Here is a 57,385-nt window from a genome sequence, read left to right as displayed (position 1 = left end):
ATAGTTCACGCCGCACAGCGTCACGGCATCCGCCTTGACCTGGCCGCCGCGGGCGCCGAGCGGTTGGCGCGGGCGGCGGCCCAGGGCCACGGCGAAGAGGACCTGGCTGCCGCTTACTACGCCAGTTTTGAGGCGCCGGGCAGCTCAGAACAGGCCCCGGTCAGAGCCGAAGGCTGATAGTCCCGATGCCCTGGCCGGTCTATCGACAGCACTTCCGCCCCGGAGGAGCGTGAGTGGGCTGGCATACGGAAGGGGGCACATGCGCGTGCGCGGAGTAGTGGGCGCGGGTTTATTCCGCGCCATCCAAGCGGCGTTATTGCCGTTGGCCGCGGCGGCCTACCTCATGGGCGTGCCTAAATTGCTCCTTTACAGCCGCAGAACGGGAGTATCGGCCACCCAGTTCGCGTCGCTCTATACGCGCTATATGCAGCACAACCTGGGAACGCGGCGGGATGACCCGGTAGCCCGGCTCATGGCTGTTATGCCGAACGTGTCCCAGGAAGCGTTACGGCTGGGGGCCGCTCCCACGTTGGTGGCCCACCTGCTGACGGGCTTTGTTCCGAGGTTCTATCGCTACCCCTATGAGGGTGAGCCGCCGATGCGCCATCAGCAGACAGCCCGGACAAGTTTCCATGACGCCGCCCTCCGCCGGCACCTGCCCGGCATCGAACAACTGGTCGTCCTCGGTGCAGGGTTCGACACCCGGGTGTTCAGACTCCCACCGGAAGAGGGGGTGCGGTGCTTTGAGGTCGATATGCCCCGGACCCAGGCGTTCAAGATCCGGATGCTTAAGGAGTCTGGCCTGACGGGCGGGCCGGCCACATACGTGGCCGCCGATTTCGGCAACGAGGACTGGTTCGGGCAGCTGGTGGCGGCCGGATATGACCCCGCCAGGCCAACCTTCTTCCTCTGGGAATCGGTGATGATGTACCTGGACCGCGCCTCTGTCGAGGGCACATTGCGCCGAATCGCCGGAGCAGCTCCGGGCAGCGTCGTCGCTTTTGACTATTTCTCCGCCGATACCATCGCCTCCCGATCGCTCTTTATGCGTTACGCCCGAGCGACGACGAGGCTGGTCGGAGAGCCGTTCACGTTCGGAATCGATAACACGCCGCCGGCCAGGGAGAGCGTTGCGGAATTTTTGGGGGACTTCGGGCTTGTCCTCGAGGAACACCGGATGTTCGGAACGGAGAGGATTTCCCGAACGGGGTCCCGGCAGCGGTGCGCTCCCGCCGGGTTCGCCACGGCCCTCGTAGGCCGCAGCACGTAGCGCTGATCCTGACGGGGTTGATCCCAAGGAACACAGGGCTGGGGTCAAGTCAGGAGCGGGCAGCGAGAATCTGTTCGCGCAGGATGTCGGCGTGACCGCAGTGTTGGGCGAGTTCCCTGAGCATATGCAGGTAAACCCACCGCAGGGGGAGTGGGCCGCGCCGGTTGCCCCTGACCAGATCGTCAAGATCCAGGCCGGCGACCGACCGGCGCGACTGCTCGCATGCCTCGCTGTAGGCGGCCCGGATCCCGGGGATGGAGTCGCCTTCGGCAAGGATGAAGGATTCGTCGGGAGTGGCGGGAATGCCAATTTCCTGCCGGCTCCTGCACGTGATGGCCTCGTCAAACCAGACCTTCTCGACGAAGGTCACATGCTTGACCAGACCCAGAAGGGTGGTCCGCGACGGGACGAGCGAGGCCCGCGCCTCCTGCTCTGTAAGTCCATCCAGGCAGCTGTGAAGTGCGGCTCGGTGCTCGTCGAGAAAGGCGTCGAACTGGGCGCGAAAATCCGCCACGAAGATCGCCGGGTCCATGCTGGGAAGGGGGCTCATGGCGCCCAAGCCTATCGCGTGCCAGCCAAGTATGGAGGATCCGCACGGGGGCGCTTACGCTGCCAGCGGCATCGAGGCCTGGCCGGCTTCGACCACGAGCGTCTCCCCGTCGACTGCGACGCTTACGTGGCCGCCGGGCTGAAGGTCCGAGGCCACGAACAGATCCGCGATCCGGTCCTCCAGCTCGCGCTGGATCACGCGGCGCATTGGCCGGGCGCCGTATTCGGGGTCATAGCCGCGTTCGGCGATCCAATCGATGGCCCCTTCGCTCACTGAGAGCCCCAAGCCCTGCGACCGCAGGCGGCCCTCGGTCCTGCTGAGCATCAGCCGGACGATCCGCCGCAACTGGGCCTGGTCGAGCTTGCGGAACAGCACAATCTCGTCGATGCGGTTCAGGAACTCGGGGCGCATGGACTCACGCAGCCTGCCCAGGACCCGGTCGCGCAGGGCCTTGTGCTGGCCGAACGAGTCGCCGGCGTCGCCTTGGGCCACAAAACCCACCGAACCGCCGCGGCTCGCCAGGAATTCCGAACCGAGGTTGGAGGTCATGATGACCACCGTGTTGCGGAAGTCCACCGTGCGCCCTTGGCCGTCGGTGAGGCGGCCGTCGTCGAGCACCTGGAGCAGGACGTTGAACACATCGGGATGGGCCTTCTCGACTTCGTCGAACAACACAACGGAGTACGGGTTGCGCCGCACACGCTCGGTCAGTTGCCCGGCTTCGCCGTAGCCGACGTATCCCGGAGGTGCTCCGACGAGGCGGCTGACGGTGTGCCGTTCGCCGAACTCGCTCATGTCGAAGCGCACCATCGCGTTCTCGTTACCGAACAATGAGTCGGCGAGAGCCTTGGCGAGTTCGGTCTTGCCCACGCCGGTGGGGCCGAGGAAAAGGAAGCTGCCCACGGGCCGTCCCTCGTCTCCCATTCCGGTGCGGTTGCGCCGGACGGCCTTGGCAATCAGGGTCACCGCATCGTCCTGGCCGATGATTCGCTGGTGCAGTTCTTCCTCCAGCTTGCCCAGGCGCTCCCGATCGTCCTCGGTCAGGCGGCTGGCCGGGATCCCGGTGGAGCGGGAAATGATCCCGGCGATCTCGGCTTCGCCGACGACGGCCGTGGCGGCGCCATCCGGGCTGCCCGAAAGTGCCGCCTCAAGCTTGCCCTTCATCGATTCGACCTCGTCGCGCAGCCGCGAGGCCTCTTCATAGCGTTCGGCGGCCACGGCGTCGTTCTTTGACTGCTCAAGCGCGGTGAGCTGGTCGCGGAGCGCGGCCACGTCGGAACGCGAGCCGAGCTGGAGGCTCAGCCGGGCGCCGGCCTGGTCGATCAGGTCGATCGCCTTGTCAGGCAGGAAACGGTCCGTGATGTACCGTGCGGACAGTTCGACGGCGGCGCGCAGCGCCTCATCGGTATAGCGGACACCGTGGTGTTCCTCGTACCGGGCGCGCAGGCCGGCAAGGATCTGCACGGCCTCTTCGCTGCTCGGCTCACCCACGTGCACCGGTTGGAAGCGTCGCTCCAAGGCAGGATCCTTCTCCACCTTGCGGTATTCGTTCAAGGTGGTGGCGCCGACCACATGCAGTTCGCCACGGGCGAGCCGCGGCTTCAGGATATTGCTGGCATCCATGCCGCCCTCGCCGGCACCGCCGGCACCAACCACTGTGTGCAGCTCGTCAACGAACAAGATGATCTCCCCGGCATTCGAGCTGACCTCATCCATGGCCTTGGTAAGACGCTCTTCAAAGTCGCCGCGGTAACGCGTGCCGGCGAGCATGGCCGGCAGATCCAGCACGATGACACGCTTGTTTCGCAGCTGGTCGGGGACGCTGCCGTCGACGATCGCCTGCGCCAGACCCTCCACAATCGCAGTCTTGCCCACCCCGGCCTCGCCGATGAGCACAGGATTGTTCTTGGTGCGGCGCGCCAGGATCTCGATGGTCTGTTCGATCTCAGCGGCGCGGCCGATTACCGGGTCCAGGCCGCCGTCCCGGGCCATGGCGGACAGGTCGGTGCCATAGGTGTCCAACATCGGGGTTTCAGTTCCGGTGGCGGCCTCCTGCCGGGCTCCGGAGCCGGGGGCGCCGGTTGCGGCATCGCGCGGATCGGGCTGCAGGGACTCCGGTGTCACCCCGGCCGCCGCCAACACCTGCCCGGCGGGGGACTCCTGATTGAGAACCAGGGCGAAGAACAGGTGTTCTGGATCGATGTAGGTCGAGCCAAAGGCACGGGCAACCTGGTACGCATCCAGCAGGGCGCGTTGAGCGGACGGCGTCAGCGCGGGTGCTGTTTGCATCCGTGCGGCCGACCTCTCAGGGAGCCGTTCCTCGGCGGCCCTGGCAATGGCGGCGGGCTCTGCTCCGGCGTGCTTGATGTAATCGGTGGCTGGCGCTGTTACGGCCATGACACGCAGGACGTGCAGCGCGTCGAGGTGGCCGTGCCCGTGTTCGACGGCGAACTGGCCGGCCTGGGCGAGGACCTCATGGGTGCGGCGGCTCAGCAAGCGGGTGATGTCCAGCGGACGCCCGGCACGGGCCCCGCGCTGCCCCTGCAGGTAACGGGCGAGGAACTCGTCGAACGAATCGTTGCCGGAGCCAACCGGTCCGAAAAATGTAGCCATGAAACCTCCGTCAGAAAGTTGAGTGCACCTGACTCAACGTAGGAAATTTGGATTTATTCCCTGAAGGTTTCGGCCCGGTGACCGCCGCCGCTGATGACCCGGCTGATTAGTTGAATTCGCGTGCCGCCGGGGCGGGTTGCGCGGGGGCGGGCGACGCCGGGGCGGGCGCCGGGGCAGGGGCGGGGGCAGGGGCCGGGGCAGGCGGCTTGGGCGGCTGCGGCAGTGGGATGCACGCGTAATTGTAGTCGAAGGCTCCGTCCACATACTGGGTGAGGGCCACGGTGCCGCCCTGCGTCAGCGGCTGTGCCGAGCAGTTGGCCATGGCGGATTCCGTGGACGTCGCTCCCGGGATCCAGCTCTTGAGCTTGTTGAGATTGCTGCCCGGCTGCACCTGGCCCGCGATTTCGCCGAACTGGTACGTCGTGGAGTAGATGCCCACCCCGGCGCCGATGCTTTGCAGATACGCGGTCATGCCTTCCAGATCCGCAGCGTTTGCCGCTGGGTCCGCGGACCAGCTGTTGCCGAATTCCGCGTCGAGCCACCAGAAACGGTGCGAGGCATCCGTGACGCCCCTGACGTTGGCGTCGTCGAAAGCCATGGCGTAGCCGTAGATGTAAGCGCAGGCCGGGGTGGCGCCGCCGTCGCACACCCCGTAGGGGTTCTGGATCTCCGCGCCCCGGTAAGAGCTGGAGGAGGGCCACCAGGACCCGCCGGGACCGGGGTTGGCTGTGTTCGCATACATAGCCACGGGAACCCCGGACGCCGCATTGGAGGTGCCTGCCGCCCAGGCCAGCTGATCTGCCAGGCAGGGATTAGTGGTCTCGGGCCGTCCGTTATTCACTCCGATCACGGCGAATCCCAGGGGCTCGGGAAAGTTGCTGCCGCATTGGGGCCAGGAGATGTCGTTGCCCAGAGATGCGGGGTCCGGCGAGCCCGCATCGGCGGCCGCGCCCTGGATCCCGGCGCATTGCCAGGCAAACAATAAGCTGGCGACGGTCAGTAATTTTGTTGCTTTCATTGCCAGAATCCCCCCGGGTTCCGAATTGAGCGGCGGGCCAATCACAGCCCACTTCGGATCCTATGAGCGCCACGCCGGATGGTCGCGAGTGATCACTACTGGACTGCGTAAAGGCGTCCGGCGGGGCCACTCAAGTCCTACTTGCTCCGGACGGGCGGCGCACCTGAACGCTTTCCTGCCGCCTTGTACACCTCGAACCAGGCGACGCCGACGCAAGCTGCCGAGACCGCCGCGAGCCACTGTGCCGGCGTCATCGGTCCGAGGTCGAACGCGCCGCGCAGCCAGGGAACATTGATCAACACCGCCAGCAGGATCACGGCTGCACCCAGAATCCATTTCAGTGCGGGATTCCTGCGCTGCCGGAACGAGCTCCAGACTGTCAGGCGCCAGGAACGGTTGACCAGGATCAGCCCAAGGTTGCCCATGACGAGCGTGGCGAAGCACACGGAACGGACCACGTTGCCGGCATCACCCGCGCTGAGGGTCCAGAGATACACGGCCACCACGGCGGCAAGCACGGAGGCGCCCTGAAATGCGGCGATGACCAGAACCTTCGGACCGAAGATGGGCTCACCGGCCCGGCGCGGGGGCTGCTCCATGATCTTCGGGTCGATTTCCTCGGCCTCGAAGACCACGGAGCAGGCGGGATCGATGATGAGTTCGAGGAAGGCGATCTGGAGGGGCAGCAGCACCAGCGGCCAGCCGGGCACGAACACCGGCAGAAGGGACATTCCCACGATGGGGACGTGCACGGCGATGACGTAGGACATCGCTTTGCGCAGGTTGTCAAAAATGCCGCGGCCCTGGCGGATGCCGGCAGCGATCGACGCGAAGTCATCGTCCGTGAGGACCAGCGCGGCCGCCTCCCGGGCGACGTCGGTGCCGCGGGCGCCCATGGCAATTCCTATGTCCGCGGCCCTCAGCGCAGGGGCGTCATTGACGCCGTCACCCGTCATCCCCACAATCTCCCCGTTCCCCTTGAGCGCACGGATGAGACGGAGTTTCTGCTCCGGCACCATCCGGGCGAACACGCTCACCGTTTGGATGCGCCGGCCGAGCTCGGCGTCGGGCATGGCCTCGAGCTCCGGCCCCGTAATGACACCGGCGCCGCGGTCCAATCCGATTTCGCGGGCAATCGCCATGGCCGTGCCGGGGTAGTCGCCGGTAATCATGACAGTCCGCACGCCCGCGCGGGAACACGCGGCCACGGCGTCGGCCACCCCGGGCCTGAGCGGGTCGTGGAGCCCAACGAGTCCCAGGTACTCAAAGTCGAAGTCGTGCTGCCCTGCCGGAAGGATTTCGCCGGCGTCGAAGGACGCCCGGGCAACGGCGAGCACGCGCTGGCCGGTGGCGGTGGCGGCCTCCACCTGGGCCGTGAGCGCGGCGAGCTGCGCTTGATTGAAGTGGCACAGGTCGGCAATCGCCTCGGGCGCGCCTTTGGCAGCGACCACATAGCTGCTGCCGTCCGGTGCCCGCCAGACGTGGGACAGGGCCAGGAGCTTCTCCGAGAGCGGGTATTCCCTGATCAGCTCCCAGTCAGCGTGGAGGTGTTCGGTGTCCGAAAGGTATTTTCCACCGACCGCCTTGAAGGCTTTGTCCATCGGGTCGAAAGGGTCCACGGGGGAAGCGAGGACGCAGAATTCGGCAATCTCGTGGAAGGCTTCCGGTAGCGGCCGGTCGTCAAGGGTGTGCGTCTGCGTGCCTGCGATCAGCTGGCGCACAGTCATGCTGTTCATCGTCAGGGTGCCGGTCTTATCCACACAGATCACGGTGGCCGATCCCAGTGCCTCGATGACCGGCGACCTGCGGGTGAGGACGTGCTTCTGTGACATCCGCCAGGCGCCCAGGGCCAGGAACACGGTGAGCACCACAGGAAACTCTTCCGGCAGCATGGCCATGGCAGTGGCAATTCCGGCAAGGAGCCCTTCTAGCCAGTGGCCGCGTGTGAGTCCATAGACAATCACCACCAGAGCGGCCGCGGCCAGGCCGTACACCGCAATGAAACGGACCAGCCGGTCCACTTCCTTCTGCAGCGGGGTGGCTTCCTCTTTGATCGAGCGCAGGGCGGCCCCGATCCGGCCCAGCTCGGTCCCGGCGCCCGTCTCCTTCACCAATGCCAGGCCCTGTCCCTTGACCACCAGTGTGCCGGAGAAAATCCATGGCGTCCCGTCACCGCCGGGCCGGCCCATAGCCGCCGGTTCTGCCGCTGCACCCGCACCGGCACCCGCACCGGCACCCGCGGCTGCGCCTGCGGCTGCGGCTTTGCGCACCGGCACGGACTCACCGGTCAGGGCGGACTCGTCGGCGGAAAAGTTCCGCGCTTGCAACAACACAGCATCCGCCGGAACACGGTCGCCCTCCGCGAGGACGGCCACGTCGCCACGCACCACCTCCCGGCCGGGTATGCGCACCGGCACGCCGCCACGGAGGACCAGTGCCCGGGGAGAGGAAAGGTCACGGAGCGCAGCGAGGGCGTTCTCGGTTTTGCGTTCCTGATAGATGGAGATGCCGATCACCACCACCACGAATGACATCAGCATGATGCCGTCAAGCGGTTCGGCCAACACAAAATTCACCGCCCCGGCCACGAGGAGCAGAAGCAACATTGGCTGGCGTACCACCGCCCAGGCCTGCTGCAGGATATTCCGGGGCTTCGCCGTCGGGAGTTCATTGGGCCCGTCGGCTGCCAGCCGGCGGACCGCTTCTTCCGGCGAAAGCCCCTCGGGGCCGGCACCGCCCCATGGACCGGCCGCGGGCTGTGCCGGCCCGGATCCGGCTCGCTCTGACATGTCACCAGCATGCCGGGGCCGGCGCCGGCATGCCTAGGGCCGTACGCCCCCGGCACTATGCCCTGAGCCGGCCGCCAGCCGCCGTTAGGCCGGAGCCGGCACGTCCCTCAGCCCGCCAAGGACGGCGGGCAGCAACGCGGAGTTTCTTCCCCACACGGGATCGAAGATTTCCACGTACCAGGAGTCGGACAGGACGAGCGCCAGGCTCTCGTTGGCCTCGGACGCCCAGTCGTTGAGCTGGGCCGGGTCCGTGGGGTTTTCGCTGGTCCCGAGGACAGTCACCACTTCGTCCTCGTGGACTGTGACCGGGATCGATGCCCGGCTGGGCTCGCCCGGAGCATGCGCCACGGTGACGAGTTCGGTCCGGGACGACACCTGAAGAAGCGCCACCGCGGACGCCGGGCTGCAGAAACCCGTCACGTAAGCGCGCTGGGCGTTCCCCTGGGACCGCTGCCCGGGCTGCGATTCCTTGGTGAAGAGGCCGTTCCGGTTGAGCTCGGCGAGCTGGCCCCCGATCTCCATGGTCTCCTCGTCAAAGCCTGGAGCGAAGGTCCCCGGCTGGTACTCGCTGCGGCCCTCCAGCCACCGGGCGGTCAGCTCGCCCGCGGCCGGGAGGGTTGTGGCCTGCCGCCAGACTTCGCGGTCCGCCAGGAGGCGCCCGAACCGGTCGCGTTCCGTGGTGAATGTGTGCTCGTTGGTTGACATGAGTGCCTCCCTTTGGTGCGTGCCTGCAGGGTTCCTCCAGCAGGGTCTTGTTAAGCAGGCTAGGCGCGGCGCGGGCCGGCAGCGTAGAACCACGTCGTGGGACGTCACGAACGACGATGCGCAGGACTTCCAGGGTCCGTTGTGCCCTTGCCGTCAAGTCGCCGAAGGGTGTCGAATCTTTTAACAGTCGAGTCCGTTAAGGGGTCGAGCGCACGGTGGTTACGACACCAGGAGGTTCCCATGTCAGTGAAAGGAACACGGGACGCGGCACGGGGCCCGGGACGGGGCGGATCCGAGCTCCGGCGGGCCGAGGCGGGCGCCGCGGCTCCGGCCGGACAGCCCGGGACCATCCGCAACGTGGCGCTGGTGGGTCATTCAGGGGCCGGCAAGACCATGCTGACGGAGGCTCTCCTGGCCGCAGCAGGCGTTATTTCCCGCAAGGGGTCCATCGTGGACGGCACCACCGTGAGTGACTCGGATCCCTCCGCAATCCACCAGCAACGCTCCGTGGCCCTGTCGGTGATGCCACTGGACTTCGACGACGTCAAAGTGAACCTCCTGGACACCCCCGGCTATCTGGATTTCATCGGCGAACTGCGGGCCGGCCTGCGCGCGGCCGATGCAGCACTATTCGTCGTTTCCGCCACCGATGATATCGATGCGGCCACCACCGCGTTGTGGGGCGAATGCGATCGTGTTGGGATGCCCCGCGCAGTGGTGATCAGCCGGCTGGACCATCCCCGGGCGGATTATGATGCCGCCTTGGCCAAAGTCCGGACTGCCTTTGGAGAGTCGGTGCTGCCGCTCTACCTTCCCGTTCGCACCAAGGGGGTGATCACCGGCCTGTCCGGTCTGTTGTCCGGGACCGTTTCGGATTACACCTCGGCGGACGCACCGGCCGCCACGCGGCAGGCGAGCGCGGACGAGCTGGCAGAGGCTGAACCGTCACGCGGCGCGCTCATCGAGGGGATCATCGCCGAGAGCGAGGACGAGACGCTGATGGACCGTTATCTCGGCGGGGAGGAGATCTCCTCCGAGACGCTGGTGAACGACCTGGAAACCGCCGTCGCCCGTGGTTCCTTCTTCCCGGTGCTTGCAACCTCCGCGGAGACCGGGCTTGGGACGGCCGAGCTCCTGGAAGTGTTGACCAGCGCGTTCCCGTCCCCCCTTGAACGTGACCTGCCTGCGGTGACGGGTATTGATGGCGTTCCCGTCCCACCGCTGAGCTGCGATCCCTCAGGGCCTCTTGCCGGCGAAGTGGTGCGCACAACCATAGACCCCTTCTTGGGCCGGGTGTGCCTGGTGCGGGTCTTCTCGGGCACCCTCGGCGAGGACTCGGCGGTGCACGTGTCCGGCCACGGATTGGCCGCGCGCGGCCACCAGGACCACGACAGCGATGAGCGCGTCACCCGGGTGTATTCCCCGTTGGGGGCGAACCTTCGACCGGTGCCTCGTGCTGTGGCCGGAGATATCTGTGCGCTGACCAAACTGGGAAACGCCGAGACCGGCGACACCATCTCTGCGAAGGACCGGCCACTGCTGATCGAACAATGGGACATGCCCGAGCCGCTCATGCCCGTGGCCATCGAAGCCGCCTCCCACGGCGACGAGGACGCGCTGGCCAAGAGCCTGGCGAAAGTGGCGGCAGGTGACCCCACACTCCGGGTGGAGCGAATGTCCGAAACCCATCAACTCATTCTCTGGTGCATGGGCGAGGCGCACGCCGAAGTGGTGCTGGACCGGCTGCGCGATCAGGGCGTGAACCTGCACACCGTGGAGGTGATCACCCCGCTTCGGGAGACGTTCGCCGCCCGGGCTGCCGGCCATGGACGGTACGTCAAACAATCGGGCGGCCACGGCCAGTACGCCATCTGCGACATTGAGGTGGAGCCGCTGGAACGCGGAGCGGGTTTCGAGTTCATCGACAAGACGGTGGGCGGGGTGATTCCCGGGCAGTTCATCTCCTCCGTGGAGAAGGGCGTGAGGGCGCAAATGCAGAAGGGTGTCGCTGCAGGCTTCCCGGTGGTGGACATCCGCGTGACGCTCGTGGGCGGGAAGGCGCACAGCGTGGACTCTTCCGACGCCGCTTTCCAGGCCGCCGGCGCTCTGGCCCTGCGCGAGGCGGCCTCTTCCGCCCGTATTCAGCTGCTCGAACCGGTTTCGGCCGTGACCATCACCGTCTCGGATGACTACGTGGGTGCGGTGATGAGTGACCTTTCCTCCCGACGGGGGCGCCTCACCGGAACGTCCTCGGCGGACGGGGCCGGCACGGAAATCAGCGCCGAGGTACCTGAGCAGGAGCTCCTGCGCTATGCCATCGACCTTCGGGCTCTCACGGCCGGCACCGGCCGCTTCCGCCGCAGCTACCTGCGTCACGAGCCCGTCCCCTCAAATTCGGGGGCTACCGGGCACGTTTGAGTTCAGGGCTGCGCGGCAGGCGATGGATGGGAGCGCAGGAACTCCAGGACGGGCCCCGCGAGCGATGCCCCCACCTCTTCCGCGCTGCGCTTGGCCCCGGCCACGGCAAACGAGTGGCCGCCCCCTTCGCGCCACTGAAGCGTCGCGTTGGTGCCAATGCGGGACACCACGGTTTCGAGCAGTTCGGGGGTCGCGAAGGTGTCGCCCGTCCCCTGCAGGAACAGCATGGGCAGCGACAGTCCGTAGAGGTGTCCGTCGCGCAGCTTGTCTGGTTTTCCCGGCGGGTGCAGGGGGTAGCCAAGGTACACCAGCCCCGCGGCCTCCATGCCTTCGGCCACCGCCATCGAGGCCATGCGCCCGCCGAATGATTTCCCTGCCGCCCAGATCGGCTCGCCGCCGGAGCGGACCGCGGCGGCGTCCATGGCCGCCAGCCAGGCTGCAACCGCCATGGGCGGCCGGTCCGGGAACTTCCTGCCCGCCTCACGGTAGGGGAAGTTGAAACGCAGGGTGGCAACGCCCTCCGCGTTCAGGGCCCGCGTGAATCCGGCGAGGAAGGGATGGTCCATGCCCGCGCCTGCTCCATGCGCCACGACGAGCGTGGCCAGTGGATTCTCCGGCCGGGCGTAGACGCCGGAAACCGTGGTATCGCCGACGCTGATACTGATGGGGGACTCGGGGGTGGTGGTCATGCATCAATGATGCCCGCTTCGGCGTATGCCTTGAGGCGCGGCGTTTGTACGGGGCGCCGTTTCGCGAGGGCCCGGTTGGCACGGCGCCGGGGAGGGGATATCGTCACAGCCAAGGGATGCCTGTTCAGAGGAGCCAGGGTCATGACGATCATCGACAACGCGGTGTATGTGGACGGCCACCGCACGGCGGACCCGGAGGACCTCGACGAAACGTACTTCCTCCTCCGTCAGCGCCAAGGCATGGCCTGGATCGGGCTCTACCGTCCCGACCCGGAAGAACTGCGCTCGGTGGCCGAGGAATTCGACCTGAGCCACCTGGCCGTCGAGGACGCGCTCGCCGGTCACCAGCGCGCCAAGCTGGAACACTACGGCGAAACCCCTGTTCCTCGTCCTGCGTCCGGCCCGGTACCTGGACGACGTCGAAAAGGTCGAGTTCGGCGAGATCCATGTTTTCTCCGGCACCGACTTCGTGGTCACCGTCCGCCGCGCCGAATCGCCCGACCTGGCCCGGGTGCGGCGACGGATGGAAGCCGAACCGGATTTCCTGGCCCTCGGTCCGGACGCGGTGCTGTACGCGATCCTCGACCAGGTGGTGGATGAATACGAACCTGTAGCGGCCGGTCTGGAGAACGACATAGACGAAATCGAAGATGACCTCTTCGCCGCCGACCCCGGCGTGTCGCGGCGGATCTACGAGCTCTCGCGCCAGGTGATCATGTTCCAGCGGGCCACGGCACCCCTGGCGGGCATCCTTCAGGCGCTCATGGCTGCGGGGCCCGAACGCGAGCCCGACCCCGAACTGCAGGACCATTTCCGCGACGTCCTGGATCACGCACTGCGGCTCGGGGAGCGGGTGGCAGCCTTCCGTGCGCTGCTCCAGAATGCCCTTGCGGTAAACGCCGCACTGGTGGCGCAGCGCCAAAACGACGAAATGCGGCTACTGACCGAGTCGAGTTTTGCCCAGAACGAGCAAGTCAAGAGGATCTCATCCTGGGCGGCAATCCTGTTCGCACCGACCCTGATCGCGTCGATCTACGGCATGAATTTCCGCATCATGCCCGAACTCGAATGGCCCTTCGGTTATCCGATGGCCCTGGCCCTCATGCTGGCGATGGGGATGGTGCTCTATGCAACGTTCAAACACAACAAGTGGATCTGACCAAGGGCACTTACGTGCACGGAGTGAAGGGTAGGAACGTCCTATGGCCAGCGAACACACCACGCTGATTGTTAATGGGCCGCATGGCGAGCGGGAGATCCGGATCTCGAGTCCCAGCCGTGTTATGTGGCCCCGGCTTGGCCTCACCAAACTCGATCTGGCCCGCTACATTGCCGATGTGGGGGACGCCTTCGTGGCCGCCAACGGGGACAGGCCGATATCGCTCCAGCGGTTTTCCGGCGACATCGACGGAGAACAGTTCTTTTCCAAGAATCCGCCGAAAGGGGCCCCGGACTTCATCAGATCGGTGATGGTGGTCTATCCGAGCGCCCGGTCGCATCCGCAACTGGTCATCGATGAGGCAGCGGCGGCGGTGTGGGCGGTGCAGATGAACACGGTGGTGTTCCACCCCTGGCCCTCCCGGGCCGGGAATCCGGATAACCCGGACCAGCTGCGGATCGACCTGGACCCGCAGCCGGGAACAACGTTCCAGGACGCCATCCCGGCGGCCCATGAGCTGCGGAAGGTGCTAGAGGAGGCGTCCCTGACGCCGTACATCAAGACGTCCGGAAACCGGGGACTGCACATTTTTGCCCCCATCGAACCCGTCCGTGAGTTCCTGGACGTGCGCCATGCCGTGATCGCCGCCGCACGCGAGCTGGAGCGGCGGATGCCCGACAAGGTCACCACGGCGTGGTGGAAGGAGGAGCGCGGCGAGCGGGTATTTGTCGACTTCAACCAGGCCAACCGGGACCGCACCATAGCGGGGGCCTACAGCCCGCGTGCGCTGCCGAACGCAACTGTTTCCTGTCCCGTCGACTGGGAGGAACTGGACACCACAGACCCGATGGCATTCACCATCGCCACCGTTCCGGAGCGGCTGCGCACCACCGGAGATCCCTGGGCTGACATGCACGAAAAGCCGGGCAGGATAGATGACCTTCTCGGTTGGTGGGAGCGCGACGTCGAGGCCGGCCTGGGGGAACTCCCGTTCCCGCCCGACTACCCGAAGATGCCGGGCGAGCCGCCGCGGGTGCAGCCAAGCCGGGCGCGCAAAAAGAGCTGAGCCTCAACTGACCCCGGTTGTGCTCCTGCCTCCGTTCCGGCCTCGTGCTCCGGCCTCCGGGGTGGTCTATTCGAAGCGGGAGGGGTCGCCCATGCCACGCCGGACCACTTCGGCGACGCCGCTGGAGAAGTCGATGACCGTCGTCGGCTCTGCACCGCAGTCGCCGGAGTCGATGACTGCGTCCACCACGTGATCCAGGCGTTCCTTGATCTCCCAGCCCTGCGTCAGCGGCTCGTCCTCGTCCGGCAGGAGCAGGGTGCTGGACAGGAGCGGCTCGCCCAGTTCCGCCAGGATGGCCTGCACCACCGGATGATCGGGGATGCGCACGCCCACGGTCTTTTTCTTGGGGTGCAGCAGGCGCTTGGGGACTTCCTTCGTGGCGGGGAGGATAAAGGTGTAGCTGCCCGGAGTCACGGCCTTGATGCTGCGGAAGACGTCGTTGTCGATCTGCACGAACTGGCCGAGCTGCGCGAAGTCCTTGCAGACCAGAGTGAAGTGGTGCTTGCTGTCCAGGTGGCGGATCGAACGGATCCGGTCCAATGCCTCCCTGTTGCCCAGCTGCGCACCCAGGGCGTAGCAGGAATCGGTGGGGTAGGCGATCAGGCCGCCGGACCGGACAAGCTCCACCACCTGATGGATGGAGCGCTGCTGGGGGTTTTCGGGGTGCACATCGAAGAATCTGGCCATGCGATGAGCTTACGCCCGGCGGGGCCGGGCCGCCGTCGGGCCGAGGGCCGCGCCCTCCCATGAGGCGGCCGGCCCGGGGCGACGCCGTTTGTGCACAGACAGGTCTGTCTGATAACTTCGCTGCAGCCATAGACAGTTCTGTCTATGGCTGTTCGGCAGTGTCCGCCTCCGGGAGCTCAGCGCGGCGCAGCTCGGTCCTAGTTCCGATTCAGAAAGAAGCACAATCCTTCCATGACGTCACACCGTACGCTCGTCCTCGTCGCCCATCCTGATCTAGGGAGCTCGCGGATCACCGCGCATCTTGCCGAAGCAGTCAGCGGACTGGACAACATCACGGTCCGGGACCTCTCCGCCCTGTACCCGGACCGCCGCTTCGACGTGGCCCGCGAGCAGGAACTCCTGCGCGGCCACGACACCATCGTTTGGCAGTTCCCGTGGCATTGGTACTCCGTACCGGGTGTTATGAAGGAATGGATGGATCAGGTTCTTAGCTACGGATTCGCTTTCGGGGCAGGCGGGGACGCGCTGCACGGCAAGCGGCTTCAGCTGGTGCTTTCCACCGGCGGCCCCGAGTCGTCCTACGCGCCGACGGGTCACAACCGCTTCACAATGGCCGAGCTCCTGCTTCCCTTGGATGCCACCGCGCACCTTTGCGGGCTGGACATGGCCGAGCCACTGGTCCTGCACTCGGCACCGCGGGTGGAGCAGACGGAATTGGAGCGGCACGCCGCCCGGTACCGCGAGCTGCTGGCTCCAGTCGGTGCAGCCGCCGGGCAGTGAAGCCGAGCAACACGCCCGTCGTGGACCAGCCGAGGACGTTGTTTGCCATCAATGCGGCTCATCATGATGGATTCGTTCCCCCAGCAAGCCCAGCGGCTCGCCGGTTCCGCCCCATTGCAGGGCAATGATCTCGGCGGCGATCGAGACAGCCGTCTCCTCCGGCGTCCGGGCGCCCAGGTCCAGCCCGACGGGACTATGCAGCTTCGACAACTGCTCCTCGCTCAGGCCCGCCGCCTTGAGCCGCTCCATCCGGTCGTTGTGTGTCCGCCGTGAACCCATGGCGCCGATATACGCCACCGGACCGCCGCGGAGCGCGGCTGCCAGCACGGGTACGTCGAACTTTGCGTCGTGGGTCAGGACGCAAATCACGGTCCGGTCATCCACCAGCCCGCGTGCCATCTGCTCGGACAAGTAGTGATGCGGCCATGCCCGGACCACCTCCGCGGCGTCAGGGAACCTCGCCGGGGTGGCGAACACCGGACGGGCGTCACATACGGTGACGTGATATCCCAGGAATGTGCCCAGCCGGGCCAGGGCCGCGGCGAAATCGATGGCGCCGAACACCAGCATCCGCGGCCGGGGGGCGTAGCTGGCGAAGAAGACGGACATGCCGCTGTCGAGCCGCTCGCCGTCCGGTCCATAGTTGAGGACTGAGTTCCGCCCGGACGCGAGCATCCCCTGCGTATCGTCCCCGACCGCGTGGTTGGCCCGTTCCGAGCCCAGGTCGCCCGTGAAGCCGTCCGGCCTGACCACCAGGTGGCGGCCCAGCCAAGTATCGTCAGGGTGTTCAATGACGGTGGCCACGCCCACCGGCCGGGAGGCTTCGATGTCCTGACGGAGACCATCCAGCTCGGGGAAGCGTTGTTGTGAAACGGGCTCCACAAAGACTTCGATGGTGCCCCCGCAGGTCAGCCCCACGGAGAAGGCGTCGTCGTCGCTAACTCCGTAACTGACCAGCACCGGCCGGAGATCGTCCTTGACCTGGGTGGCAAGCTCATAGACGGCGCCCTCCACGCAGCCGCCCGATACCGAGCCGAACGCCTCTCCGCCGGCGGTGACCAGCATGGAGGCGCCCGGGGGCCTCGGGGCGGACCTGAAGGTGCGCACCACCGTGGCCAGTCCGGCGGTGCGTCCATGCAGCCAATCCGGCATCATGGCCGCGAGCACGTCACGCATCAGGTCTGCACCTCCTGGGACTCAACGCTTGGCCGGGCGCTCAGGGCCGGCCGGCAGGCTGGCCGCCCCGACGCAAGCCAGCCGAACGCAGCCCGGCCCGCCGGCCCAGCCGGTAGGCGCATGCGGCCACGGCCGCCAGTAGTCCCAGGAGCTTCCCAGGGTGGCTGAGCTGATCGGTGAGCATGCCCTTGGCCAGGGTGAGCGCGTTCAGGCTGGTGTCGGGAGCCGATGCCGGCACATGGCCTGCAGTGGCAGCAGGTGCCGGGGCCTGCGCTGCAGCACGCGCGGGGACGGGCAACGGCTCGCCCGAGGCCGCCACATGCGGCGGGGCGGCCCCGGCCGGAGTGGCTTCCGGGCCCGGCACCTCAACCGTGCCTCCGCCTGCCTCAGCCGTTGCGGTGGACGGCTCGGCCAGGAGGGCTTGCAGGTTGGTGGCGAACAAGCCCATCATCTGTTCGGTGACGCCGCCGATCACGCTTTTGCCCATGGCCGCTACCTTGCCGGACAAAGCCACGTCAGCACTGACGGTTCCATGGGTGGCACCTTGAGCCTCAGCCAGGCTCAGCGTCACGGTGGCCTCCGCCGTACCCTGCCCGCGCGTTTCCTGCGCCCGTCCCTGAAGGACGGCCCGGTGGGCAGCGGCGTCGCGCTCCTGCACGGTGAGTTGGCCCCGGTACTGCATGGTCACCGGACCCAGCTTCACCTTCATGCCCACCTGGTAGGCGTCCTCGGAGAGCTTGTTCAGGATCTGGGCCCCGGGAACGCATCCGGCAACCCGCTCGAAATCCATCAGCGTGTCCCAGACCGTATCAATCGGTGCCACTACGGAGAAAGTGCTGTCAATGCGCATGAGCTGTTCCCTGCCTCTCGTGTGATGTCCCGCCGGCAATACGGTCCGCGCGGACCGCCGCGGCCACTTCCGCCAGTGCCGAGTAGCTGTGGCCGCTGACAAAGGCGTCGCAGTAAGGAAGCGCGGCCGCCATCCCGCCAACCAGCGGCCGGTAGTTCACTGCCACCTTCCGGGGATTGACCCAGACAATCCGGTATGCCAGCCGCCGCAGGCGCGCCATTTGGGCCGCCACCAGCGTTGGATCGTCCTGCGCCCAGCCGTCCGAAAACACGACGACGACCGCGCCCCTCGCGAGCCCGCGCCGCCCGTGGGTATCCAGGAATATCCGCAGGCTCTCGGCGAGGCGGGTGCCGCCCGCCCAGTCGGGGGCGCTTGCGGCGGCGCGCGCCAATGCCTGGTCAGGGTCGCGTGTGGCCAACTGCCGGGTCAACCGGGTCAGCCGCGTGGAAAACACGAACGCCTCAGCGTGGGCTCCAGCCACCGCGCTCTGCAACAAGGACAGAAACACGCGGGTGTACGGTTCCATGGAGCCGGACACGTCACAGAGCAGGACCAACTGCCGGGACCGCGGGCGCCGGTGGGCGTAGAGAAGAAGGGTGGCGTCGGAACCTGTCCGCTGGGCTGCCCGGACGGTCCGGCGGATATCCAGACGGGGACTTCTGTGCGTGGACTTGCGGGTGCGGCGGCTCAGCCGTTTGGGCGTGGCGAGGACTATCTCGCGCACCAGCCGGCGCACCTGGACCACCTCGTCGGCGGTCAGCTCGGCAAAGGCGGTCTCGTGCAGGTGCTCGTCCGCCGATGCCATGGCCAGGACCGCCTCCCGCTCCGGTCCGGGTGGCCCGCCGTCGTCCTCCCTGCCCTGGACCGGGACGGGGACTGGTTGTCCGGCCTGCTGGTTTCGGTCCGGTATCCCCGTCAGGCCGGCTGCGCGGGAGGGACGGAGCCGGGCCTCCGAACCGACGGCGGGAGGCCCGGCAGTGTCGCCGCGGCTGTCGGCCGGATCCAGCAGCCCCCCGAAAATGGCGGAAAAGACGGCGTCGAACAACGGAAGCTGTTCCCGTGAGGACAGCAGCACCACCCGGCACGTCCAGTACAACCGTTCCCGGGAGGCTGGCGGAAGAAGGTGCAGCGCTTCCGCCAGCCGGGCGGCGCTGTCCGGGGAGCTCGAAAGGCCGGCACGGCGCAGGGCGGTAACGAGGGCCGCGGCCAGTGATGCGGCCTCGACGGCGGGAAACGCCGGTGCGCCGGTGGCGCCGGCGTTGATGTCACCATGATCCTCACCCATGATTCCCGCCGACCAGCCATGCCGCCCCACGGGCACCCACAAGCTCCAGGTCATCCCGGTTCTTCAGGATGGACCCCCAGGTCTTCTCCACGGTCCCGGTGTCGAGGTGGCTGACCCCCAGCACGGCGAGCGCGGAAACCCAGTCGATCGCTTCCGCGATGCCGGGAGGCTTGGCCATGTCCAGCGAGCGCAGCCGGGTGATGGCTGACGCGGCCTCAAGCGCCAGGGGACCGGCGCTGGCGGGCACCCGGCGCCGGACGATTTCGGCGATGCGCTGCGGTCCGGGGTAATCGATCCAGTGATACAGGCAGCGGCGCGTCAGGGCATCGTGAAGGTCCCGGGTCCGGTTCGACGTCAGCACCACAATGGGCGGGTGGGTTGCGCGGATGGTCCCCAGTTCGGGAATGGTGACGGCCGACTCTGCCAGCAGCTCGAACGTAAAGGCCTCGAACTCGGCGTCCGCCCGGTCAATCTCATCCAGCAGCAGCACACCAGGGCGCGGGCCCTGATGCTCGATTGCCTGCAGCAGAGGGCGCCGCAGCAGGTACTGGGGGCCGAAAAGATCTGACTCATTCAGCGCCGCGTCCCTCACCTCCGCCAGCCTGATGCCCAGCAGTTGCCGCTGGTGGTTCCATTCGTAGAGGGCCTCGCCGGCGTCGATCCCCTCGTAGCACTGGAGCCGGAACAGGGGAGTGTCCAGCACCCGGGCCAGCGCCTTGGCCGCCTCCGTCTTGCCGACCCCGGCCTCGCCCTCGAGCAGGATCGGCTGGGGCAGGCGCACCGCCAGGAACAGTGCCGTTGCCAGGCCGACATCGGCCAGGTAGTCGACGTTGTCCAGCGCAGCCATGAGGGAGGGGACGTCCGGGACCAGCCGTTGAACGTCCGCCTCCGCGCCCCTGCGTGCCGGGCCGCCCGTTTCGTGCGCCGTGGCGCGTCCGTCGTGCGCCGTGCTGCTCATATGGCCCTCCGAAGCGCGTCGAGGACGCTCTCGTAGTCCGCCTCGGTGTTGATGTCCAGCGGAACCGGGCCGGGAAGGGGCACCTCTGCCACGTCGGCCGCACGCTCGTCCAGGAGCTTCCACACAGCTTTGTCGCCGTGCAGGCCGGCCAACGCCGGCAGTGCCGCGCGGGCGAAGGCGAACGGATGGCCGATGCCGTCACTGTACCGGCAGACGGCGATCACCGCCTCACCGCGGCCGGCAAGCAGCCGCCGCACACTTTCCGGTCGGACGCCCGGCTGGTCGCCAAGCAGCAGCACCACCACATCCGTCTCTGGATGCAGCGCCGGCAGGGCCGCGGCAATGGAGGAGGAGCACCCCGCGCCGTAGTCCGCATTGACCACCACATCGCAGCCTGCGGTGTTGACGGTCTTCAGCACTTCTTCATGGGTGCCGCCCACAGCCAGCACCAGCTGGGCAAAACCGCAGCTTCTCGCGGTGGCCAGGACGGCGTCGAGCAGCACCCCGTCCCCGTATGGAAGGAGCTGCTTGGGGCGCCCCAGGCGACGGGAGCCGCCAGCGGCGAGGACGAGGCCGGCCACGCGGGTTTCGCTGGCGTTCGCCCCGGTGCCCATGGAGTCAGTGGCCACGGGCATAGCGTTCGGGGTGGTCGCGGAATGCTGCCAGGCATCCGGGGGAACAGAAATAGGTTGTGACACCGTCCCGCACCAGGTGCAGCGTGGACTCCACCGCGGCGACCGTCATGCCGCAGACCGGATCGAGGGCGCTCGCCGGTGACCCGGGGGCATCCGCCTTGTGCCGGGCTTTGGCCCGTTCAGCCACGAGCTGCGCCAAAATGGACAGTGCGATTTCGCCGGCCGTCCGTGCGCCGAGGTCCAGGCCGGCCGGACTGAACACCCGGGACCGCTGGGCGTCCTCAACCTCCAGGGACGCCAGAACGGCGGCGCCCCTCGTTTCGCTGGCCACCAGCGCCACATAGGGAACCCCGGCTCGCAGCGCGGCTTCGAGCGCGGGCTCTTCCTCCCTGCCGTGGGAGGCGACAATGACGGCGGCGTCACCCGGGCCGGGATCGGCAGACCCGCCCTCCGTCAGTTCCATCTGCAGCCCGATGACCGCGCCGAGGAACTCCAAGGCCCGCGCAACCGGGGTGGTGCCCACCACCAGCACCCGGGGTGCCGGGACCCGAGGTTCCAGGAAGATTTCGATCGCCCCGCCGCTGAGGCAGGGATTGGCGACCTCGACTGCGCCCTCCTCGTCAGTGTGGGACGGCTCGCCGGGCACAACGCGGAGCAGGACAGGCTCCTGCTGCGCCAGTGCCCGGAGGCTGTACTCCCGCACCGAGGCCTCCACGCAGTTGCCGCCCACGAAGCCTTCGATCCGGCCGTCCTGCAGGATCAGGGCGGTATCGCCGGCATGCGCGCTCGTGGGCCGTTGCGCGCGAACCACGGTGGCGCGGACGAACGGCTCCCGGCGGCTGGTCAGCTCCGTCGCCCTTGAGGCGAGGGTCTCTGTGATGGCCTGCATATCAGATCGGCGGCCGTGGCCGGCCCTGCATGGCCTCCCAGACCCGGGCGGGTGTGCAGGGCATATCCATGTGCGTGATGCCATAGGGGGTCAGTGCGTCAACCACGGCGTTCACAATGGCCGGGGGCGAGCCGACGGTGGCGGACTCGCCGATGCCTTTCGCCCCGATGGGGTGGTGCGGCGACGGCGTGACGGTGAAGCCGGTTTCCCAGTCAGGGACTTCCATGGCTGTGGGGATCAGATAGTCCATGAAGGATCCGCCCAGGCAGTTTCCCGCCTCGTCGAATTCAATGATTTCCATCAGGGCCATGCCGACGCCGTCGGTCAGGCCGCCGTGAACCTGTCCTTCGATGATCATCGGGTTGATGCGCGTTCCGCAGTCATCCACCGCGATGAAGCGGCGCACCTTGACGCGCGCGGTGCCGGGGTCGATGTCCACCACGCAGATGTAGGCACCGAAGGGGAAGGTGAGGTTGGGCGGGTCGTATGTGACCTCGGCGTCGAGGTTGCCGTCGATTCCCTCCGGCAGCGTCATGGTGCCATGGGCAGCCATGGCGATCTCCTCGATGGTCTTTCCAACGCTGGGATCGCCCTTGACGAACCAGCGGCCCTTTTCCCATTCCAGGTCTTCGGGCCGCGTCTCAAGCATCGCGGCGGCGATGAACTTCGCCTTTTCCCTGACCTTGCGTGCCACCAGGGCAACGGCGCCGCCGCTGACGGGCGTCGACCGGCTCCCGTACGTGCCCAGGCCAAACGGGGTCTGATCCGTGTCGCCGTGGACCACGTCGATGTTCTCCGGCGGGATGCCGAGCTCCTCTGCAACGATCTGGGCGAACGTCGTCTCGTGGCCCTGGCCCTGGCTCTGCACCGAAAGCCGCACCACGGCCTTGCCGGTGGGGTGGACACGCAGCTCGGCGCCGTCGGCCATGCCCAGGCCCACGATGTCAAAGTGCTTGCGCGGTCCGGCGCCCACCACCTCGGTGAAGAAGGAGACGCCGATGCCCATCAGTTCTCCGCGTTCGCGCTTTTCGGCCTGCTCGCGCCGGAGGTCCTCGTAGCCCGCGATTTCCATGGACAGCCGCATGGCGGCCTCGTAGTTGCCCGAGTCGTAGACCCAGCCCGTCTTGTTGGCATAGGGGAACTGCTCGGGCTTGATGAAGTTCTTGAGCCGGAGTTCCACCGGATCCATGTCCAGTTTCCGGGCCAGGATGTCCACCATCCGCTCCACGAGGTAGACGGCCTCGGTGACGCGGAACGAGCAGGCGTACGCAACGCCGCCGGGTGCCTTGTTTGTGTAGACGCCCCTGACCTTGCAGTGGGCGGCCTGAAGGTCGTAACTGCCGGTGAAGATGGAAAAGAAGCCGGCCGGGTTCTTGGTGGGCTGGGCGGTGGTGTTGAACGCGCCGTGATCGGCCAGCACGCTGGTCCGCAGCGCAAGGATCTTGCCTTCCTTGGTGGCCGCGATTTCCCCCTGCATGATGTAGTCACGCGCGAACGACGTCGACATCAGGTTCTCCGAACGGTCCTCCACCCACTTCACCGGACGGCCGGTGACAATGGAGCCGACGACGGCGAGGATGTAGCCGGGATAGATGCCCACCTTGTTGCCGAAGCCCCCGCCGATGTCCGGGGAAACGATCCGGATCTTGTGTTCGGGGATTCCGGCAACGATGGCGAACAGCGTCCGGTGGGCGTGCGGCGCCTGGGTGGTCTCGTACAGCGTGAGCTTGCCGTTGACGGCGTCGAAGTCCGCCACGGCGCCGCAGGTCTCCATGGGCGCCGGATGCACCCGGGGGTATACCATTTCCTGGGAGACCACCACATCGGCGGCCGCGAACACGGCCTCGGTCTCCGCCGCATCACCCATTTCCCAGTCGAAAATCCGGTTGTCAGTCCGGCCCTCGATGTCATCGCGGATTACCGGGGCGTCCGGGTCCAGTGCATGCCGCGCGTCCACCACGGGTGGAAGCACGTCGTATTCGACGTCGATCAGTTCCAGGGCATCCCGTGCCGCATAGCGGTCCTCCGCCACGACGAATGCCACTTCCTGTCCCTGGAACCGCACCTTGTCTGTGACCAGCACCGCCTGGACATCGGCGGAAAGCGTGGGCGCCCAGGCCAGCTTCAGCCCCACCAGGTCCTTTCCGGTGATGACGGCCAGCACCTTGGGGTGGGCCAGCGCGTTGGTGGTGTCGATGGACACCAGCCGGGCATGCGCCACGGGTGCACGAAGGATGGCGCCGTGGAGCATGCCCGGCAGCACAATGTCGTCGACGTAATGTCCCTTGCCCCGGACGAAGCGGGGGTCTTCCTTCCGCTGGATCCGGCCGTAGCCGATCGGGCGGTCAGCGTCGCCGGCCGCCGGGTTGCCGGGCCGTTCATGGATGACAGTCATGCCCTCACCTCTGAGTTGTCGGTTTCGGCATCGGTGACGTCCGGGAGCACGGTGTCCGTGCCGTCGAGGACCTCATCCGGGGCCGTGTCCTCCGCGCCCCCCTGGGGGTGCGCCGCGGCCCATTGGACCGAGCGGACGATCGTGGCGTACCCGGTGCACCGGCAAATCTGCCCGGAGATGGCCTCCCGGATCTCGGTTTCGTCCGGATGCGGATTGCGGTCCAGTAATGCCCGGGCCGTCAGCATCATGCCCGGGGTGCAGAACCCGCACTGCAGTCCGTGTTCCTCCATAAAGCCCTGCTGCACGGGATCGAGGGTGCCCCCGCTGGCCAGTCCCTCCACGGTGCGGATATCGTGCCCGCCCGCCATCGCGGCAAGCACGGTGCACGATTTCACCGGCTGGCCGTCCATCAGCACAACGCACGTCCCGCAATTGGTGGTGTCGCACCCCCAGTGGGTGCCGGTCAGTCCAAGGACCTCGCGGAGGTAATGGACCAGCAGCACGCGCGGTTCAATCTCGCTGGTGACGTCGTTTCCGTTCACGGTCATACTGACCTGCATGGACTTCAGCCTTCCTGTGTCTGGGCAGCCCGGGCGCACGCCCGCCGCAGCACCCTGCGTGTGAGCTCGTCGGCCAGATGCCGCTTGTAGTCGATGGGACCGCGCTGGTCCGCCACCGGATCGGAGGCCGCGGCGGCAAGCCTGCCGGCTTCCTGGAAGAGCTCCTCGCGGGGTTGCTCTCCCCGCAGCACGGCCTCCGCCTCCGCCACAATATGGTCCAGGCCGAGGGCGGTGAGCCCGATGGACGCCGCGTCGATGCTGCCGTCCTCTGCGAGGGAGACTGCCGCCCCGGCGGCCCCCACCGCCCAGTCGCCCACCCGACGCTCCACCTTTTCGTAGGCGCTGCCCGAGCGCGGCCGGATGGGAAAACGGAGTTCGCACAACAACTCGTCCTGGGCCACGGCCGTCTCATAGGGCCCGCGGTGGAATTCGCTCATGGGGATGCTCCGCTCGCCTGTGGCGCCGCGGATCACAGCCACCGCCCGCAGGACGTCGCAGACCGTTGAGAGGTCTTCGGCCGGGTCCGCCTGGCAGAGCGAACCGCCAATCGTCCCGCGGTTGCGGACCACCGGATCCGCGATGACCCGTTCGGCATCGGTCACGATCGGAAAGAGCCGGGCGACCTCCGCCGATTCCAGGAGTGCCGTATGGCGCGTCAATGCCCCGACACGCAACTGGTCCCCGTCGCGGAGGATGAAATCGAGTTCAAAGAGGTCGTTGATGTCGACCAGGCACTCGGGCCTGGCCAGGCGCAGCTTCATCATCGGCAGCAGGCTGTGGCCGCCGGCAACCACACGGGATTCCGTCCCATGCCGTGCTAAAAGGTCAAGAGCATCGTCGATTGTGCTGGCCCGCACATAGTCGAATGGAGCCGGAATCTGCATAGCACCCACCTCACTCCCAGGGCGCTGTCGACGTTGATCAGCGCTGGTTTGAGGCCAGTCTTGCCCCGCCGTAAACGAGGTGTCAATATCGTCATAAGCGAAAGGTTATGAGCGGTGTCGATGACTCTCAGCCAGCTTCGGACGTTCGCGCTGGCGGCAAGGTTGGGCTCACTCCACGCGGCCGCGACGGTCCTTGGCGTCAGCGAACCAGCGGTTTCCGCGGCGCTTGCCGCGCTCCGGCAGGACCTCGGAGATCCGCTCTTCACCCGCGTCGCCGGCGGCATTTCCCTGACGCCGGGGGGCCACGCGCTGGCCCAATATGCCCAGGACATTGTCGGACTCGCGGACCAGGCACGCTGGGAGGTCTCCCACGCAAAGACTGACACCGGGCTCCTGAAGATCGCAGCCACCGCCCCGTTTGCCGAGCACGCCGCGGGCCGGCTGCTGGACCTCTTCACCAAACGCGTCCCGGGGGCGTCAGTGGACGTCGTCGTCGAGTCTGCGGAGGATCTCGCCTCCCTGCTTCTGGAGCGCGCGTACGACATAGCCCTGGGCGCCCGTCCGCCGGGACCTCCCGGCACCACCGGCCCCGACGTCCGTTTGGATTCCGTTCCGTTCCTGCGCTACCAGCGCGTCTTCGTGGCGGCCGCGGGATATCCGTTGAACCGGCGGCCGACGCCTGTTCCGCCGGCCCAGTTGCTGGGAAGGCCGTGGTTCGCGGGTCCGGCCGGAATCCAGGCGGGCACCGAAGAGGGCCGTTGGCTGGCCTCGATGGGTATCGCGCCTGACATCATCCGGCTCAGCAGCGAGACCGAAGCCCTCGCGGCGGTGAGGGCGGGGGAGGGAATCATGCTCGCGATGGGCCACATTGTCCGGGCTGAAATCCAGAGCGGTGCCCTGGTCCGCCTTCCCGTCGTCGGCACCCCTATCCCGGGCCTCTGGTGGGCGAGCACACTGGACAACGGAAGGACAACCACCATGGCGCGGACTTTGCAACGGTTTATCACCACGGCGGATGCCACCGCCGCAATGATGGCTCCAGGCGGCTCGCGCGGCCTGGAGCGGCGGGGTTCGAAAGTACACGTGGCGCTCTGGAGCTAAGCCGCCAGCCACCGACAGCCGACCCGGGAATGAGAAGAAGAAGGAGCCACGATGAAAGTAGGAACGCTTGTTGCGACGGCGGCAGCAACCACCGCGACCGCTGTTCTCGGGGGGCTCGCGACTGATCCAGGCAGCCGGTGGTACCGCAGGCTCAAAAAGCCGGAGTGGCAGCCTCCCGCCGTCGCCTTTCCGGTGGTGTGGACGGCGCTGTATGCGGACATCGCGGTCAGTTCCGCGGCTGCGCTGGACGGAGTACCGGAGGAGGACTGGCCGGAAGGGCAGGTTGCTTACCGGCGGGCACTGGCCATCAATCTGGCCCTTAACGCTGCCTGGAGCTGGCTGTTCTGGCGGACCAGGCGGCCTTGGCTGGCGGCGGCGGAAAGTGCTGTCCTGACAGCAAGCAGCGCGGCGCTTGTCCGCCGTACCTTCGGCATCAACCGCGCGGCAGGAGCGGCGCTGGCGCCTTACGCGCTGTGGTGCGCGTTCGCCACCGTGCTCTCCGCGGCCATCGCCAAGGCCAATCCCCGCAGCGGCGGCTAGCGGCCGCTCCTGGGTCCGCCGGGCAGCGAGCCCTCTGCCCTATGCAGGCACGAGGTAGTGGGGCACCATGTGTAATGTCCTGAGCCGGCGCGGCCGCTGGCTCGAAAGGTGGTCCGGAACGGACCTGAAAGGGAGGACCTTCGAGCATGACAACCACACTCAACCCCTATCTGGGCTTTCGCGACAACGCCCGGGAAGCAATGACGTTCTACCAATCGGTTTTCGGCGGCGAGTTGACGCTCAGCACCTTCGACCAGTTTCAAGCCAGCGAGGATCCGGCCGAGAAGGACAAAATCATGCACGGAATGCTCACCACTGAAACCGGCATGGTGCTGATGGGAGCCGATACTCCCAACAGCATGAGCTTCACCCCGGGAGATACCTTTTCGGTGTCGCTCAGCGGCGACGACGAGACCGAACTGCGCCGCTACTGGGACCAGCTCTCAGGCGGCGGAACCGTTACAGTTCCCATGGAGCGGGCGCCGTGGGGCGACATCTTTGGCATGTGCACCGACAAATTTGGCGTTGCCTGGCTTGTGAATATTGCCACTGGTCGCCATGATTCGGACGACCGGACGGTTCCCGGGCAACAATAGCGCTACGGATGTGGCGGGAAGGGGCTTCCCTCGGGACCCCTTCCCGCGGTGTGCCTGCAGAAAAGGGTTCCCGCAGGTGTTGATGCACAAACGGTTTAGTAATCCGGGTATGCCCACCCCACGTGTAATGCAATTCGGTTCAAATTAATCGAAACAAAATCAGGTTTCGCATGTTTCTGGCCGGATGAACTCTGCTAATGTCCCCATTGTCTGCAGTCCTTTCCACGCCATTAAATGCGCCGGGAAGAGGACTGGTCATAGCAATGGAGGAATAATGCAGAACTGGGCACCGCTTATTGGGGGCTGCGCGGCGGGTCTGCTCGCCCTGGTCGCCTGTAGCCCGCCGTCGGGGAATCCGCCGTCGGCAACGCAGGCAACAACTGAACCAACATCATCCGTTTCATCCGCGCCAGCTTCTTCCACGCCGGCGCAGTCATCACCTGGCCTGGCGTCGACGTCGGGATCTCCCACCGCTCCAGCGGCGGTGGCCAACGAGGCCCTCAGCGACGTGGTGTGCCAGCCGGACGGCAACGGGGTCTGGTCCTTTTCCGGCACCCTGACCAACAGCGGCTCAGCCGACGTCAAGTACACCGTGGCCGTGGCCGTGGGCACCACCAGCAGCGTCGCGGGCCACGCCATGATTGAGCAGGTTGTTGCGGCCGGCGCCAAGGCCGCGGTCCACGCCGACGCTTTCGCCAGTAATGTCCCCGCGGGCGCTAAGTGCGAGGCGGTGGTTTCCAAATGAACCTGAAACGCACATCCCGCGCCTGCAAATCAGGCATCGAACGCGCTGTTGCCGGGGCTGCGTTGTCGGCACTCGTACTCGTGGGCATTGCGCCCGTACCGGCGCTGGCCGCATCCGTTGCGGCCACGTCGCCATCGACGCCCCCGTCGGCGCCAGCGGCCACAGCGTCGCCGGACCCCACGGCCGCTGCTCCGGCAACGGAGCCAACGACCGGTCCAACCGCGACTTCCACCACGGCGCCAGCCACGACCGCGCCAGCGACATCTGAGACGGCCCCGGCCGCGACTGAAGGAACCACGCCGGCCCCCGTCACGTCTTCCGCGACCCCTGCCGCCACGGCACCTTCGTCCCAGTCCGGCATCCAGGCCGATATCCCGGCACCGGGCACGTACACTCCTTTCGGCGCCATAGGCGCCAAATGGACCCAGTTGGGCGGTGCCGTCGGCCCGTTGGGCGAGCCCACATCGAACGAAGCGTGCGATGCGGCGGGTCTGTGCGTTGAGACTTTTACCAGCGGAAACATCTACTACACGCCGACGACGGGCGCGCATCCGGTCCTTTTCGGCTCCGGGAAAACAGGACCGCAATGGAATGAATCCGGGGCCCTGCCAGCCAACGGATACCCGGTAACGGACGAGAACTGTGACGCCTCCGGGTGCTTCCAGAGCTTCTCCGGCGGGATGGACATCACTTGGACATCCGCCGGCGGTTTCGTCCGGACGCACGGTGCCATAGGGGGTGCGGTCTTCCGGTTGTACGGCGGCTACGCCGGAACCGGCTACCCCACTACCCCTGAGGTATGCGATTTGCCAGCCAACGGCTGCGCCCAGGAATTCGGAAGCCTCCGGATCATGTGGTCCGCGGCGTCCGGCGCCTACGGCGTGTGGGGCCCCGGAGCCATCGGCGCGCGGTATGCCGCCAATGGCTCGGAAGCGGGCCGTCTGGGGTTCCCGTTGTCGAAGGAAATCTGCGGCCTCAAGGCCGGTGGCTGCTACCAGCTCTACCAGGGCGGAGCCATCATATGGTCGGCCGGGACCGGCGCGCGGGTGAGCCTGGGCGCCATCCGGTCCGAATGGGCCAGCCGCGGCTTTGAAAACGGAGGGCTGGGTTACCCGGTTTCCGAGGAACAATGCGATCTGCCTGGTTCCGGCTGCCAGCAGCTGTACCAGGGGGGCGCCATCTACTGGTCGTCCAAGACCGGTGCCCACGCCACCAACGGGGCCATTAAGGGACGCTTCGACGGGCAGGGCGGCGTTGGCGGCTACCTCGCGTATCCGTTGGAGGACGAGGTTTGCGGGCAGCCGAATGGAGGCTGCTACCAGTGGTTCCAGGGCGGACTGATTTTCTGGTCCCCGTTGACGGGGGCGCAGCCCATCCGCGGCGGAATGAAGTCCAAGTACGAGTCCATGGGCTGGCACTTGAGTTACCTGGGGTATCCGGCCATGCCGGAAACCTGCGTGGGCGGCGAGTGCGTCCAGGCATTCCAGGGCGGGTACCTGACGTGGACCTCTGCTGCCTCTAACGATTACCGCCACACCGAGTGCACCACCCTGAACGACGGCCGGGTCAAGTACACCACCGGAGACGCCAAGCGCGTGACGCTGACAATTGCCGCCGATTACGGGCAGTCGTATGCCACCGTGGCTTACTGCAAAAGGGTGGCGGGCACCTACGTGACCGACTGGCGGACAGATGGCCGGGTTGGCGCGAGCGGTTTCAAACCGCCGGGCGTCCCCTCCGGACCCACCCGGTACAACTACTCGCCCACAGGCTCGTTCTCGGTGACCGAAGCCTTCGGGCTGGGCAATCCGGGCACGGCACTGCCGTACCGGACCCTAAACCCGAATTCCCGCTGGGGCGGAAATCCCTGGACTGACACGTACAACAAGTATTTTGAGTCGACCTCGTGGGTGGGCTATGACGAGAACATGTGGTATTTCGCCACGGGCGGTTCTCACGACTACCGTCAAGGGGCGGTTATTAACTACAACCGGCCCCCGGATTCGGAAATTGTCCAGGACGCGGGCTTCGCCATTTTCCTGCACGAGCACAAGGTTCCCACCGCTGGTTGCATTTCCCTTGACGACTGGGCCGTGGAGGACTTCCTCCGCAAATCCACCCCGGGTGACCGGATTATCATGGGGGTTGCCCGGGACATCTTCCGGTAGGCCGGAACGCAGTGCGGCGCGGTCAGCTTAACAAATGAAGCGCCTCACAAATGAATGATTGACACAGTTTCTGCTTGGTAAAGGAACCGTCGGAATTTTCGGAAACCCGGGAATTCCGGCGGTTCCTTTTGTGCAGGTTCACCGGCCGCGGGGGAGCAGCGATCCTTGGCCGGGAATGGCGCTCCCCAGGCAGCTGTGACTTTCGGCCCTAGGGGCGTCGCCGTAACAAGCGGAAGCTTGACTTACATCGCGCATGCGCCATTTAGCGCGTTGCCGTTCATGCACCCGCCGTGGCCCTGGCACAGCCCGCTGCCGGACGGTGACGGGAACGGGAGCAGTATGAAGCACCAGCCGCCTCGTCTCCGCTTCCTCGGTGCCACTGACAGCGTGACCGGTTCCCGGTACCTGGTGGAAGCCGGAGGCAAGCGGATCCTCGTGGATTGCGGGCTGTTCCAGGGTTACAAGATCCTCCGGGACCGAAACCGGATCCCGTTCCCTGTTCCGCCGCGTTCCATTGACGCGGTGATCCTCACACACGCGCATGTGGACCACACGGGGTATGTGCCGGCCCTGGTCCGGGACGGATTCGGCGGCCCGGTCTATGCCACAGACGGAACCACGGAGCTCTGCACGCTCCTGCTCCCGGACTGCGGTCACTTGCAGGAAGAGGAAGCGAAGTATGCCCACGACCACGGCTCCTCCAGTCACCGTCCCCCTGTTCCGCTCTACACCGCCGCGGACGCCGTCAAGTCCCTTGACCATTTCAAGGCCAGGGAATTCGAGGCGCCCATGGATCTTGGCGGCGATATTCACGCCACGTTCGTTCCAGCGGGCCACATCCTGGGCGCTTCGCAGATTGTTCTCACGGTGGGCGGCCACACGGTGCACTTCACCGGCGATCTGGGCCGCAAGGACGATCCGTTGATGTATCCGCCCAAAGACCTGGGTGCCGTCGAGGTCCTGGTGACCGAGTCCACCTACGGCAACCGGAACCACCCGGAGCTGGATCCTGCCACGCAACTGGCGGAGATCATTAGCCGGGTAGCAAAAAAAGGCGGGGTGATCATGATCGCTGCATTCGCCGTCGGACGGGCCGAAACGCTCATGCTGCACCTCTCGCGCCTCCGCAGCAGGAACGCGATCCCGGATATCCCGGTGTATCTGAACAGCCCCATGGCCATCGACGCCTCGGGAATGTATCAGCGCCACCCCGACGAACACAGGCTCAAACCGCGGGAGTACCAGGACATGTACAAACTGGCCAAGCTCACCCGGACCGTGGACGAGTCGAAGCTGTTGAACCTGCGCGGCGGCCCGATGATCATCATCTCTGCCAGCGGCATGCTCACAGGGGGCCGCATCCTGCACCACATCGCCGCCTACGGACCCGATCCCAAGAACGCGATTATCCTTAGTGGCTACCAGGCCGGCGGAACCCGCGGCGCCTCCCTCGCGTCAGGCCAACGCCAGCTGCGAATCTATGGGGAAGACGTCCGGATCCGCGCCGAGGTCATCCAGATGGAGAGTCTCTCGGCGCACGCCGACTCAGACGGACTCATCGAGTGGATGCGGGCCGCCGAGGCTGAACCCCGGATGACCTACATCACCCACGGCGAGCCGGAATCCTCCGATGCCCTGCGAATCCGCATCAAAAGGGAACTCGGTTGGCGGGCGCGGGTGCCCGAACATCTTGAAGCCATCTCCCTGGAGGATCCACGATGACCAATGGAAACCGCGCCATACTGGGCATGCTGGACGAAATCCGCGTCCTCGCCCGCCCCTTGAACGGACTCCGCGACCTTGACGCACTGGTCCACCGGGCCGGCGCCGGCCGCTTTGTGGCCATAGGGGAGGCCTCGCACGGTACTCACGAGTACTACACGATGCGGGCCAGGCTCACCGTGCGGTTGATTGAAGAGCAGGCCTTCACCTGGATCGGGGTCGAGGGGGACTGGCCGGACTGCTGGCGGATCAACCGCTGGGTCCGGGGACAGAGCGGCCTGGACACCGGGGTCCATGCCATGCTGGCCGGATTCGAGCGATGGCCCACGTGGATGTGGGCGAACGAGGAAGTGGCCGGCTTCCTCGACTGGCTGCGCGGGTGGAACCTTGAGCGGCCCATGGCAGAGCGGGTGGGCTTCTACGGCCTGGACGTGTACTCCCTGTGGGATTCGCTCCGGGAGATCATCGGCTGGCTTGAGGAAAACGTGCCCGACGCCGTGCCCGCGGCCATGCGGGCGTGGCAGTGTTTCCTTCCCCACCACGAGGACCCGCATGAATACGCCTGGAGCACCCGGCTCGTTCCCCAGTCATGCGAGGCGGACGTCGTGGCACTGCTGACCGAGGTGCGAGGCAGGGCGCTGACGGCCGGCGAGCGCAAGAGCGAGGACAACGATGAGGCCTTCGACGCCGTGCAGAACGCCCTGGTTGCCGCCAACGCCGAACACTATTACCGCATCATGGTCCGGGGAAACCGGGAGTCATGGAACATCAGGGACCAGCACATGGCAGAGACCGTGGACCGGCTCAGCCGCCACCTTGGCCCCTCCTCGAAGGGCATCATCTGGGAACACAACACTCATGTGGGTGATGCCCGCGCCACCGACATGGCCCGGGACGGCCTGCTCAACGTCGGCCAGCTGCTCCGCGAACGACACGGAGCGGAGGGCGTGACCCTGGTGGGCTTCGCGTCGCACCGCGGTACGGTGATTGCCGCGGACGCCTGGGGCTCGCCGGAACGCGTACTTCCCGTGCCCGAGGCCCGGATGGGCAGCCATGAGGACCTTCTCCACCGCGCCCTCGGGGAACCCGCGGTCCTGATATTCAGCGGCGACAAGTCCGGGCCCTGGCTCTCCGCGTGGCTGGGGCACCGGGCCATAGGGGTGGTGTACCGGCCCGCGCGCGAGCATGGAAATTACGTTCCCACCCGCATGGGCGGACGCTACGATGCCCTCATCTGGCTTGAGCAGACCTCCGCGCTGCGGCCGCTGCATCATGAAAAGCCCCCGCGCGAGCCGGAGTTCGAGACGGAACCCACCGGGTTCTAGGGAGTCTGGCCCCCGGAGCCGCGCGCCTGAGGCGGGCCGGCGCGCCCCGGCCGCTCGGGGCCTGGACGGCGGCCGCGTGTCCGAAAGGGCCCGCCCGTGCCCCGCCCAGCTGACGGCGTTGGCTGTCAGTGAGGGGCTTAAGGCCCTAACCGCTGTGTTGGCCGCCGGAGCAGACTGAAGGTGTCAGCGGTCCCTTTGGCATGCTGATCCCGAATAACGCGATGGAGAAGAGCAGGTTTCAGAATGAACAAACCAATCGTCGTCGGTATTAATGGGTCGGCGGGCAGCGAGGCCGCAATGGCCTGGTCACTTCAGCGCGCAGCCCGGCACAAACTTCCCATCATTGCAGTGCACGCGGTGGATGACCGCTGGATGTCCCCGGACTTTCAGTATCACGAGCTCATCCGCGAATCGGGCATGCAGCTGCTTCAGCAGGTCAAGGAGGACGCCGCGAAGAAGGAGCCCGACGTCGAGGTCGACATCCAGCTCCGCCACGGCAGCGCCGGAGCCGCGCTTAAGGACATGTCCAAAGATGCGTCCATGGTGGTCATTGGATCGCACAACCGCCACTGGGCCGACGGCGGTCCCATGACGGACCGGGCACTGCAGATTGTCACTGTATCGGACAGTCCGGTGGCGGTCATTCCACAGGAATCGGGCACGGACAGCCGCGGCGTTGTGGTGGGCGTGGACGGCTCCGAAGAGTCCCTCCAGGCGGTGGCTTTCGCCGCCGCCGAGGCCGACCGGGCCGGAGACGAACTGACGGCCGTGCTGGCATTCCGCCGTCCGGCCCGCTGGGTCCAGGGTGGTATGCCCTCGAGCGGACTGGCCGCGGTCATCGACGAGGAGGACCGGATCGTCCTCTCCGAATCCGTGGCCGGCCTGGGGGATAAGTACCCGGACCTCGTGGTCCATCAACGGCTCGAAAAGGACATGGATCCGGCCAAGGCGCTCGTGGACGCCGCTGCCAACGCCCGGATGCTTGTCATTGGCAGCCGTGGGCGCGGTGCCTTCAGCCGGCTGGTGCTGGGATCCACGGCGCATGCTGTCCTTATGCGGGTGCCGTGCCCCACCGTAGTCACCCGGCTGCACAAGGTTTCACACGAAGAGTAGCCCCGCACCCGGGAACGGCGTGAACGGCAGGGAAGGAACGCCCCCTCATATGAGGGGGCGTTCCTTCCCTTTGGGTTCGCGGCGCTGGCGGTTCAGATCCATTTGGGTGCGGCGGGGACTTCCGTGAGGTCGGTATCCGAGGTCGTTTGCCGGGCCGTGACGCCGGCGGTGCCGCGGCCGGTTGCCCATTGGGTGACGCCGGCCAGCGGGCCGGAGATGATCGTCGGGTTCTCCGCGCTGGTGTCCCCGAAGGTCATGGCCGGGTCCTGGTCGGTGACCTTGACCAGCAGGCCGGTGTCGGTGCCGCGGGTTTTCCAGGCGCCGGTGATGTCCGTCAAGAGCCTGGCCAGGACCGGGGCGGGGATGTCCGCGAAGGTGGCGCCGTTGTCCAGGTCCACGGCGTGGACCCAGACTTCCCGGGTACGCATCCAGACGGTTTCCCCGGCGGGGACGATCCGTCCTTGGGCGGTTTTGACCTTGTGGTGCCAGGCGTCCTCGGGCAGGTCCCGCCATTCGACGTTCAGGTGCACCGCGGAGTGATCGAAGAGGTGCCGCAGCGCGATCGGGCTCAGCGTGGCGCCGAAGTCGATCTCGTGGTCCCGGGCCTCCGTGGAGGGATACATCGGGGTCTCGACGCCGGTGGCGGCCCACTCGACGAGCCGGGCGATGGCCCGGGCGTTGTAGCCGATGTGCGCCGCGATGTGGCGGCGGGTCCAGCCCGGCAGGAGCGAGTCGCCGTCGAGTTCCGCGTCGGTGAGCTCGTTGAGCTTGCGGGCGAAGAACGCGGTGCCGCGCCGTGCCTGCAGCAGGGCCGCGAGCAGGCGCGGGTCGGTGGTCCGGTCGTGGCGGGCAACCATCAGGCTTCCTTGATGACGCGGTTCTTCAGCTGGCCCAGGCCCTCGATGGTGGTGACCAGGACCTGGCCTTCCTGGAGGTAGCGCTTGGGGTCCTGGGCGTGGCCCACCCCTCCCGGGGTGCCGGTGGCGATCACGTCACCGGGGTTCAGGGTGATGATGGTGGAGATGTAGGAGACCAGGAACTCGGGGGTGAAGACCAGGTCACTGGTGGGGGTGCTCTGCTGGATTTCGCCGTCGACCGCCGAGGTCATCAGCGGCCCGGCGGTGAATTCGTCCTTGGTGACCAGGGCCGGGCCGAACGGGGTGGACTTCTCCCAGGTCTTGCCCTGGAGCCACTGGATGGTGCGGAACTGGTAGTCGCGCATGGACACATCGTTCAGCACGGAGTACCCGGCGATGTGCTCGGCGGCGTCGGCTTCGCTGATCCGGCGGCCGGTCCTGCCGATCACGACGGCGAGTTCGGCTTCCCAGTCCACGGCGTCCGATTCCTGGGGAAGGGCCAGGTCATCATTGGGCCCGATCAGGGACTCGGCGTACTTGGCGAACAGGGTGGGGTACTCCGGGACGTCCCGGCCCATTTCCTTGATGTGGTTGCGGTAGTTGTGGCCCACGCAGATGATCTTGCCCGGGGCCGGGACCACGGGGGCAAGGTCCGCGCCCTCAAGGGGGTGGGTGGCGCCGGCCGCGGCCTTGGCGACAGCTTCCCAGGAAGGGTCCTTCAGGAGGTCCCCGACATTGGCGAAGCCCTCGATCTCGGTCAGGGTGGCCCCGTCCTGGCGGACCGCCACGGTCCCGGTAGTGGTGCCGTTCCCGGTGCGGAGGGTGAGGAGTCTCATTTACTTGCGTCCTTCGATGTAGGTGCGGTTGAAGTTCAGCCGTTCAAAAATGGGGGCGTCGCTGAAGCGGAACAGGTCAAACTCCGTCTCGGCCTGCAGGGACCAGGCGGCCCAGGACGGGACGACGAAGAGGTCGCCCTTGGCCAGGTTCCGGGTTTCGCCGTTCAGGACCACGGAGCCGGTGCCTTCGAAGACCTGCCACACACTCGAGCCGACCTCGCGGAGGCTCTCGGTGGACGCCCCGGGCCGCAGGCGGTGGAATTCGGCCCGGATGGTCGGCATGACGTCCCCGCCGGTGGTGGGGTTGGTGTAACGGACCGCGGCGTGGCCCTGGGAGACGGTGGCCGGGTGGCCCTCGTCCTCGAGCAGCAGCTGCTCGGTGAGGGCCCGGTCGGTGTATTCCCAGCGGTACGCCGCGATCGGGGAACTCTTGGTGTCATCCAGGCCCGAGAGCGGACGCAGGCCCGGGTGGGCCCAGAGCCGCTCGGAACGGGAGATCTCCGGGGTCGCCTCATCGGTGACGCGCTCGGTGCCGAACTCGAAGAACCCGGCATCGGCGTAGTGCACGAACGGAATGTCCAGGCCGTCGATCCAGGCCATCGGCTCATCGGTGTCGTTGTGGTGGCCGTGGAAGTTCCAGCCCGGGGTCAGCAGGAAATCCCCGCGGGACATCCGCACCGGATCCCCGTTCACCACGGTCCAGACGCCTTCGCCTTCGACGACGAAGCGGAAGGCGTTCTGGGAGTGGCGGTGCTCCGGCGCGGTCTCGCGGGCACCAAGGTACTGGATTGCCGCCCACAGCGTCGGGGTGGCATACGGCGTCCCGGCCAGGCCCGGATTGGCCAGCGCGATCGCGCGCCGTTCCCCGCCGCGGCCCACCGGGACGAGGTCACCCGCGCGGGCCGCCAGCGGGTACAGCTCACTCCACCGCCACACATGCGGAACCGCCTTCGGAGACGGGACCATCGGCATCAAATCCGCGATCTCGGTCCACAAAGGGATCAGGTTCCCGCGGTCAAAATCGCGGTACAGCTCCTTGAGCTGCGCAGCCTCTTCAGGCGTCGGCTCCGGAACAGCATGCCCTGCGGCAACTGATTCATGAGTCGTGTTCTCGGCGCTGATGGACACGTGGGCCTCCTCGGTGAGTGTGGAACTGTTCGTTGGCGTGCTTTGACTCTACGGAGGGCAACCCTGTGACCCCCAGCATATTCTGCTGAACAGAACTTTGTCCGGGGCCGGCACGGCCGGTGACTCCCGGAAATTCAGTCGGGATCAGCCGGGTTTGCCGCGATGTCGATCTCCAGCTGCCGGCACGTTTCCCGCAGGGCGGCGACAAGCCCGGCGTCGAACACCCGGCGGAAGCGGGTCGCGGGGGTGGCGACGCTGAGCGCGCCGACCACCTGCCCGTGCCGGTTGTGCAGAGCCATCCCGAGGGCGCTTACGCCCTCTTCCGTGCCTTCGAAATTGGCCGCGAAGCCGTTGCTGCGGATGGATTCGAGCTCGCGCACGAACGCCGGGTATTCCGCGGCCGGGATGATGTCCCCGCCAATCTCGGCATTGTTGCTGAGGAAGAGCTGTTCGATCATGTGCGGTTCCAATTCGGCGAGCATGGCCTTGCCGCCGGAAGTCTTGTTGGCGGGCATCACCGTGCCCTGCCGGTCACCAACCCGCAAGACATTGTTCCCTTCCACCGTCGCCAGAAACCGCACTTTCGTACCCACCCGCACCATGAGGTTGACGGTTTCGTTCAGTTGCGCCGAGAGCAGTTCCATATGCGGCTGGGCGAGCGAGCGGAGCAGCCTGGTCCAGCTCAGCCCGGCGGGCCCAACGCCCATGGCCGGACCGGGCACATACCGGCGGGTTTCGTCCTGTACGGCGAAACCCCGGTAAACCAGCATCGCCAGAAGCCGGTGGGCGGTGGACGGGGCCACCCCCAGCTCCGCGGCGGCGTCCTTGAGCCGGAGCGCGCCGCCGTCGCGGAGGAGCTGCAGGAGCTGCAGGGCGTTGTCGACCGCCTCGATGGAATAGGTGGGCCTCTTCTGTACGGGCTTCCGGGCGGACCGGACCGTTTGCTTGTTCTGCACATCAGAATTGTATTGTGGTTCATTCCCGATGGCGACGACAGTAGTGGCATGAATCACACACCTTCCGCTGCAGCGCCGGAGCGGCCCACGTCTAGTCCTTCCCCTTCGGGCACCGACGATCGGCGCACCTCCTGGTTCCCCCGCAAATCGGTCCTGGCAGTGCTTGTCTGCTGGCTGCTGGTTGTCTTCGACGGTTACGACCTCATTGTTTACGGGACCGTCCAGTCCTCTCTCATCTCGCAAACCGGCTGGGGGCTCACCAAGGCCACCGCCGGCACCATCGGTTCCATGGCCTTCTTGGGCATGATGATCGGCGCCATCTTCGCCGGCCGCATGGCCGACACCTGGGGACGACGCCGCACCATCCTGGGTTGCGCCATCGCATTCTCGGTGTTCACCATCCTGTGCGCCGAGGCACCCAACGCCCCCGTTTTCGGCGGCCTCCGCCTCCTCGCCGGCATCGGCCTCGGCGGACTTGTCCCCTCGGCCAACGCGCTGGTTGCCGAACTGGTGCCGCAGAAATGGCGGTCCACCATCGCCACGCTCATGATGTCCGGCGTTCCAATCGGCGGCTCCGTCGCGGCACTGGTGGGAATCCCGCTGATTCCCGCCTTCGGCTGGCCGGCCATGTTCCTCGTCGCAGTCGTCGCGCTGATGGTGGTGGTTCCGCTGGGACTTCGGTTCCTGCCGGAGACCCTTCCGCCGTCGGACGCCCGCGACAGGGTCAAGGAACCGGCAGGCTTCGCCTCACTACTCCGGGCTCCGTACCTGGGCGTGAGCATGTTGTTCGCCGTCGCCACCCTGGCCACGCTCTTCGCCTGGTACGGCCTCGGGACCTGGCTGCCCAACCTGATGCAGCTCGCCGGCTACAACCTCGGCTCGGCCCTGACCTTCGCGCTTGCCCTGAACCTCGGGGCGGTGGCCGGATCGGTCATCACGGCGTGGGCCGGTACGCGTTACGGACCCGTCCCGACGGCGATCGCCGCGGCCGCGGTCGCCGCAGTGTCGCTGGTGGTATTGGTGACCGGACCGCCGGTAGCCGTGGTCTACCTCATGCTGGTTCTTGCCGGCGTGGGAACCCACGGAACGCAATGTCTCATCATCGCGGCGGTCGCCAGCCATTACCCGGGCCACCTTCGGGGCACTGCGCTCGGCTGGGCGCTGGGCGTGGGACGCATCGGCGCCGTTGCCGCACCTCAGGTGGGCGGCCTCTTGCTGGCAGCCGGACTCGGCGTCAACTCTAACTTCCTGGCCTTCGCCGGTGCCGCCGCCATCGCTGCGGTCCTGCTGGTCGCCGTCGGCCTCAAACTCAAACTCGAACTCACATCCGAATCGTCAATCTCACCCTCACAAACAGGAGCAAGCAATGTCTGAGCACGCAACGTCCACTGATGTCCTGGTCATCGGAGGGGGTATGGCCGGACTGGCCGGAGCCCTCGCACTGCGTGAAAACGGCGCCAACGTCACCCTCGTGGAGCGGGCTCCGGAATTCGGCGAGGTGGGCGCTGGACTCCAGATGGCCCCAAACGCTTCCCGCGTCCTCAAGCGCTGGGGCCTGCTGGAAAAGGCACTGGAGATCGGTGTCCAGCCCAAGCACCTGGTCTTCCGCGACGCGATCACCGGCGAGGAGCTCGCCCGCCAGAGGCTCGGCGGGGAATTCGAGGAACGCTACGGCGCTCCCTACGTCGTGATCCACCGCAGCGACCTGCACCGCGTCCTCCTCGAAGGCTGTGAAGCGGCGGGCGTCAAGCTGGTCAACGACGTCATGGTCGAGAGTGTTGAAACCGTGAACGGCCGCGGCGTGGCCCACACCGCGGCCGGCGTGGACTACGAGGCCGACGTCGTGATCGGCGCCGACGGGCTCAAGTCCACCCTGCGTCCGCTCGTGGCCAATGACGCTCCCGTGCCCTCGGCCTACGTCGCCTACCGCGGCACCGTGCCGATCACCGAAAACACCCCCAAGGCCGACCTCGAGGACGTCATCGTCTACCTTGGCCCGGACTGCCACCTCGTGCAGTATCCGCTGCGGAAAGGTGAGCTGCTGAACACCGTGGCCGTCTTCAAGTCCGCCTCCTTCGAACGCGGCGAAGAACAGTACGGCGGCGTTGACGAGCTTGAGGCGGCCTACAAGGACTGCGTCCCGGCGGTTCGGGAAGCACTCAAGAACCTGGCCACCGGCATCCGCTGGCCCATGTACGACCGGAACCCGATCGAGAACTGGGTGGCCGGCCGGATGGTGCTGATGGGCGACGCCGCGCACCCGATGCTCCAGTACCTCGCCCAGGGCGCCTGCCAGGCCCTCGAGGACGCAGCCGTGCTGCAGGACGCGAGCTACGGCACGGTCTTCACCGCCGAGGGTGTCAACCCGGACGCCTGGGACGGCGCGATCAAGGAATTCAATACCCTCCGCGCCGGCCGGACCGCGCGGGTCCAGCGGACCGCCCGCGTCTGGGGCGAGTCATGGCACGTATCCGGTTTGGCCCGCACGCTGCGCAACCTGCTGTTCAAGAGCCGCAAGGACGGTAACTACCAGTACAACGACTGGCTGTACGGCCAGGCCGGGGAGGGTGTTCCCGCACCCGTTGCGGCCCGTGCCGCCGTTCGCCAGCCGGCCGTGGCGGAAAAGGTCCCGGCCTAGGCCCACAGCTCCACCGCAGTCGTTGCCGCCGCGACCGGCCGTCGGTAACGTGAATTGCGTCCCCGGCCGGCCTTCCAGCGTCCCCGTACCGCCGGCCCGGCGGGGAGGAAGGTGGCCGCGGTGGGCAATGTCTCCCTGTACCTGGACGTGGACGGCGTGATCTGCCCGTTCGGCCCCACCGGGACCACCGACTGGGGCACCCGCTGGAAGCAGGCCAACGCCGGAATGCTCGAGGTGGCGTATGCGGGCGAAGTAGTCGACGGCCTGAACCAGCTGGCCCGGACCCCGGGAGTGCGCTGCTTGTGGCTGACCAGCTGGCTGGACTACGCACCGGAATACCTTTGCCCGGCCATTGGGCTTGCAGGAAAGGAATGGCCCGTCCTGGCCGGGTCAGGCGTCGGTGCGGGTCAGGGCTGGTGGAAACTGCTGGCCATCCAGCGCCACCTTGAATCCACCGGGCCGGATCGGGTGGTCTGGGTGGACGACCAGCTGCGGTTCGAGCGGGATGCGGCAGCATGGGCCCGATTCCTGGGTGGTCGATTCCTGCCGATTTCCCCCGATCCCCGCAGGGGATTGTCCAAAACCGAGCTCGAGACCGTGCGTGCTTTTGTTGGAGCGGCCGGTGTTTTGCCCTTGGACCGTTGACGCGTACGATCGATAAGGTTTCAAGCCTGCCCTGCCTCATGACGCAACCGTTCCAGTGAAATTTCTGATGAACATTGCCGCGGCGCGGCGGGCACGGGGAAGTGGAACTGCTGACCGTCGACTCTGCAGATTGGGCAACAGGTGGAAATCACCTTCATGGTGGCGCTAGTGATAGCGCTGGCACTATTTTTCGACTTCACCAACGGCTTTCATGACACCGCCAACGCGATGGCCACGCCCATTGCCACCGGTGCCATCAAACCCAAACCAGCTGTTGCCCTGGCGGCTTCCCTGAACCTGGTGGGCGCGTTCCTCTCCACGGAAGTGGCGAAGACCGTTTCCGGCGGCATCATCCGCGAAGGCTCCGGAGGAATCCAGATCACACCGGACATCATCTTTGCCGGATTGATGGGAGCCATCCTGTGGAACATGATCACGTGGCTTAAGGGCCTGCCGTCCAGCTCGTCCCATGCCCTCTTCGGCGGCCTCATCGGGGCCGCCATCGCCGGTATCGGCATCCAGTCGGTCAACTTCGAAAGCCTGATGCAGAAGGTCATCCTTCCTGCCGTTTTCGCGCCGCTGGTGGCTGGCGGTGTGGCCTATGTCTGCACCCGGCTGGCGTACGCCCTGACCTCCCGTCACGATCCGGAGACAGGGAGCAAGCTGACCCAGAAGCGCGGCGGGTTCCGCACCGGGCAGATCTTCACCTCCAGCCTGGTGGCCCTCGCGCACGGCACCAACGACGCCCAGAAGACCATGGGCATCATCACGCTGGTCCTCATCGCGGCGGGCACCCAGCCCACGGGATCGGGTCCCCAGCTGTGGGTCATCACGGCCTGCGCACTTGCCATTGCCGTGGGCACCTACGCCGGCGGCTGGCGCATTATCCGCACCATGGGTTCCGGGCTCACCGACGTCAAACCGGCACAGGGCTTCGCTGCGGAAACCAGCACCGCCTCGGCCATCCTCGCCTCGTCCCACCTCGGCTTCGCCCTGTCCACCACCCAGGTGGCTTCCGGGTCCGTCATTGGGTCCGGCCTGGGCCGCCGGGGAACATCGGTGCGGTGGGGCACCGCCGGGCGCATCGCCGTCGGCTGGCTCTTCACCCTCCCCGCCGCAGGCGTCGTGGGCGCACTCACCGCCCTGCTCGTCAAAACAGGCGTGGTCGGCGTGATCATCGCGGCGGTGGCTGGAACCGCGGCCGTGGTGTTCATGTTTGTCCAGTCCCGCAAGTCGCATGTGGGCCACCACAACGCCGTGGAGGTGGAGGAAGCAGGGCAGGCCGTCCGCTTCCGGAAGAAGAAAGCGATGGCTGCCAGCCGCGCCAACAACCAGAAGGGTCGGCTGTAGATGAAGTGGTTGGAACTGGTACAGGTGGCGGGGGCCACCCTGGTGGCGGCGGTGATCGTGGTGACCCTGTACGCCGTCGGAGTCCGCTTTACGGCGATCGCCGGTGATCCCGAGCAATCCACGCCCCGGTGGATGAGGTCCCTCGCCTACGCGTGCTTCGCCCTGTGCGGCATCGCCGTGCTCTTCGGGCTCTACCTGATCATCCCGTACTTCACCAAGTAAACCGCGTCCGGCCGGACACGGCATGGGCACCGGCTGCCACCGCAACCCCGGTGCAGGTTAGGCTGGGGAGATGGCCGCTTTCCAGTACTTCGTCGCCTCTTCCCTCGACGGATTCATCGCCACCCCGGATGACAATCTGGCCTGGCTGCTGCAGTTCGATGGCTTCGAGGGCGGCAGGGAAAGCTACGAAACCTTCATGGCCGACGTCGGCTGCATTGTTATGGGCGGCGAGACCTACGCGTGGCTCATGGAGCACCAAGCGGACTCCTGGCCGTACCCCGGGACGCCCTGTTGGGTGTTCACCCACCATGAGCTCTCCGCTCCGGCCGGAGCTGACGTCACGTTCGTCCGCGGCGATGTCCGGGAATTTTCGGAAGACCTGAGGGGCGTGGCCGGCGACAAGAACGTCTGGCTCGTGGGCGGGGGAGAAACCGCAGCCCAGTTCGCCGACGCCGGCCTGCTGGATGAGCTGATCGTCTCCGTCATTCCGGTGGTGCTGGGCCAGGGCAAACCCGTTCTCCCCATGAAGAAAGGCCCGACGCCGCCACTGGACTTGATTTCCTCGCGCACCATGGGGCGGGGAATTGTCGAGCTTCGCTACCGGTTCGGCGGCGGCTGACTATCCGGCCGTGTCCCGGATCAGGTTGGTGATGCGTGCGGTGGACAGCCGCCGGCCGCGCTCGTCCGTCATCACGATCTCGTGGGTGGTCAGCGTCCGGCCCAGATGGATTGCGGTGCAGGTTCCCGTGACAATGCCGGCAGCGATTGCCCTGTGATGGGTGGCGCCGACCTCAATACCCAGCGCCTGGCGCCCCGGCCCCGCGTGCATGCCGGCGGCGAAGGAACCCAGGGTCTCGGCCAGGACCACGTGAGCGCCGCCGTGCAGGATCCCCGCCACCTGCGTGTTGCCCTCCACGGGCATGGTGGCCACCGTCCGCTCCGGGCTCATTTCGAGGAAATGGATCCCCATCTTCACCACGAGGGCCCCGACGCCATATTCGCCCAGCCACCCGTGCATGTCTTCGGGCACGCCGGCGGCCGTCAGCTCCTCAACGAACGGCCCGGGCGTGAAATTGTCCTTCATGGCAACTAGGCTGGCACCTGTGAGCGAAACTACCAAACCGGCCCCTTCCCCGTCAGTAACCGAAAACATACCGGCAGCGGAGGCCGCACCAGTGGCAGTGGCCACACCGCCCAAGAAGCCGCGCCGGACCGTTGCATCGGTTTCCGCCACCGAGGCGCCCGTGATTCCCATCACGGACCAGCCGCGCCTCCTGGTGCTCGACGGGCACTCCATGGCGTTCCGGGCGTTTTTCGCCCTCCCGGCGGACAAGTTCTCCACCGCCACCGGCCAGCACACCAACGCGATCCACGGTTTCACGTCCATGCTCATCAACCTGATCAAGGAGCAGAAGCCTACCCACATCGCCGTGGCCTTCGACGTCTCGGATGAGACAACGCACCGCAAGGTCGAGTACAGCGATTACAAGGGGGGCCGCAACGAGACTCCCCGGGAGATGAGCGGCCAGATCGACCTCATCGACAAGGTCATGCGTGCATGGGGTATCAAGACCATCATGATGCCCGGCTACGAAGCGGATGACATCCTGGCCACCCTCGCCGCCATGGGAGAAAAGGCCGGCTATGAGGTGCTGCTGGTGACAGGGGACCGCGATGCCTTCCAGCTGATTACGGACAACGTCTTCGTGCTGTACCCCAGGAAGGGCGTGAGCGACATTCCCCGCCTGGATGCCCCGGCCATCCAGGAAAAGTACTTCGTCACCCCGGCGGAGTATTCGGACCTCGCTGCCCTCGTGGGGGAGTCGGCGGACAACCTCCCGGGCGTTCCCGGCGTGGGGCCCAAGACGGCCGCCAAATGGATCAACCTTTACGGCGGACTGGAAGGCGTGCTGGAGCACCTCGACGCGATCGGCGGCAAAGTAGGCGAGGCTCTCCGCGAAAATGTGGAGGCCGTGAAGCGAAACCGCCGGCTGAACAGGCTTCACACCGATCTGAAGCTTCCCGTGACCCTGGACGACCTCGCGGATCCCCGGCCGGACCAGGCCGCACTGGAAGAACTGTTCGACACCCTCGAGTTCAAGACCATCCGTAGCCGCCTTTTTGCCCTCTACGGCAGTGAAGGCGTGGACCTGGCCGAGCGGGAAAACCTGGACACCCCGGACTACATCACGCCGGCCGGAGCAGCTGAGCTGAGCGCATTCCTGGCCGCAGGGGCCGGCCAGCGGTCCGCCGTCGCCGTCGACCTCGTTCCGGGACGGATCGGCGAAGACGCCGCCGCGCTGGCGATCGTCAGGGACGGCGCCGCCGCCTACATCGATCTGTCCAGCCAGGATGCCGAGGCCGAAAACGTCCTGGCCGCGTGGCTGCGTGACCCTGAAGCGCCCAAGGTGATGCACGGGTTCAAAGCGGCACTGAAGGCGATGACCGCCCGCGGCTTGGAACTGGAAGGCGTCGTGGACGACACGTCGATTTCGGGCTACCTCATCCAGCCCGATCGCCGCTCCTACGAGCTGGCGGAACTGGCGCAGCACCACCTGAATATCGCAATCTCCAGCGCTGTGGCGAAGGCCGGGCAGCTGGAGCTGGCGTTCGACGGCGAAGACACCGCCGCCGCGGGCGAGCTCGTCCAGGCCGCCACCGTCGTCCAGGCCCTCAGCCGCTATTTCGAGGGGGAGCTGAAAGAACGCAAGGCGGAAGAACTTCTCTCCACCCTCGAGCTTCCCGTGAGCCGCGTGCTGGCCGACATGGAGCTCGCCGGAATCGCCATTGACATGCCGCGGCTGGATGAGCAGCTGGCTGACCTGGCCAAGGTGATCGACAACGCCCAGGAACTCGCCTTTGCCGCCATCGGCCACGAAGTAAACCTCGGCTCGCCCAAACAGCTCCAGACCGTTCTCTTCGATGAGCTGGGACTGCCCAAAACCAAGAAAATCAAGTCCGGCTACACCACCGACGCCGCCTCGCTGAAGAATCTGCTGGAAAAGACCGGGCACGAATTCCTGGTCCAGCTGATGGCGCACCGGGAATCTTCGAAACTCCGGCAGATGCTGGAGTCGCTGAAGAAGTCCGTCGCCGAGGACGGCCGGATCCACACCACCTACGCGCAGAACGTCGCCGCCACGGGCCGGATCTCTTCGAACAACCCCAACCTCCAGAACATCCCCATCCGCAGCGAAGAAGGCCGGCGCGTCCGTGGAATCTTTGTGGTCAGCGACGGCTACGAATGCCTCCTCTCCGCCGACTATTCGCAGATCGAGATGCGTATCATGGCCCACCTCTCGGGGGATGCCGGCCTGATCCAGGCGTACAAGGATGGCGAGGACCTGCACCGTTTCGTGGGGTCCAACATCTTCCATGTGCCCACGGACCAGGTCACCAGTGCCATGCGTTCCAAAGTCAAGGCGATGTCCTACGGCCTCGCCTACGGTCTGACCTCGTTCGGGCTCTCCAAGCAACTGGAGATTTCCGTTGACGAGGCCCGGACCCTGATGAAGGAATACTTCGACCGGTTCGGCGCTGTGCGCGACTACCTCCGCGGCGTGGTGGACCAGGCCCGGATCGACGGTTACACCGCCACGATCGAGGGGCGGCGCCGTTACCTCCCGGACCTCACCAGCACCGACCGTCAGCTGCGCGAGAACGCGGAGCGCATCGCGCTGAACTCTCCCATCCAGGGATCCGCGGCAGACATCATCAAGCGGGCCATGCTGGGTGTGCACGCGGAACTGAAGGCCCAGGGCCTCAAGTCCAGGATGCTCCTGCAGGTCCATGACGAACTGGTGCTTGAAGTGGCCGACGGCGAAAGGGAAGCGGTGGCGCAGCTGGTGACGGAGCAGATGGGCTCCGCCGCGGACCTGAGCGTTCCCCTGGAAGTCCAGATTGGAGTGGGTCCGAGCTGGTACGACGCCGGTCACTAGCGGTTTCAGCACGGGCAGGGCGCCGGAGCGCGCGCCCTGCCCAAGTCATCCATTCGGTTGAAGGGGGATCAGCACGTGGCAGACAAGTATGAGATCCGGCGGTTCAGGGCTACCGAGAAGGGTGCGCCCGGCTACGAGCAGGGAACCGATTGGATTCAGGCGGTGGGCTTCGGATTCCACGACACCCGCCGGAACGACGACTACGTGGACGAGACTATGGCCATGTACCGGGTGGACGGGCGCGAGCTGACCGGCGTTTACCAGACGGGAGAGGTCGCGCCACACTCCCTGGAGGCCGCCATTCCCGTGGCAACCTTCGGGACGCTCCGCAAGAACCTCAATATCGGATTCGGACGGCAGCTGCCTACGCGGCTCGTCACCGCAGTGACAGTGCGCACCCCGCACCGCCGCCGCGGACTGTTACGCCGCATGATGTCCGCGGACCTGAACCGGGCCCGCGCCGACGGCCTCGCCATGGCGGCGCTGACCGCGTCGGAAGCTTCCATCTACGAGCGCTTCGGCTACGGCGTGGCGAGCTTTGAGCGTACGGTCAAGGTGGACACCACCGCCCGGTTCAATGTCCGGCACCAGCCCGTGGGCGCCGTGGAAATCGCCGACCGCAAGGTGCTGCTGGAGCTCGCCCCACAGGTTTTCGCCAAGGTCCACCACCTGACTCCCGGCTCCATCGACCGCCAGGACTACTACCGGCACCGCGCCGCGGGGGAGTTCGGCCGGGACGGCAAGCCGGACGACGCCGTCAAGGTTGCCCTGCACTACGGGCCCGGCGGCGAGGTGGACGGCTACGTCTCGTACAAGTTCCTGGGCTGGGACTCCAGGCCGTACACCATGGAAATCGTGGATCTCGTGGCGGCCACCGCGGACGCTTACCTGGAGCTGTGGCAGTTCCTTGGCAACATCGACCTCGTGGAGCGGGTCACGTGGGAAGAAGCGCCCCTTGATGACCCATTGACCTGGGCGCTTTCCGACTCCCGCTGCATCGAATCTTCGGACAGCAGGGACATGCTGTGGCTTCGAATCCTGGACGTGCCACGCGCCCTGGCAGCCCGGCACTTCCCAGCGGACGGCCGGCTGGTCCTGGAGGTCACGGACCCGCTCGGCCTTGCGGCCGGAACCTTTGCGCTGAACATCACCGATGGTGAGGCCGTCGTCGACGCCGTCCCTGAACCGGCTCCTGGAGAGGCTGACCTGACACTGGACGTCTCAGCCCTATCCTCCATCTACCTCGGGGCCGTCTGCCCCGTGACGCTGACGGCAGCAGGACGGATCAGGGAACACACCGCGGGGGCCGCGCTTAACGCGCGTCTTATGTTCGCCGTCGAACGCTCCCCGCACTGCCTGACGCATTTCTGAAGCTTTGCGGAATGGCGACGCCGGCGGACGGGCCGGCCGGACGCACGCGCTTTGACCCGGGTTGGAGCGAACGACTAGAATAAACGGGCGTGTACTACGTGCACGTATCTTCAATCCACAAATCAGGATGACCCGGCATATCCCTGTGATGCGCCATCACCCGCGCACGCATCCATATGCGGGCGCGGCGGTTTGCCTGAACGACTCACTATCCACAACGGAGCCCCTACTACATGACCATCACCTCCACCGAGAAGCCCGGTACCCCCGTAGTCGCGATTAACGACATCGGTACCGCTGAGGACTTCCTCGCAGCAGTCGACGCCACCATCAAGTACTTCAACGACGGAGACCTCGTCGAAGGTACCGTCGTCAAGGTCGACCGCGACGAAGTTCTGCTCGACATCGGTTACAAGACCGAAGGTGTCATCCCCTCCCGCGAGCTGTCCATCAAGCACGACGTTGACCCCGGAGACGTCGTCTCCGTTGGCGATCAGGTCGAAGCCCTGGTGCTCACCAAGGAAGACAAAGAAGGCCGCCTGATCCTCTCCAAGAAGCGTGCTCAGTACGAGCGTGCCTGGGGCGACATCGAGAAGGTCAAGGAAGAAGACGGTGTCGTCACCGGTACCGTCATCGAGGTTGTCAAGGGTGGTCTTATCCTCGACATCGGTCTGCGCGGCTTCCTGCCCGCATCCCTCGTCGAGATGCGCCGTGTGCGCGACCTTGCTCCGTACATCGGTCAGAAGATCGAAGCCAAAATCATCGAGCTGGACAAGAACCGCAACAACGTTGTGCTGTCCCGCCGTGCGTGGCTCGAGCAGACCCAGTCCGAGGTCCGCTCGACGTTCCTCAACAAGCTGGAAAAGGGCCAGGTTCGTCCCGGCGTTGTTTCCTCCATCGTCAACTTCGGTGCATTCGTGGACCTGGGCGGCGTAGACGGCCTGGTTCACGTTTCCGAGCTGTCCTGGAAGCACATCGACCACCCGTCCGAGGTTGTCGAAGTTGGCCAGGAAGTCACCGTCGAGGTTCTCGAGGTGGACCTGGACCGCGAGCGTGTTTCCCTCTCGCTCAAGGCTACGCAGGAAGATCCGTGGCAGACCTTCGCCCGCACCCACGCCCTCGGGCAGGTTGTGCCGGGTAAGGTCACCAAGCTGGTTCCGTTCGGTGCGTTCGTTCGCGTTGAAGACGGCATCGAAGGCCTGGTCCACATCTCCGAGCTCGCCGTGCGCCACGTTGAGCTGGCCGAGCAGGTTGTCTCCGTTGGGGATGAGCTGTTCGTCAAGGTCATCGACATCGACCTCGAACGCCGCCGCATCTCGCTGTCCCTCAAGCAGGCCAACGAGGGCGTCGACGCCGAGTCCACCGAATTCGATCCGGCTCTCTACGGCATGGCCGCTGAGTACGACGAAGAGGGCAACTACAAGTACCCGGAGGGCTTCGATCCGGAGTCCAACGAGTGGCTTGAAGGCTACGAGACGCAGCGCGCCGCCTGGGAGCAGCAGTACGCTGACGCCCAGACCCGCTGGGAAGCCCACAAGAAGCAGGTTGCCCAGCACGCTGCCGACGACGCTGCAGCTGCAACGTCCGGTGAGAGCGACTCCGGCACCACCAGCTACTCCTCCGAGCCGGCTGCAGCCGAGTCCAACACCGGTGGCGGCACGCTCGCTTCCGACGAGGCTCTTGCAGCACTGCGCGAGAAGCTGACCGGCAACTAATTGCCACCAGCCCGGTTGCTCCGGGCTAGCTGAAGCGGGTCCCTGCCATGTGGCAGGGACCCGCTTTTGCGTTGCCGCCACCCCACGCCACGGCACGCCACGGCACGCCACGGACGGCACCGGGGCGCTCCGCACCTCCGCACCTCCGCACCTCCGCACCTCCGCACCTCCGCACCTCCATTGGGACATGCCCATTTTTTCCTCCAGGCACGTCCAACAGGACATGCCCAGCTTTCGGTCCGCGCACTGGACATAGCGGGCTTATGTGCGCTGGCTCAGCCCGGAAAGGGACATGTCCGGTGGTTCCGCGTGGGCAGAGGGGGACATGTCCAGTGGTTGGGAATGGACGCGGCCATCTCCGGCGGTCAACGGGAGGAAGACGGAAATTCAGGCCCTGAGACCCAGCAGACGGTCGGTGGCGCTGTCGGGTTGCCCATCGAAGTACTGGTCCAGGATGTGTTGGAAGAGCTGTTCGTCCGGCGCCGCACGCAGGAAGAGCGTGGCCGAGGAGTGCAGCTTCTGTGCGTCGGTGCCGCCGAAGATCTGCGTGGCCGAGCGATCCTTCAGCCCGGCGATGGCCGCGGTGCATTCCAGCAGCCGTGCACCGAGTATCGGATGCCGCAGGTACGCCTGGGCTTCAGCTAGCGAGGAGATGGCGTAGTGCCTGGACGTTGAGCTTTGGCCAAGCCCCTGAACCTGGGGGAAGATGAACCACATCCAGTGGCTCCTCTTGGCCCCCTTTCGAAGCTCCGCAATGGCGTGGCCATAAGTCCCGCTCGCGTTCTGGGCGGTTACGAACCGTTCAAGGTCGAAGGGATCGTCCACGGTGGCCGCCTTCCATGTGATTAACTGCGTCTTATCCAACCATCGATCCAGCCAAGAGGACATGTCCAGCTCTGGCCCCGGCGCGTGGCCATGAAGTTTATATGTCCATCCGACAAGGCGAGGACAGGGCATGTCCCAAGCTGCGGATTTGCGCGGCGCCTCTGCGTGTTCCTGGGCTGTGCCTGTGGAGAGGCGCGGCCTTCAATCGACGGCATGGACGTTGAACGTGTTGGCTGGACCCGGTAGCTTGAACCGGACAGGAACGCCGGGCATAGCACTAAGGAGACGACCGTTCATGGGCGAGGCTTCGGAGAATACTGAGCGACGAGTCGACGGTGTGGGGATGGGGCCATGGCCACGGGGTATCGGGGCTATCACCCTGTTCGTCGAGGACCTCGAAACCACCAAACTGTTCTACCAGGAAGTCTTCGGTCTCCCTGTCGCGTTCGAGGACGACGCGTCCACGGTCTTCAAATTCCAAAACACCCTGATTAACCTCCTCAAGACCACGGCGGCGCCCGAGCTCATCCGGCCGGCAAAGGTAGCACCGCCCGAAGCTGGATCACGGCTACAGTTCACCATTGATGTGGACGACGTCGATGCCATGTGCGCCGAGCTGGCCAGCCGCGGGGTCGAGTTGCTGAACGGTCCAATGGACCGGCCCTGGGGCATCCGCACAGCCAGCTTCCAAGATCCCGACGGCCATATCTGGGAGATCTGCCACTAGGCGCGTCCGGCTCCTCCAACTAACCAGAGGGTAGCGGGCACCGCCGAACCAAGCGGCCACAGGCCCGGACATGTCCTATGCGCCGATCACAGGATGGGCATGTCCCCCCGAACCTTTCGAGGTCGGTGGGACATGTCCAATGCTGGCCGCCGCAACTGGGCATAGTGGCGCTATGTCCTGCGGCTGCCGCCAAGACTGGGCATGTCCCGTATTAGGCAACGTGATCGGCGCGCCCCGCCGCCCCGCCCGCGCGCGCCTGCCCCGCCCCGCGCCCCCGCGCCCCGCGCGCCCGCGCCCCGCGCGCCCGCGAGCAACGCCGGGCGCAGGATCAGCGGAGCGGGACGTCGATCCACTCGGACCCGCCGCGGTGCAGTGTTGCGCTGCCGGCTGTCAGGGCCGCCAGGCGCGCTGCGGCGTCGGCGATCTCGTGGGCCTGGTCCGGCAACGCAATCCTGAGGATGGTGGCCTGTGGGTCATAGTCGACGCCGGCCATCACATACCCGGCGGCGCGGAGGTCGTTTTCCAGCCTGCCCGCAGTGGAATGCGGCACGGGAACCGAACAGATCCGCAGCCTCCGCCGTTGCACGAGGGGCGCGTGATCAAGGGTTGAGGACACGGACTCCGAGTAGGCGCGAACCAGCCCGCCGGCTCCGAGCAGGATCCCGCCGAAATAGCGGACGACGACCGCGGCGACGTCGCTGAGATCAGTCACCCCGGGCGCTGTCTCGCGTCTGATGAGGGCCTCCAGCATGGGAATTCCCGCCGTTCCTGACGGCTCGCCGTCGTCGCTGGAACGCTGCGTGCCACGGTCCGGCCCGATGACGAATGCCGTGCAGTGGTGCCGGGCGTCATGGAACTCCTTGCGGAGCTCCGCCACCAGCGCCCTGGCTCCATCTTCGTCCTCTGTGCGGCGGATCACCGTGATAAACCGGGAGCGTTTGACTTCCAGTTCGTGGCGGAAGTCCGGGCCGGCGGCGGGCGCCGTGTAGGAAGTAGCCCTGCTTTCCGCCCCGTCCGCCAATTCCGACATCAGATCAGTTTAGTCTGGTGGGGTGCTGAAGATCGGATTGACGGGCGGCATCGCCTCGGGGAAGTCAGTTGTTGCGTCGAGGCTGCGGGAGCTGGGCGCGGTGGTGGTCGACGCCGACGCACTTGCCCGTGAGGTGGTGGAGCCCGGTACGCCCGGGTTGGCCAGGATCACCGAGACTTTCGGTGCGGGCATGCTGACGGCCGCCGGCGGCCTTGACCGCGCGCGCCTCGGGGCTCTGGTTTTCGGCAACCCCGCCCGGCTTGCGGAACTGAACAGCATCGTCCATCCCCTGGTGCGGGAGCGTGCCGCCGCGCTGATCGCGGCCGCACCCCGTGGCGGCGTCGTGGTTCAGGACATTCCACTCCTGGTGGAGACCGGGCAGGGCAGCGGCTTCCACCTTGTGGTGGTGGTGGACGCCCCGGACGAGATGCGGATCCGGCGCATGGTGGAGCACCGGGGCATGAGCGAGGACGAGGCCCGGTCCAGGATGGCCGCCCAGGCTGCCCGCGACGTCCGCCTCGCCGCGGCAGACGTGATTCTTGAGAACTCCGGCAGCCGGGAGCAGCTGAGGGACGCTGTCACCCGGCTGTGGGATGGCCGCCTGGTGCCGTTCGCCCACAACCTCAAGGAGCACCGGATGGCGCCCCGGACGGGTGGGCCGGTGCTGACCCCCGCTGATCCCACCTGGGCCGCGCAGGCAGCCCGGCTGATCGGGCGACTGCAGGCGGCGCTGCCGGGCGATGCCTTGGCCGTGGACCACATCGGATCAACTGCCGTCCCCGGGCTCGATGCCAAGGACATCATCGACCTCCAGCTGACAGTTTCGGACCTGGAGACGGCGGACCGTATCTCCCCGGTCCTGGCCGAAACGGGATTCCCGCGCTGGCCCGGCGTCCTGGCCGACAGCACCAAACCTTCCCACCCGGATCCCTCGGTGTGGGGCAAGCGGCTGCACGGCAACGCCGATCCGGGCAGGCCGGTGAACCTCCATGTCCGTACCGTGGGATCTCCCGGTTGGAAGTTCGCATTGTGCTTCCGGGACTGGCTGCGCGATGATGCTGCGGCTCGGGCTGACTATGTGGCCGAGAAGCGCAGGGTGGCGGCGCTTCACAGTGTGGACAAGTCCACGGCGGGGTACGCCGCGGACAAGGAAGCATGGTTCACCGCCACCGCTACCCGCATGGAAGCCTGGGTGGCGCGCACGGGGTGGCAGCCGCCGTCGTACCTGGAGCCGGTTGCCCGGGGTCCCTTCCGGGGTACAGCCCAAAGCTGAATCCCCGATTCTTGTCAGTGGCTGGCGGTAGATTAGATACATGAGTCTTGCGCAGGAAATCAACCGCGTCGTGGCGCCCTTCGAGGTCATCAGCGAGTTCAAGCCGGCCGGGGACCAGCCCGCCGCAATTGCCGAGCTCACCGACCGCATCAAGAACGGTGAAAAGGACGTGGTGCTGCTGGGTGCCACCGGCACCGGTAAAAGCGCGACGACGGCGTGGCTGATCGAGCAGGTCCAGCGGCCCACCCTGGTGATGGTCCAGAACAAGACGCTCGCCGCACAGTTGGCCAACGAATTCCGAGAGCTGCTCCCGAACAACGCGGTCGAGTACTTCGTGTCGTACTACGACTACTACCAGCCTGAGGCCTACGTGGCGCAGACCGACACCTTCATCGAGAAGGACTCCTCCATCAACGAGGAGGTCGAACGGCTCCGCCACTCCGCCACCAATGCCCTCCTGACCCGCCGCGATGTCATCGTGGTCGCCACCGTGTCCTGCATCTACGGCCTGGGCACGCCGGAAGAGTACATCGCGGGCATGGTGACGCTCCGCAAGGGGGCGGAGATGAACCGCGACGATCTGCTCCGGAAATTCGTGTCCATGCAGTATGCACGCAACGACATGGACTTCCACCGCGGCACGTTCCGCGTCCGCGGCGACACCGTGGAAATCATCCCGATGTACGAGGAACTGGCCATCCGGATCGAATTCTTTGGCGATGAGATCGAGAACATCCACACCCTGCATCCGCTGACCGGCGAGGTGATCCGGGACGAAGAAGAAATGTACGTCTTCCCGGCCTCGCACTATGTGGCCGGGCCGGAGCGGATGGGCCGGGCCATCAAACGGATCGAGGACGAGCTCGCTGACAGGCTCAAGGTCCTGGAAAGCCAAAACAAGCTTGTGGAGGCCCAGCGCCTGCGTATGCGCACCACCTATGACCTCGAAATGATGCAGCAGATGGGCTTCTGCAACGGCATCGAGAACTACTCGTCGCACATCGACGGCCGCGCCCGCGGGACCGCGCCGCACTGCCTCCTCGACTACTTCCCGGATGACTTCCTGCTGGTCATCGATGAGTCCCACGTCACAGTGCCGCAGATCGGCGCCATGTACGAGGGTGACATGTCGCGCAAACGGAATCTGGTGGATTACGGCTTCCGGCTACCCTCGGCCATGGATAACCGTCCGCTCAAATGGGACGAATTCCTCGAACGCGTCGGCCAGACCGTCTACCTGTCCGCCACCCCCGGCAAGTACGAGCTCGGCAAATCGGACGGCTTCGTGCAGCAGATCATCCGCCCCACCGGCCTGATAGACCCCGAAGTGGTGGTCAAACCCACCAAAGGCCAGATCGACGACCTGCTGGGCGAGATCAGAACCCGGACAGCGAAGAACGAGCGCGTCCTGGTTACCACCCTCACCAAGCGGATGGCTGAGGACCTCACCGGCTACCTGCTGGGACACGGAGTGAAGGTCGAATACCTGCACTCGGACGTGGACACGCTTCGCCGCGTGGAACTGCTCCGCGAACTCCGGATGGGCGTCTTCGACGTCCTTGTGGGCATCAACCTGCTCCGTGAGGGCCTCGACCTGCCGGAGGTCTCGCTGGTGAGCATCCTGGATGCAGACAAGGAAGGCTTCCTGAGGTCCTCCACGTCGCTGATCCAGACCATCGGCCGTGCCGCGCGTAACGTCTCGGGACAGGTGCACATGTACGCGGACCGCATCACTGACTCCATGGCGCACGCCATCGATGAAACGAACCGGCGCCGGGAAATCCAGGTGGCGTATAACAAGGAACACGGCATCGACCCGCAGCCGCTGCGGAAGAAGATTGCCGACATCACGGACCAGCTGGCCAAGGAGGACGCGGACACCCGCGAGCTCCTGGCTGGGGCCGGCAAGGCGCGCGGCAAGGGAATGGGCGCGTCAAAGGTCCGGTCGGACGGCCTCGCCGCCGCTCCCGCCGAGGATCTGGTGGGCCTGATCGAGCAACTGACCGAGCAGATGCACGCCGCCGCCGGCGAACTCCAGTTCGAGTTCGCCGCGCGGCTGCGGGACGAGGTGGGAGATCTGAAGAAGGAATTGCGGCAGATGCAGGCCGCCGGCCACGCCTAGGGTAAACTGGGTGGCACGTAGGGGAGTATCCCAAACGCTACGATCGTCAACACGCACGGCACAGATGCCTTGCCGGGCGTAGCGGGCTGCCAGGAAGCACACGGTCACTGAGACAATGTGATGCGGGACAGTCGGAGAGACTTACACCGATTGGTTGTACCCTGCGAAAGGCTTTCCTGTGCCCACACTTCCCCTTTGGTTCGAGGTCGGTTCGTTTGTCGTCCTCGGCGTCATCCTCGCGCTGGACCTGTTGCTGGTCCTGAAGCGTCCGCACGAGCCGTCCATGAAAGAAGCCGGCCTCTGGGTGGCTTTCTACGTCACACTCGCGCTCGTGTTTGCCGGGGCCATGTTCCTCTTCGCGGGCAACGAGTATGGCGGGCAGTTTATTGCGGGCTGGGTGACCGAATACAGCCTCAGCATCGACAATCTCTTCGTCTTTATCATCATCATGGCGCGTTTCTCGGTACCCCGTAAGTACCAGCAGGAAGTCCTGATGGTGGGCATCATCATTGCCCTCATCCTCCGCGGCATCTTCATCCTGCTCGGCGCCATCGTGATCGAGCAGTTCAGCTGGGTCTTCTACATCTTTGGCGCATTCCTGCTCTGGACCGCGTGGAAGCAGGCGCAGGACGAGGGCGAGGACGAGGAGGACAAGGAAAACCCCCTCATCGCCCGGATCCGCGGCGTCCTGCCGATGTCCGAGAAGTTCGACGGCGGCAAGCTCCGCACCGTGGTGGACGGCAAGAAGGTCTTCACCCCGATGCTGATCGTCTTCGTGACTATCGGCATGACCGATCTGCTGTTCGCGGTGGACTCCATCCCCGCCATCTTCGGGCTGACGCAGAGCGCCTTCATCGTGTTCACGGCGAACATTTTCGCCCTCATGGGTCTTCGCCAGCTGTACTTCCTGCTGGGCGGCCTGATGAACCGGCTGATCTACCTGAAGCACGCACTCTCAGTGATCCTGGCCTTCATCGGCGTAAAGCTGGTCCTGCACGCCATGCACGTCAACGAACTGCCGTTCATCAACGGCGGCCAGCACATCGAGTGGGCTCCCGAGATCCCC

At 66.3% G+C, this 57,385-nt stretch carries 49 protein-coding genes and 1 pseudogene (2 of these 50 running past the window's edge); 27 read left to right on the top strand and 23 right to left on the bottom strand.

Annotated features, from left to right (window positions below; all coding sequences use genetic code 11):
• Together ACP4XC_RS12055 and ACP4XC_RS12050 are read left to right on the top strand one after the other, a co-directional pair.
• Window positions 1-177, top strand: the 3' end of a protein-coding gene (locus ACP4XC_RS12055) for an NAD(P)-dependent oxidoreductase (RefSeq protein ID WP_427169879.1). It extends 741 nt beyond the left edge of the window; the window shows 177 of its 918 coding nt (coding positions 742-918); its start codon lies off the left edge, out of view; the stop codon is at window positions 175-177.
• Between the two features lie 82 nt (window positions 178-259).
• Complete coding sequence (locus tag ACP4XC_RS12050; RefSeq protein ID WP_427169877.1) at window positions 260-1,270, top strand: class I SAM-dependent methyltransferase; 1,011 nt, start codon at window positions 260-262, stop codon at window positions 1,268-1,270.
• A gap of 49 nt (window positions 1,271-1,319) precedes the next feature.
• Here the strand turns inward: ACP4XC_RS12050 and ACP4XC_RS12045 are convergent, their stop codons facing one another.
• The 5 genes from ACP4XC_RS12045 to ACP4XC_RS12025 all read right to left on the bottom strand — a co-directional run bounded on the left by ACP4XC_RS12045 (window position 1,320) and on the right by ACP4XC_RS12025 (window position 8,945).
• Window positions 1,320-1,820, bottom strand: a complete 501-nt coding sequence (locus ACP4XC_RS12045; protein ID WP_427169875.1) for a DinB family protein — start codon at window positions 1,818-1,820, stop codon at window positions 1,320-1,322.
• 54 nt (window positions 1,821-1,874) lie between these two features.
• Window positions 1,875-4,433, bottom strand: a complete 2,559-nt coding sequence (locus ACP4XC_RS12040) for an ATP-dependent Clp protease ATP-binding subunit (protein ID WP_427169873.1) — start codon at window positions 4,431-4,433, stop codon at window positions 1,875-1,877.
• 106 nt (window positions 4,434-4,539) lie between these two features.
• Entirely contained in the window at window positions 4,540-5,451 is a 912-nt protein-coding gene (locus ACP4XC_RS12035) for a hypothetical protein (RefSeq protein WP_427169871.1), read from the bottom strand.
• Between the two features lie 137 nt (window positions 5,452-5,588).
• Window positions 5,589-8,240, bottom strand: a complete 2,652-nt coding sequence (locus tag ACP4XC_RS12030; protein ID WP_427169868.1) for a cation-translocating P-type ATPase — start codon at window positions 8,238-8,240, stop codon at window positions 5,589-5,591.
• Window positions 8,241-8,324: 84 nt separating this feature from the next.
• Window positions 8,325-8,945 carry a DUF6919 domain-containing protein gene (locus ACP4XC_RS12025; RefSeq protein ID WP_427169866.1) on the bottom strand — a complete coding sequence of 207 codons (621 nt, stop codon included), beginning with the start codon at window positions 8,943-8,945 and terminating at the stop codon, window positions 8,325-8,327.
• A gap of 240 nt (window positions 8,946-9,185) precedes the next feature.
• On the opposite strand from ACP4XC_RS12025, the gene ACP4XC_RS12020 reads away from it, so the two are divergent.
• Window positions 9,186-11,363, top strand: coding sequence for an elongation factor G-like protein EF-G2 (locus ACP4XC_RS12020; protein ID WP_427169864.1), 2,178 nt, complete (start codon window positions 9,186-9,188; stop codon window positions 11,361-11,363).
• Window positions 11,364-11,365: 2 nt separating this feature from the next.
• Here the strand turns inward: ACP4XC_RS12020 and ACP4XC_RS12015 are convergent, their stop codons facing one another.
• The gene (locus ACP4XC_RS12015; protein WP_427169862.1) at window positions 11,366-12,052 is read right to left on the bottom strand and encodes an alpha/beta family hydrolase; all 687 of its coding nucleotides are present in this window, start codon (window positions 12,050-12,052) and stop codon (window positions 11,366-11,368) included.
• A 141-nt stretch (window positions 12,053-12,193) separates the two neighbouring features.
• Between ACP4XC_RS12015 and ACP4XC_RS12010 the strand changes: the two are divergent.
• Together ACP4XC_RS12010 and ligD are read left to right on the top strand one after the other, a co-directional pair.
• Window positions 12,194-13,211: pseudogene (locus ACP4XC_RS12010) on the top strand (magnesium and cobalt transport protein CorA).
• A gap of 43 nt (window positions 13,212-13,254) precedes the next feature.
• Entirely contained in the window at window positions 13,255-14,277 is a 1,023-nt protein-coding gene (ligD, locus tag ACP4XC_RS12005) for a non-homologous end-joining DNA ligase (RefSeq protein WP_427169860.1), read from the top strand.
• 66 nt (window positions 14,278-14,343) lie between these two features.
• On the opposite strand, the gene ACP4XC_RS12000 is transcribed toward ligD, so the two are convergent.
• Window positions 14,344-14,964, bottom strand: a complete 621-nt coding sequence (locus ACP4XC_RS12000) for an L-threonylcarbamoyladenylate synthase (protein ID WP_427169857.1) — start codon at window positions 14,962-14,964, stop codon at window positions 14,344-14,346.
• A gap of 231 nt (window positions 14,965-15,195) precedes the next feature.
• On the opposite strand from ACP4XC_RS12000, the gene ACP4XC_RS11995 reads away from it, so the two are divergent.
• Complete coding sequence (locus ACP4XC_RS11995) at window positions 15,196-15,744, top strand: NAD(P)H-dependent oxidoreductase (protein WP_427169855.1); 549 nt, start codon at window positions 15,196-15,198, stop codon at window positions 15,742-15,744.
• A gap of 48 nt (window positions 15,745-15,792) precedes the next feature.
• On the opposite strand, the gene ACP4XC_RS11990 is transcribed toward ACP4XC_RS11995, so the two are convergent.
• Genes ACP4XC_RS11990 through ACP4XC_RS11950 form a run of 9 tightly spaced genes read right to left on the bottom strand, consistent with a single transcriptional unit; the run spans window position 15,793 to window position 25,376 of the window.
• Window positions 15,793-16,920, bottom strand: coding sequence for an XdhC family protein (locus tag ACP4XC_RS11990; RefSeq protein WP_427169853.1), 1,128 nt, complete (start codon window positions 16,918-16,920; stop codon window positions 15,793-15,795).
• Window positions 16,921-16,960: 40 nt separating this feature from the next.
• Window positions 16,961-17,770, bottom strand: a complete 810-nt coding sequence (locus ACP4XC_RS11985; protein WP_427169851.1) for an SRPBCC family protein — start codon at window positions 17,768-17,770, stop codon at window positions 16,961-16,963.
• On the bottom strand, window positions 17,760-19,055 hold the full coding sequence (locus ACP4XC_RS11980; RefSeq protein ID WP_427169849.1) for a vWA domain-containing protein: 1,296 nt from the start codon (window positions 19,053-19,055) through the stop codon (window positions 17,760-17,762). Before ACP4XC_RS11980 ends, ACP4XC_RS11985 begins: the two co-directional genes overlap by 11 nt.
• Complete coding sequence (locus ACP4XC_RS11975; protein WP_427169847.1) at window positions 19,048-20,013, bottom strand: AAA family ATPase; 966 nt, start codon at window positions 20,011-20,013, stop codon at window positions 19,048-19,050. Before ACP4XC_RS11975 ends, ACP4XC_RS11980 begins: the two co-directional genes overlap by 8 nt.
• Window positions 20,010-20,642 carry a nucleotidyltransferase family protein gene (locus tag ACP4XC_RS11970; RefSeq protein WP_427169845.1) on the bottom strand — a complete coding sequence of 211 codons (633 nt, stop codon included), beginning with the start codon at window positions 20,640-20,642 and terminating at the stop codon, window positions 20,010-20,012. Before ACP4XC_RS11970 ends, ACP4XC_RS11975 begins: the two co-directional genes overlap by 4 nt.
• Window positions 20,632-21,537: an XdhC family protein gene (locus ACP4XC_RS11965; protein WP_427169843.1), complete on the bottom strand. Its 906-nt coding sequence runs from the start codon at window positions 21,535-21,537 to the stop codon at window positions 20,632-20,634. Before ACP4XC_RS11965 ends, ACP4XC_RS11970 begins: the two co-directional genes overlap by 11 nt.
• Before the next feature lies 1 nt (window position 21,538).
• A complete protein-coding gene (locus ACP4XC_RS11960) occupies window positions 21,539-23,932 on the bottom strand; it encodes an aerobic carbon-monoxide dehydrogenase large subunit (protein WP_427169841.1) in 2,394 nt (797 codons plus the stop codon).
• Window positions 23,929-24,492: a (2Fe-2S)-binding protein gene (locus tag ACP4XC_RS11955; protein ID WP_427169839.1), complete on the bottom strand. Its 564-nt coding sequence runs from the start codon at window positions 24,490-24,492 to the stop codon at window positions 23,929-23,931. The genes ACP4XC_RS11960 and ACP4XC_RS11955 overlap by 4 nt, the downstream gene beginning before the upstream one ends.
• 5 nt (window positions 24,493-24,497) lie before the next feature.
• Window positions 24,498-25,376 (bottom strand): FAD binding domain-containing protein, encoded by an 879-nt coding sequence (locus ACP4XC_RS11950; RefSeq protein WP_427169837.1) that lies wholly within the window; start codon window positions 25,374-25,376, stop codon window positions 24,498-24,500.
• A gap of 120 nt (window positions 25,377-25,496) precedes the next feature.
• Here ACP4XC_RS11950 and ACP4XC_RS11945 point away from each other — a divergent pair, with 120 nt between their 5' ends.
• The 8 genes from ACP4XC_RS11945 to ACP4XC_RS11910 all read left to right on the top strand — a co-directional run bounded on the left by ACP4XC_RS11945 (window position 25,497) and on the right by ACP4XC_RS11910 (window position 34,686).
• Window positions 25,497-26,477 (top strand): LysR family transcriptional regulator, encoded by a 981-nt coding sequence (locus ACP4XC_RS11945; RefSeq protein WP_427169835.1) that lies wholly within the window; start codon window positions 25,497-25,499, stop codon window positions 26,475-26,477.
• Between the two features lie 51 nt (window positions 26,478-26,528).
• Complete coding sequence (locus tag ACP4XC_RS11940; RefSeq protein WP_427169834.1) at window positions 26,529-27,017, top strand: TspO/MBR family protein; 489 nt, start codon at window positions 26,529-26,531, stop codon at window positions 27,015-27,017.
• Between the two features lie 146 nt (window positions 27,018-27,163).
• Window positions 27,164-27,613 carry a VOC family protein gene (locus ACP4XC_RS11935; RefSeq protein ID WP_427169832.1) on the top strand — a complete coding sequence of 150 codons (450 nt, stop codon included), beginning with the start codon at window positions 27,164-27,166 and terminating at the stop codon, window positions 27,611-27,613.
• A 484-nt stretch (window positions 27,614-28,097) separates the two neighbouring features.
• Window positions 28,098-28,358: a hypothetical protein gene (locus ACP4XC_RS11930; protein ID WP_427169830.1), complete on the top strand. Its 261-nt coding sequence runs from the start codon at window positions 28,098-28,100 to the stop codon at window positions 28,356-28,358.
• Window positions 28,355-30,526, top strand: a complete 2,172-nt coding sequence (locus tag ACP4XC_RS11925; RefSeq protein ID WP_427169828.1) for a hypothetical protein — start codon at window positions 28,355-28,357, stop codon at window positions 30,524-30,526. The genes ACP4XC_RS11930 and ACP4XC_RS11925 overlap by 4 nt, the downstream gene beginning before the upstream one ends.
• A 339-nt stretch (window positions 30,527-30,865) precedes the next feature.
• Complete coding sequence (locus ACP4XC_RS11920) at window positions 30,866-32,248, top strand: MBL fold metallo-hydrolase RNA specificity domain-containing protein (protein ID WP_427169826.1); 1,383 nt, start codon at window positions 30,866-30,868, stop codon at window positions 32,246-32,248.
• Window positions 32,245-33,573 (top strand): erythromycin esterase family protein, encoded by a 1,329-nt coding sequence (locus ACP4XC_RS11915; protein WP_427169823.1) that lies wholly within the window; start codon window positions 32,245-32,247, stop codon window positions 33,571-33,573. The genes ACP4XC_RS11920 and ACP4XC_RS11915 overlap by 4 nt, the downstream gene beginning before the upstream one ends.
• Window positions 33,574-33,816: 243 nt before the next feature.
• Entirely contained in the window at window positions 33,817-34,686 is an 870-nt protein-coding gene (locus ACP4XC_RS11910) for a universal stress protein (RefSeq protein ID WP_427169821.1), read from the top strand.
• Between the two features lie 92 nt (window positions 34,687-34,778).
• Here ACP4XC_RS11910 and ACP4XC_RS11905 read toward each other — a convergent pair whose 3' ends face one another.
• The 4 genes from ACP4XC_RS11905 to ACP4XC_RS11890 form a co-directional block, all read right to left on the bottom strand.
• Window positions 34,779-35,543 (bottom strand): maleylpyruvate isomerase family mycothiol-dependent enzyme, encoded by a 765-nt coding sequence (locus tag ACP4XC_RS11905; RefSeq protein WP_427169819.1) that lies wholly within the window; start codon window positions 35,541-35,543, stop codon window positions 34,779-34,781.
• On the bottom strand, window positions 35,543-36,379 hold the full coding sequence (locus ACP4XC_RS11900) for a fumarylacetoacetate hydrolase family protein (protein ID WP_427169817.1): 837 nt from the start codon (window positions 36,377-36,379) through the stop codon (window positions 35,543-35,545). The genes ACP4XC_RS11905 and ACP4XC_RS11900 overlap by 1 nt, the downstream gene beginning before the upstream one ends.
• Entirely contained in the window at window positions 36,380-37,507 is a 1,128-nt protein-coding gene (locus ACP4XC_RS11895; RefSeq protein ID WP_427169815.1) for a cupin domain-containing protein, read from the bottom strand. It lies immediately after the preceding gene.
• Window positions 37,508-37,641: 134 nt separating this feature from the next.
• Window positions 37,642-38,463, bottom strand: coding sequence for an IclR family transcriptional regulator (locus tag ACP4XC_RS11890; RefSeq protein ID WP_427169813.1), 822 nt, complete (start codon window positions 38,461-38,463; stop codon window positions 37,642-37,644).
• 48 nt (window positions 38,464-38,511) lie between these two features.
• On the opposite strand from ACP4XC_RS11890, the gene ACP4XC_RS11885 reads away from it, so the two are divergent.
• From ACP4XC_RS11885 to ACP4XC_RS11860, 6 genes are all read left to right on the top strand, one after another.
• Window positions 38,512-39,837: an MFS transporter gene (locus ACP4XC_RS11885; protein WP_427169810.1), complete on the top strand. Its 1,326-nt coding sequence runs from the start codon at window positions 38,512-38,514 to the stop codon at window positions 39,835-39,837.
• Window positions 39,830-41,101 (top strand): FAD-dependent oxidoreductase, encoded by a 1,272-nt coding sequence (locus ACP4XC_RS11880; protein WP_427169808.1) that lies wholly within the window; start codon window positions 39,830-39,832, stop codon window positions 41,099-41,101. Before ACP4XC_RS11885 ends, ACP4XC_RS11880 begins: the two co-directional genes overlap by 8 nt.
• 120 nt (window positions 41,102-41,221) lie before the next feature.
• Entirely contained in the window at window positions 41,222-41,746 is a 525-nt protein-coding gene (locus ACP4XC_RS11875; protein WP_427169806.1) for an HAD domain-containing protein, read from the top strand.
• 141 nt (window positions 41,747-41,887) lie between these two features.
• Window positions 41,888-43,096 (top strand): inorganic phosphate transporter, encoded by a 1,209-nt coding sequence (locus tag ACP4XC_RS11870; protein ID WP_427169804.1) that lies wholly within the window; start codon window positions 41,888-41,890, stop codon window positions 43,094-43,096.
• Window positions 43,097-43,318: a hypothetical protein gene (locus ACP4XC_RS11865; protein WP_427169802.1), complete on the top strand. Its 222-nt coding sequence runs from the start codon at window positions 43,097-43,099 to the stop codon at window positions 43,316-43,318.
• A 70-nt stretch (window positions 43,319-43,388) separates the two neighbouring features.
• Window positions 43,389-43,937, top strand: a complete 549-nt coding sequence (locus tag ACP4XC_RS11860) for a dihydrofolate reductase family protein (protein ID WP_427169800.1) — start codon at window positions 43,389-43,391, stop codon at window positions 43,935-43,937.
• On the opposite strand, the gene ACP4XC_RS11855 is transcribed toward ACP4XC_RS11860, so the two are convergent.
• Window positions 43,938-44,402 (bottom strand): hotdog fold thioesterase, encoded by a 465-nt coding sequence (locus ACP4XC_RS11855; RefSeq protein WP_427169798.1) that lies wholly within the window; start codon window positions 44,400-44,402, stop codon window positions 43,938-43,940.
• Between the two features lie 211 nt (window positions 44,403-44,613).
• Here ACP4XC_RS11855 and polA point away from each other — a divergent pair, with 211 nt between their 5' ends.
• The 3 genes from polA (at window position 44,614) to rpsA (ending at window position 50,342) form a co-directional block, all read left to right on the top strand.
• Window positions 44,614-47,256, top strand: a complete 2,643-nt coding sequence (gene polA / locus ACP4XC_RS11850) for a DNA polymerase I (RefSeq protein WP_427175098.1) — start codon at window positions 44,614-44,616, stop codon at window positions 47,254-47,256.
• Between the two features lie 75 nt (window positions 47,257-47,331).
• On the top strand, window positions 47,332-48,627 hold the full coding sequence (locus tag ACP4XC_RS11845) for a GNAT family N-acetyltransferase (RefSeq protein WP_427169796.1): 1,296 nt from the start codon (window positions 47,332-47,334) through the stop codon (window positions 48,625-48,627).
• A gap of 233 nt (window positions 48,628-48,860) precedes the next feature.
• Window positions 48,861-50,342, top strand: a complete 1,482-nt coding sequence (gene rpsA, locus ACP4XC_RS11840) for a 30S ribosomal protein S1 (protein ID WP_427169793.1) — start codon at window positions 48,861-48,863, stop codon at window positions 50,340-50,342.
• 387 nt (window positions 50,343-50,729) lie between these two features.
• Here rpsA and ACP4XC_RS11835 read toward each other — a convergent pair whose 3' ends face one another.
• Complete coding sequence (locus ACP4XC_RS11835; RefSeq protein WP_427169790.1) at window positions 50,730-51,167, bottom strand: DUF1810 domain-containing protein; 438 nt, start codon at window positions 51,165-51,167, stop codon at window positions 50,730-50,732.
• Between the two features lie 295 nt (window positions 51,168-51,462).
• Between ACP4XC_RS11835 and ACP4XC_RS11830 the strand changes: the two genes are divergently transcribed.
• On the top strand, window positions 51,463-51,894 hold the full coding sequence (locus ACP4XC_RS11830; RefSeq protein WP_427169787.1) for a VOC family protein: 432 nt from the start codon (window positions 51,463-51,465) through the stop codon (window positions 51,892-51,894).
• A 328-nt stretch (window positions 51,895-52,222) separates the two neighbouring features.
• Here ACP4XC_RS11830 and ACP4XC_RS11825 read toward each other — a convergent pair whose 3' ends face one another.
• Window positions 52,223-52,924 carry an IMPACT family protein gene (locus ACP4XC_RS11825; protein WP_427169784.1) on the bottom strand — a complete coding sequence of 234 codons (702 nt, stop codon included), beginning with the start codon at window positions 52,922-52,924 and terminating at the stop codon, window positions 52,223-52,225.
• 22 nt (window positions 52,925-52,946) lie between these two features.
• Here ACP4XC_RS11825 and coaE point away from each other — a divergent pair, with 22 nt between their 5' ends.
• The 3 genes from coaE to ACP4XC_RS11810 form a co-directional block, all read left to right on the top strand.
• The gene (gene coaE, locus ACP4XC_RS11820) at window positions 52,947-54,197 is read left to right on the top strand and encodes a dephospho-CoA kinase (RefSeq protein WP_427169782.1); all 1,251 of its coding nucleotides are present in this window, start codon (window positions 52,947-52,949) and stop codon (window positions 54,195-54,197) included.
• Window positions 54,198-54,237: 40 nt separating this feature from the next.
• The gene (gene uvrB, locus ACP4XC_RS11815; protein ID WP_427169780.1) at window positions 54,238-56,319 is read left to right on the top strand and encodes an excinuclease ABC subunit UvrB; all 2,082 of its coding nucleotides are present in this window, start codon (window positions 54,238-54,240) and stop codon (window positions 56,317-56,319) included.
• A 178-nt stretch (window positions 56,320-56,497) separates the two neighbouring features.
• A protein-coding gene (locus ACP4XC_RS11810; RefSeq protein ID WP_427169778.1) for a TerC family protein crosses the window boundary here: on the top strand, window positions 56,498-57,385 show its 5' portion. 141 nt of this gene lie beyond the right edge of the window; the window shows 888 of its 1,029 coding nt (coding positions 1-888); it begins with the start codon at window positions 56,498-56,500; its stop codon lies beyond the right edge, outside the window.

It is taken from the genome of Arthrobacter sp. 92 (assembly GCF_050260325.1).
Classification (GTDB): Bacteria; Actinomycetota; Actinomycetes; order Actinomycetales; family Micrococcaceae; genus Arthrobacter.
This window is presented reverse-complemented; position numbering and strand designations above follow the sequence as displayed.

Excerpts from the sequence above, each read along its gene's own strand:
- ACP4XC_RS12000 (WP_427169857.1), bottom strand. The coding sequence starts at position 14,964 with ATGGCCAGATTCTTCGATGTGCACCCCGAAAACCCCCAGCAGCGCTCC.
- ACP4XC_RS11865 (WP_427169802.1), top strand. The coding sequence starts at position 43,097 with ATGAAGTGGTTGGAACTGGTACAGGTGGCGGGGGCCACCCTGGTGGCG.
- ACP4XC_RS11975 (WP_427169847.1), bottom strand. The coding sequence starts at position 20,013 with ATGAGCAGCACGGCGCACGACGGACGCGCCACGGCGCACGAAACGGGC.
- ACP4XC_RS11825 (WP_427169784.1), bottom strand. The coding sequence starts at position 52,924 with ATGTCGGAATTGGCGGACGGGGCGGAAAGCAGGGCTACTTCCTACACG.
- ACP4XC_RS12050 (WP_427169877.1), top strand. The coding sequence starts at position 260 with ATGCGCGTGCGCGGAGTAGTGGGCGCGGGTTTATTCCGCGCCATCCAA.
- ACP4XC_RS11880 (WP_427169808.1), top strand. The coding sequence starts at position 39,830 with ATGTCTGAGCACGCAACGTCCACTGATGTCCTGGTCATCGGAGGGGGT.
- ACP4XC_RS11885 (WP_427169810.1), top strand. The coding sequence starts at position 38,512 with ATGAATCACACACCTTCCGCTGCAGCGCCGGAGCGGCCCACGTCTAGT.
- ACP4XC_RS11920 (WP_427169826.1), top strand. The coding sequence starts at position 30,866 with ATGAAGCACCAGCCGCCTCGTCTCCGCTTCCTCGGTGCCACTGACAGC.
- uvrB (WP_427169780.1), top strand. The coding sequence starts at position 54,238 with ATGAGTCTTGCGCAGGAAATCAACCGCGTCGTGGCGCCCTTCGAGGTC.
- ACP4XC_RS12035 (WP_427169871.1), bottom strand. The coding sequence starts at position 5,451 with ATGAAAGCAACAAAATTACTGACCGTCGCCAGCTTATTGTTTGCCTGG.
- ACP4XC_RS12025 (WP_427169866.1), bottom strand. The coding sequence starts at position 8,945 with ATGTCAACCAACGAGCACACATTCACCACGGAACGCGACCGGTTCGGG.
- ACP4XC_RS11940 (WP_427169834.1), top strand. The coding sequence starts at position 26,529 with ATGAAAGTAGGAACGCTTGTTGCGACGGCGGCAGCAACCACCGCGACC.
- ACP4XC_RS12030 (WP_427169868.1), bottom strand. The coding sequence starts at position 8,240 with ATGTCAGAGCGAGCCGGATCCGGGCCGGCACAGCCCGCGGCCGGTCCA.
- ACP4XC_RS12045 (WP_427169875.1), bottom strand. The coding sequence starts at position 1,820 with ATGAGCCCCCTTCCCAGCATGGACCCGGCGATCTTCGTGGCGGATTTT.
- ACP4XC_RS11830 (WP_427169787.1), top strand. The coding sequence starts at position 51,463 with ATGGGCGAGGCTTCGGAGAATACTGAGCGACGAGTCGACGGTGTGGGG.
- ACP4XC_RS12020 (WP_427169864.1), top strand. The coding sequence starts at position 9,186 with ATGTCAGTGAAAGGAACACGGGACGCGGCACGGGGCCCGGGACGGGGC.
- ACP4XC_RS11955 (WP_427169839.1), bottom strand. The coding sequence starts at position 24,492 with ATGCAGGTCAGTATGACCGTGAACGGAAACGACGTCACCAGCGAGATT.
- ligD (WP_427169860.1), top strand. The coding sequence starts at position 13,255 with ATGGCCAGCGAACACACCACGCTGATTGTTAATGGGCCGCATGGCGAG.
- ACP4XC_RS11900 (WP_427169817.1), bottom strand. The coding sequence starts at position 36,379 with ATGAGACTCCTCACCCTCCGCACCGGGAACGGCACCACTACCGGGACC.
- ACP4XC_RS11905 (WP_427169819.1), bottom strand. The coding sequence starts at position 35,543 with ATGGTTGCCCGCCACGACCGGACCACCGACCCGCGCCTGCTCGCGGCC.
- ACP4XC_RS11925 (WP_427169828.1), top strand. The coding sequence starts at position 28,355 with ATGAACCTGAAACGCACATCCCGCGCCTGCAAATCAGGCATCGAACGC.
- ACP4XC_RS11960 (WP_427169841.1), bottom strand. The coding sequence starts at position 23,932 with ATGACTGTCATCCATGAACGGCCCGGCAACCCGGCGGCCGGCGACGCT.
- ACP4XC_RS11860 (WP_427169800.1), top strand. The coding sequence starts at position 43,389 with ATGGCCGCTTTCCAGTACTTCGTCGCCTCTTCCCTCGACGGATTCATC.
- ACP4XC_RS11995 (WP_427169855.1), top strand. The coding sequence starts at position 15,196 with ATGACGTCACACCGTACGCTCGTCCTCGTCGCCCATCCTGATCTAGGG.
- ACP4XC_RS11990 (WP_427169853.1), bottom strand. The coding sequence starts at position 16,920 with ATGCGTGACGTGCTCGCGGCCATGATGCCGGATTGGCTGCATGGACGC.
- ACP4XC_RS11985 (WP_427169851.1), bottom strand. The coding sequence starts at position 17,770 with ATGCGCATTGACAGCACTTTCTCCGTAGTGGCACCGATTGATACGGTC.
- ACP4XC_RS12015 (WP_427169862.1), bottom strand. The coding sequence starts at position 12,052 with ATGACCACCACCCCCGAGTCCCCCATCAGTATCAGCGTCGGCGATACC.
- ACP4XC_RS11915 (WP_427169823.1), top strand. The coding sequence starts at position 32,245 with ATGACCAATGGAAACCGCGCCATACTGGGCATGCTGGACGAAATCCGC.
- ACP4XC_RS11950 (WP_427169837.1), bottom strand. The coding sequence starts at position 25,376 with ATGCAGATTCCGGCTCCATTCGACTATGTGCGGGCCAGCACAATCGAC.
- ACP4XC_RS11945 (WP_427169835.1), top strand. The coding sequence starts at position 25,497 with ATGACTCTCAGCCAGCTTCGGACGTTCGCGCTGGCGGCAAGGTTGGGC.
- ACP4XC_RS11855 (WP_427169798.1), bottom strand. The coding sequence starts at position 44,402 with ATGAAGGACAATTTCACGCCCGGGCCGTTCGTTGAGGAGCTGACGGCC.
- ACP4XC_RS11910 (WP_427169821.1), top strand. The coding sequence starts at position 33,817 with ATGAACAAACCAATCGTCGTCGGTATTAATGGGTCGGCGGGCAGCGAG.
- ACP4XC_RS11965 (WP_427169843.1), bottom strand. The coding sequence starts at position 21,537 with ATGCAGGCCATCACAGAGACCCTCGCCTCAAGGGCGACGGAGCTGACC.
- ACP4XC_RS11935 (WP_427169832.1), top strand. The coding sequence starts at position 27,164 with ATGACAACCACACTCAACCCCTATCTGGGCTTTCGCGACAACGCCCGG.
- polA (WP_427175098.1), top strand. The coding sequence starts at position 44,614 with ATGGCGTTCCGGGCGTTTTTCGCCCTCCCGGCGGACAAGTTCTCCACC.
- rpsA (WP_427169793.1), top strand. The coding sequence starts at position 48,861 with ATGACCATCACCTCCACCGAGAAGCCCGGTACCCCCGTAGTCGCGATT.
- ACP4XC_RS11980 (WP_427169849.1), bottom strand. The coding sequence starts at position 19,055 with ATGGGTGAGGATCATGGTGACATCAACGCCGGCGCCACCGGCGCACCG.
- ACP4XC_RS12040 (WP_427169873.1), bottom strand. The coding sequence starts at position 4,433 with ATGGCTACATTTTTCGGACCGGTTGGCTCCGGCAACGATTCGTTCGAC.